We start from the raw sequence: 55030 nt of genomic DNA on the forward strand, positions 1-55030 counted from the left end.
TTTTGGCACGCTGTTGAGTTCTCAAGGAACGGACGCTTCCTTCGTACTCACCCTCTCGGGCTTTCCTCCGGGCTTTTCCCTTCGGTCTTGCGTTTTCGAGTCTATCAGACTTTCCGATCCGATTTTCCCGGTGCTTCCGTGCCTGGCGCTTTCGCTCCGGGCCCTTCCGGCGGTTCCGACTCTATCAGACTGTTTCCGGCCTGATTCCCAGTCAGCGGGTTTTGTCATTGCGGCTGTTGGGCCGTTCCGACGTCCCGAACTCTAGCGGATCATTTCGGCGCTTCCCGCATCGGGCCGCCGAATCCCAAAACCGGAAATGAATTCGGGCAGGCCGAAATACATCCCGGAGGGAGATCGTGCTGGTGTTGGGGTTGCCGCGTGAGCGGCGGGAGTTGCGGCCGTGGAGCCGTACGGTTCCGTGGCAACTCGGAGGACCTTACGGACTCGGGCGGCGCGGGTCAAGTCGCGGAGCCGGTGGCTCCGCGACTCGTCCGGTCAGTCGCCGAAGTAGTGGGCGACTTCGGCTTCCGTCACCGCCGCGAGCGTGGGCGGGCTCCACCGGGGGTTGCGGTCCTTGTCGACGACCTGGGCCCGGATGCCCTCGAGCAGGTCGTGGGAACGGAGCGCCGTGCAGGAGAGACGGAACTCCATGTCGAGGACGTCTTCCAGCGAGTCCAGGGACCGGGCACGGCGCAGGGCGGCCAGGGTGGCCTTGAGGGCGACGGGCGACCTGGCGAGCAGCGTGGTCGCTGCTTCCTTCGCCTCGGTCACGCCGCAGTCCGTCAGGCGGTCGACAACCGATTCCACCGTGTCCGCGGAGTAGCAGGCGTCGATCCAGTCGCGCTGGGCGGCCAGCTCTCCGGCCGGCGCGGGCTGGGCGAACCGGGGCAGTGCCTCGTGCGCGGGAGACCGGGTCAGTTCGTCCGCCAGGCCGGGCAGGTGCTCCGAGGGGACGTAGTGGTCCGCGAGGCCGGTGAGCAGCGCGTCGGCCGCGCCGACGGGTGCGCCGGTGAGGGCGAGGTGGGTGCCGAGCTCCCCCGGGGTGCGGCTCAGCAGGTACGTACCGCCGACGTCGGGGACGAAGCCGATGCCCGTCTCCGGCATGGCGACGCGGGAGCGTTCGGTGACGACGCGGACGGAGCCGTGGGCCGAGACCCCGACGCCGCCGCCCATCACGATGCCGTCCATGAACGCCACGTACGGCTTGGCGAAGCGGGCGATGCGGGCGTTGAGGCGGTATTCGTCGCGCCAGAAGTCGACGGAGGCGGAGCCGCCGGCGCGGGCGTCGTCGTGGATGGCGCGGATGTCGCCGCCGGCGCACAGTCCTCTTTCCCCTGCGCCCTCGATGACGATCGTCTCGACGGCCGGGTCGTGCTCCCAGGCGGTGAGCGCCTCGTCGATCCGGAGCACCATGGCGTGGGTGAGGGCGTTGATGGCTCTCGGCCGGTTCAGGGTGATGAATCCGGCCCGGCCCTTGGTGCGCAGGAGGACGTGCGACTCCTCGGCGGTGGTCATCGTACGGACTCCGTCCGGTCGAGGTCCTCGAACAGTCGCATGGTCACGCCACTCCCCCTTCGGAAAGGATCTTCCGACCACCGTACCGCCGTCGCGTGGACGGTCCGGGTGGCCCTCCGGACGATGGGTGGGGTGCGGGAGAACGCTGCTTCGGGGGGTCAGCCGCGTCGGCGGGGCTTGCCGCGCTTGGCTCCGCCCGAACTGCCGGAGCCGCCGCGCGAGGCGCGGCCGGGAGTCGGCTTCCCGCCGCCGGGCCGTCCGCCCGTCTTGCCGGTGGTCTTCCCGCCGGTCTTGCCGGACCCTGGCTTGCGGGCGGCGCCGCCCGCCTCGGAGCCCTTGCGCGCGGGCTCCGCCGGGTTCTGCCGGCGGCCTCGGGTGCTGTTGACCGTGCGGCCGCGGACGATCCCGATGAACTCCTCCACCAGGTCCGTGGTCTCCTCCTCCGGCCACGACAGGGCGACGCGTGACTCGGGGGCGTCCAGGACCGGCCGGTAGGTCAGGTCCTTGCGGTGGTGGAGGCGGGCCAGCGACTGGGGGACGACGAGGACGCCGATGCCGGCGGCCACGAGCTCGATCGCGTCGGCCGTCGTGGCGGGGCGCTCGAGGGCCGGCCGTCCCGGCAGCCGTTCCCAGTCGAGGGTGTCGTCGAGGGGGTGCAGCACGATCTCCTCGGCGAGGTCCGCGGCGGAGATCTCCTCGACCGCGGCCACGGCGTGGTCCTTGGGGATCACGACGACGGTGGTCTCGGTGTAGAGCGGGATGGCGCTGAGGTCGGTCCGGTCGATCGGCAGCCGCACGAATCCGGCGTCCGCGTCGCGGGCGCGGAGCATGTCGGGCGCTTCGGCGGCGGGGACGCCGACGAGGGTCAGAGGGACCTCGGGCAGTCGCTCGTTCCAGATCCGCACCCATTTCGTGGGCGTCACTCCGGGGACGTAGGCGAGCCGGAACGACGGGGTTTCTACGGAGCTGGTCACTCGGCCAGCTTACTGGCCGTGGTCAGAGGTAGCGCACATGCTCGATACCCTTGACGGCATGACGTCGCACCAGACCGCCCAGACGATGAAGCCCGCGACCGCGGCGAAGAAGCTGGGTGTGTACCTCGAAGCCACCCCCGCCGCATTCCAGGAGGGTGTCGTTTCGCGCACCGAGTTGAACGAGCTCCAGGCGAACCCGCCCGAGTGGCTGGTGGAACTGCGACGCACCGGCCCGCACCCCCGCCCGGTGGTGGCGGCGAAGCTCGGCATCTCGATCGCCGGCCTCGCGCGGGGCGGGGTCACGGACCCCCTCACCACCGAGCAGATCGACGCGCTCAAGACCGAGAACCCGGAGTGGCTCCAGAAGGAGCGTGCCACCCAGGCCGAGGTCCGCAAGGAGACCGTGCGGATCAAGGAGAAGAACGCCGAGAAGCAGGCGAAGCGGGACGCCCGCTGACACGGGAGTCACCCCCGTCCGCGGTCTTCGGGTCGCGCGCGGCACGCAGTACCGGGATCACCCGGCGTCCTCGGGGCGCCGGGTGCTTGTTCTCCGGGGGTGCCAGGCGGCGTGCGGGGCCCGCTGTGGCCGGCCGTCGGCGCTTGGCTCCTGGGATCCCCTGCTCGGGTGCGCCGGTCCTCGGGCTCGGCCCGCGGCGCCATCCGTCCATCGGTATAAAGGGTGTATGGGACGTATCGAACGCTACGAGCTGACCTTCCCGGTCTCGGGCGACTCCATCGTGGTCTCCCGCACCGACCGCAAGGGAGCCGGCGGACACCCGGTCTACGCCGACGAGACCGGCATCATCCAGGCCGAGATCGACGAGGCCGGCAACGTGCGCATGGTGGCCAGCGGCGGACAGCAGCGGCACGACGTGCCGTCGCGGGCGGTCCCGCTCGCCTGAGAGCTGTGCCATCGAGTCCGTCCACGGCAGTGGACGGATCTTGTGCGTCTCTCGGGAACCTCGCGGGCGGCCGGGAGGTTCAGCAGGCATGGCCGTCATTCACCACACCACCATGAGTCCCGGCAAGCTGGAGCTCCTCGCCTCCTGGCTGCCCTCCCAGCCCTGGTACGCCGGCAACGGGAAGCCGCCGGAGCCGGTCAAGGCCGGCGGGTTCCGGCTCGACGACCCGGACGGCGAGGTGGGGATCGAGTTCATGGTCGTCGGGGACCTCTCCGCCGATCGGCCCGTCGCGTACCTCGTGCCCCTCGGCTACCGCGGAACGCCGCTCGACGGGGCGGACCACGCCCTGGTGGGTACGTCCGAGCACGGGGTGCTGGGCACCCGCTGGATCTACGACGGCACCCACGACCCGGTGGTCGTCGCGCAGTTGCTCGCCCTGCTCCAGGGCCGCGCCGAGCCTCAGGCACAGAACGACACCGGAGTGCACGACCGCTCGGTGGTACCCGCTCTCACTCCGGCCGGGTCCGGCGTCCTGTTCGGCCCCAGGGGGGACGCGGGGGGCGTGGCGTGCTCGGTCACCCAGGGCGGGGACGCGACCTTCCTGCACGTGGCGGGCACACCCGACGTCACGGTCGAGGTGCGTCGGGTGCTCCGGCCCGGCGGCGAGCCGGGCGGCGAGGTCCTCGGCCATGTCACGGCCGGGTGGCGGTCCCCCGACGGCGACGAGCCGCGCGGGCCGTTCCTCGTGCTGCGGCCCGCGCAGGGCTGAGACCGTCGTGCGGACGGCGCCCCCGCGGGTCCTGGGCCGCGCGCCGTCCGCCGCCGGCCGGATCCGGTCCGTGGATCAGAAGACGGACAGGCCCGTGATCGTGGTGAAGCGGTCGAGGGCCGCGACGCCCGCCACCGAGTTGCCCCGTTCGTCGAGTCCCGGGCTCCAGACGCACACGGTGCAGCGCCCGGGGACGACGGCGATGATGCCGCCGCCGACCCCGCTCTTGCCGGGCAGGCCCACCCGGTAGGCGAAGTCCCCCGCCGCGTCGTACGTGCCGCAGGTGAGCATCACGGCGTTGACCTGCTTGGCCTGACTGCGGGTCAGCAGGCGTGAGCCGTCGGCCCGGATGCCGTGGCGGGCGAGGAAGCCGGTGGCGAGGGCGAGGTCCGCGCACGAGGCCGCGATCGAGCACTGGCGGAAGTACTGCCGCAGCAGCGTCGGCACGGGGTTCGCGATGTTGCCGTAGGAGGCCATGAAGTGGGCGAGCGCGGCGTTGCGGTCACCCCGGTCGGTCTCGGAGGCGGCGACGTCGCGGTCGAAGTCGAGGTCCGGGTTGCCGCTCTCCTCCCGGAGGAAGTCGAGCAGCGTGCCCGAGGCGTCCCCGGTGAGCTGGTGGAGCTGGTCGGTGACGGCCAGGGCGCCCGCGTTGATGAACGGGTTGCGGGGGATGCCGTTCTCGTACTCCAGCTGGACCAGCGAGTTGAAGGGGTTGCCCGACGGCTCGCGGCCGACGTGCTCCCAGAGGATGTCGCCCTCGCGGGCGAGGGCGAGGGCGAGCGTGTAGACCTTCGTGACGGACTGGGTGGAGAACGGCTCCTGCCAGTCCCCCACCCCGTACACGGTCCCGTCGAGTTCGGCGACGGCCATCCCGAAGCGGCGGGTGTCGGCGGCGGCGAGCGCCGGGATGTAGTCGGCGGGGCGGCCGCGCCCGGCGAGATCCTCGATCTCCTCGGCGATGCGCTCGAGGACGGGCAGGAAGGACAGGAGCATGATCGCCATTCTGCCGCGAGGGGGGCCGGGACGGCGGGTCGGGGCAGGCGCGGCGCGGGCGGCGTCGAGGACCCCGCCGGGTGAGGCCGGGACGGCACCCGCCCCGCCGGCGGCCCGGGTCTGCCGGCCGAGGCGGGGCGAGGGCGGCGGGACTCAGACGGTGGCGGGGGCCTCGGGAGCCGGGGAGTCCGCGGGCGCCTCGAGTTCCCAGGCGTGCCGCTTGAAGTCCCTGACGAAGTCCGGGTGGTCCTCCCAGTTGCGCGCGACGCCGCGCAGGACGTCCCAGTTGTGCTCCAGGGCCTGGTCGATGATGTGACGCAGGGTGGGTTCGGCTGTCCCCCGCTGCTCGGCGAGGCCCTTGACCGCCGCCGCGGCCTTGACGGTGCCGAGGAGCGCGCGCAGCGCGCGGGAGGTGTCGTCCATGCCGAAGCCGTGCTCGCTGCCCGTCTCGGCGTCGAAGAGCGGGCGGAGGCGTGCCTCGATGAACGCGTGGATGCGCTCGAAGTGCCGGACGTCCATCAGGGTCTCTCCCTCTCCTGCCGCGCGCCGGGGCGGCGCGTCGGCGTACCGCGTGGTGACTCGTGCCGGGGCGACGGGACGGCGGTTCGACACCGCACGTCGGGTGTGCCCGTCCCCCATCATCGCGTGACCGGGTGGCGGGGCGGCCGACGGGGTCGCGGCGGCGCGTCGCCCCGGGTGCCGGTCCCCCCGGCCGCCGTCACGACAGGTGCATGGCGTCGGCCCGGAGGTTCCGCCACCGGGCGTGGGCCGGGAGTTCGCCCTCGGCGCGGTCGTGCGGAACGCTCCAGACGTGGACGTCCGCCGGGGTGCGGTTCGCGCCGAGCGGGGCCCAGCCCGGGTCGCCGCGCGTCGCGAAGTCGGCCCAGGCGCGGACCATGCGCCGCGAGAGAGCGCGGTCGTCCGCGTCGGCGGGACCGCCGGTGAGGAAGTCGATGCCCTCGGCGTCGAGGGTGCCGAAGGCGAAGGGCACGTCCGCAGCGTGCCAGGCGCGTACGGCGCTGCCGTCGGGACGGGTGCGGCGGCGGTCGAAGCGGGCGAGCCGGGCGCGTCCGCCGGCGCGGGCGTGGGCCTCCGCGAGGGAGACGCTGTGGGTGGCGAAGACGGCGTCGCCGGCGATCGCGAGGAAGACGTCCCGCACGGAGGCGTGGGGCATGAGCGAGCGGTAGTCGGCGGCGAGCCGAGGGGGCAGCCGCTGGTCCGCGAGGTAGCGGACGAGACCGTCCTCGGTGGTGACCGGCGGCATGCTGCCGACCTCGTGCATCAGCCAGTACTCCTCGGTGGTGTGGCACACCAGGAGGTCCACCGCCGTGGCGGCGCCGGCGGCGAGGGCTTCCACGGGTTCGGTGGTCAGCAGGTCGCCGTCGAGGACGGGGCCGTAGAGGACGGTGTCGTAGTGCAGGGGGCCGGCGAGGGGGTCGTCGGCGTACCGCCGCGCCACCTGGTCGGACGCCTCGACGAGGCGCTGCGGGTCGGCGGCGCTCAGGGCGTCCGCCGTCGCCGGGAGTCCGGCGGCCTCTGCGACCTCGCGGGAGAGGGCGGCGGCGAACTCCCGGGGGAAGTAGGCGTCGGGAACGCTGTGCACGAGGGCGCGGCGGAAGAGTCCGCCGGCGCGGGGGCCGGCCATCAGGCAGGCGATGGAGCCGCCGCCGGCGGACTGCCCCGCCACCGTCACGTTGCCGGGGTCGCCGCCGAAGGCACGGATGTTCTCCCGCACCCAGCGCAGGGCGGCGATCTGGTCAAGCAGACCGCGGTTGTCGGGGAGGCCGGGCACATGGCCGAACCCCTCGAACCCCACACGGTAGTTGCAGGTCACGACCACCAGGCCGGTCCGGGCCAGTGCCGTGCCGTCGTAGTCGGGCTGGGCGGAGGAGCCGAAGGTGTAGGCACCGCCGTGGATCCAGAAGAGCACCGGCAGTCCGCGTCCCGGCTCGCCCACGGGGGACCAGACGTTGAGGCTGAGGACGTCCTCCCGTCGTGGGTCCCAGGCCGGAGCGCCGGGAAGTTCGGCCGACTGCGGAACGACGGGCCCGAACCGGGTGCAGTCGCGCACCCCGCTCCAGGGCGGTACGGGCGCGGGCTCGCGCAGGCGCCGGGATCCGAAGGGCGGTCGGGCGTAGGGGATGCCGAGGGCGACGTGGATCCCGTCGACGACCGTCCCACGGATCCCGCCCCGGTGCGTGGTCACGATCTCCTCGGCGAACCGCCCGGTCACGGCAGACCTCCCTCGTCGTGCCGGCGGCGTGTCCGCGGCGTGACAGGCTCCCACGGGGCTGTGGGCGCGGCAAACGATTTGATCTTCGTCGCGCCTGGTCGGGACGACCGCGCCCAGGGGTCGCCGGCGGTGGGCCCGTTCAGGCTCCACGGATCCTTGTCGGGCGACCTGCGGGTGCGGTACAAACGCGCGACACACCGGGGGCGAGAACCGGCCATCAACGGCCTGCCGCAGCCCGGATATTGACGTGCACACAACTAAGTGGGGGCTTTCATGCAAGGACGTGGGGAGAAGCTCAAGCAGCGTGCGAGCGCGTGTCTGGTGCTGGGAGCCATAGCCGTCGGGCTGTTCTGCTTCGTCGGGAGCGCCTCGCAGAAACCGGTCGGCTGGGGCGCCGCCTACGCGCTCGGCACCGCCGTCACCGTGGACCTGCCCGGCTCCTGCCGCATCGAGACCATCGGCGACGACGGCAGCGCCAAGTGCGAGGGCACCCGCTGGACCGCCGACGGACAGGCGCACACCGGAACGCTGTTCGCCTCCTCCGAGGACGTCCGGCGCGGGACCGACGGCTCCCTCTCGTTCACGGGTGAGGCGAAGGCTCTCGGCGAGCGTGCCTACGGCAAGCCCGCGACCTGGCTGACCGTCTTCCACCTGGCCGCCCTGGGAGTCGCCGCGCTCTGCGTGGCCGCCCTCCTCGTCTCGCTGGTCGCGGCGGCCCTTCCCGCGCGGCGCCGCGCCTGACGCCCGGCCGGGCGGCTCCGCAGGACGACCGGGTCGGGCCGGGCGGACCGCTGTCGCCCGCGCACAGGCGTGCACCTCCGCGCGGGCGGAGGCGCACGCCTGATCCACGAGAACCGGCCGTCCGGTCGCCCGGCCCGGGCGACCGGCGCGCCGTCACCGGGCGAGCTCGTCCCGGGGGCCCATGACGATGACGGGTTCCCTGGCCGGGTCCAGGGCGCGGAGCAACGAGGGCATCACCTCGCGGGCGAGCGAGATACAGGCCTGGGTGGGGCCGCCGTGGTCGACGTGGATCCAGACGCCGCCGCCCTTCTCCGCGCCGAGGGGGCGTTCCTTGTTCAACGGGGTCGTGCCGGGGACCCGGTTGTAGTCGATGGCGACGACGTAGTCGAAGGAGCCCTCCAGCGGTTCGCCGGCGAAGCCGGTGCCCTGCACGCTGAACGCCTCGTCGTGGTCGTAGGGCAACCGTGCGCCGGGGTCGGGCAGCCGACCACCGGCGTCGCCGATCCGGAACACCCCGATCGGGGAACGCAGATCGCCCGCGGAATGGTCGTTCGTCCAGCCCCTGAGCGCGTTGTGCGCGGGCCACGGCCCGGCCTTCGGGCGCCAGCGGTTCGTCGCGTCGCGTTCGTACAGCACCGCCGTGGACGTGTTCGTGTCGAGCGTGCGGCCCGTCACCACCAGCGCCTGGCCGGTGCCGTCCGGGATGGCCTCCTTGGTCCGCGGGCCCACCCCGGGGATGCGGTCGACGGGGGTGGGGTCGGCCGGCGGTCCGGGCGCGGGGGCCGCCGGGTTCGCGGCGTCGGAGCGGCCGGCGGGTGCGGGGGGCTCCCGCGTGCAGCCGGGAAGCAGCGCGAGCACACACACGCTGCTGGCGAGCGCGTAGGCCGCGGCTTTGCGGACGGGCATGGGGCAGCATCCTCCGACACGAGAGCACGAGAGAGGCGGGCAACGCAGGGATCCGTACCCGATCCGCGCCTTCCCCCGCTTCCGGAGCGGCACACTCACCCGTCCAGGGCAGCGGCCGGCGGTGGTTCGGGTCCTCGCGGCGCCCGGCGCCCGGCTCCCGGGCGGACGGAGGCGGGCGGACCGTGGCGGGCGTCCGTACGCAGTGGCGTGATCCGTTCGCGGCGTCCCCGAACCTACGGAGGGTCAGGAGCCGTCGGCGGGCGCTCCGAAGTGGTCGCGGAACCAGTCCGCCGCGAGGGTGCCGACCTGTTCCAGCGTGCCGGGTTCCTCGAAGAGATGGCCGGCGCCGGGGACGACGACGAGGCGGTTCTTGCAGCGCAGCCGCCGCAGGGCCGCTTCGTTCAGCTCGACCACGGTCGTGTCGTGGCCGCCCACGATGAGGAGGGTCGGAGCCCGTACGCGATCCAGCCGGGGGCCCGCCAGGTCCGGCCGGCCGCCGCGTGAGACGACGGCGGCGATGTCGGGGGAGGGCTCCGCCGCGGCCCACAGCGCGGCGGCCGCGCCGGTGCTGGCGCCGAAGTAACCGACCGTGAGGCGCTCGCCGCCCGGGCGGGCGAGAAGCCATCGGGTGGCCGCGGTCAGGCGGCCGGCGAGGAGCGGGGTGTCGAAGACGTTGGCGCGGTCCGCCGCCTCGTCGTCGGTGAGCAGGTCGAAGAGCAGCGTGCCCAGACCGGCGCGATGCAGGGCCTCGGCCACGGAACGGTTGCGCGGGCTGTGCCGGCTGCTGCCGCTGCCGTGCGCGAAGAGGACGATCCCGATGGCGCCCTGCGGCACGGACAGCCGGCCGTCGAGTCGCACGTCGCCGGCCGTGACGAGCACGTCGTACGCACCGGGCTCCAGCCCCGGGCCGTCCGACGGGGCCGGGCCGTCCGACGGGGCCGGGCCGTCCGAGGTGGCCGGTGCGTCCGACGAGGCCCGGACGTCCGCCGCCGGTGCGGGGGCGGCGCGGTGGCGCTCCAGCGCGTCGAGGACCTCCTCGTCGGACGTCTGGGAGAAGTCCGTGTAGAACTGGCCGATCGCGTAGAAGAAGTCCGGCTCGTGCACGCACACCGTCTCGTCCGCCGCGTCGCCGACCCGCTCCGGCCATCCGTGAGGCGCGACGGGCACCGCGAGGACGACGTGTGCGGCGCCACGTGCGCGGACGACGAGGCAGGCGGCCAGCGCGGTGGCACCGGTCGCCAGGCCGTCGTCCACCACGAGCACCGTCCGGCCGCGCAGCGAGGTGGGTTCGCGCTGCCCGCGGTAGCGCCGGGCACGTTCTTCGAGCACGACGCGCTCGCGCTCCTCGACGGCTGCCAGGTCACGGCCGGAGACGCCGGTCTCGCTCACGACACCGTCGTTCAGGACGCGTACCCCGCCCTCGCCGATCGCGCCCATGGCGAGTTCCGGCTGGTAGGGGACGCCCAGTTTGCGGACGAGGCAGATGTCGAGGGGCGCGGCGAGGGCGTCGGCGACCTGCGCGGCCACCGGCACGCCGCCCCGCGGAAGCCCGAGGACCACGACGTCGCGGCCCTTGAGATGGTCCAGGCGGGCCGCCAGTTGCCCGCCGGCGTCGATGCGATCGGTGAAGTACATGATCTGCTCGTCTCCCTGCACCGCTCGGGGCGTGGACGCCTCTAGGGGGCGCCCTGGGCGGGGCGGGCGGTCAGTGTTCCGTCCCGGGTCAGGGTGATCCGGGTGCCGTGGGGCCGGCTGATCCGGGCCAGTACGTCGTGGAGCAGGCGCGCGTCCGGGCCGGAGGCGTGTTCCAGCCGCAGGCGCCGGGCCCGCATGGGGATGAGGCGCACCTCCCGGAGCCGGCCGTCGTCGCGGGTCACCGAGGCGACGGGGAGCAGCCGCAGGTCGTCGCGGTACTCCTCGTAGCCGGAGATGCCCTCGTAGTCGTTGATGAGGTCGCCGCAGCCGTGCAGGACGAGTTTGCCGCGGTAGACCTCCAGGGGGCGGGGGTGGTGGGAGGAGTGTCCGTGCACGATGTCGGCGCCCCCGTCGATCAGGGCGTGGGCGAAGGCGATGTGGGTGGCGGGGAGGGCGTAGCCCCAGTTCGAGCCCCAGTGGAGGGAGACCACGGCGATGTCGCCGGGCCCTTTCTCGCCTCGTACCCGGGCCGCGAGCCGGGCGGCGGTGCGGTCGTCCGCCCGGGCGGCGAAGTCGACCCCGCCGCGGCGCGCGGTGGCCGCCCAGTCGCGCGGCACGCCGCTGGAGGACAGGCCGAGGGCGAGGACGAGCACCCGGCCGCCCGCGGGCAGGGGGACGACGGCGGGGCGGCGTGCCTCGTCGGCGTCGCGGCCCGCCCCGGCGGTGCGCAGGCCCAGGGCGCTCAGCGAGTCCAGGGTGTCGTGGAGACCGCCGTGCCCGTAGTCCAGGACGTGGTTGTTCGCCAGTACGCAGACGTCGGGCCGGACGGCGGCGAGGGCGGGCAGGTTCGCGGGGTGCATCCGGTAGTGGACGGCTTTGCCGGGAACGGGGGCCCCGTCGCCGGTCACGGCGGTCTCCAGATTGACGATCCGGGCGTCGGGCGCCGCGTGGTCCAGGGCGTCCAGTGCCTCGCCCCAGGGATACCCGGGACCGACGGGTCGCGGGACCGGGCCGTTGACGGTCTCCGCCAGGGACACGTAGGTCCGCGCGTCGCTCACATACCCTTCGGCGAGGGCGGGATCGCCGGGATGGGGGAGGATCTGGTCGATTCCCCGGCCGAGCATGACGTCTCCGCTGAGGAACAGTCTGACCAGGTCAGTGCCCATACACCCAGGGTAGACGGCGCCGCCGGGCGGTGCGCAGGGCGGAGGCTTCGGGCTCGCGCGACGAGGCCGTGCGGGACCTCGGAAGGGGGCCCCGCCCGGAAGCGACCTGACGGGTGACATCCCGCGCGGCTCGGCACGGGCTGCCCCGTTCACGGGCCCTGACCTGCCGATACTGCGGGCATGGGACGTTCACGCATCGCGGCGCTGTTGTGCACCGGCGCCCTTCTCGCCACCGGTCTCGCAGCGGGCGCCGCCCCCGGTGTCCGGGCCGCGGCCCCGGCCACGGCGGCGGTGCGCCCGGGCGTGCACGAGGCGGGCGCGGCGGCTGCCGCGACTCGGGCGGGCGCGGCGGCCCCCGCCGTACCGGCTCCGTGCGTCAACTCCCCTCTCCCCTACGGCGGGCAGGCCGCGGACGTGGTCCGGATCGCCGAGCAGGCCAGGAAGCAGCTGGACCTGGCGGCCGTGCTCCTGCGCGTGACCGTGGACGGCAAGGAGCTCGTGACCGCCGGGCTGGGTGAGTCGATGGCCGGAGTACCGGCCGTGCCCGCCCAGCACTTCCGGGCCGGTTCGGTCGCCGACGCCGTCATGGGAACGGCCCTCCTCCGGCTGGTCGACGAGGGCCGCGTACACCTCGACGACCCCGTCTCGCGATGGCTCCCCGACCTTCCGTACGCGCACCGGATCACGCTGCGCATGCTGGCCGCGTCGACGTCCGGGCTCGTCGACTACTCCACCGACCCGGCGTTCCTCACGGCACAGGAGGACAACCCCTTCCGGCAGTGGACGTCCGAGGAGCTCGTGGCACGCGCGACGGGCAAGCCGCTGCTGTACGCGCCGGGCGCCAACTGGAGCCGGTCACGCGCCAACTCCGTCATCCTCGGCTCCGCACTGGAGAGGATCACGGGGACGCGACTGGACGTCCTGCTGCGGCAGCGCGTCCTGGACCCGCTCGGCATGCACGAGACCCGCGCCGCGGCGACGCCCGAGATCCCCTCGCCCGTCCTGCACGCCTTCACCACGCAGGACGATTCGTACGAGGACTCCACGTACTGGAACCCCTCGTGGACGACCGCTCCGGGCGCGGTCCTGACCACCGACATCTGCGACCTGGCCCGGTCCGCCGCGGGCGTCGGCTCCGGCGCGCTCCTCTCTGCCCGGAGCCGCGCCGCACTGCTCGATCCCGGCACGGTGGGCCTCGGCGGCCCCACCTCGACGTGTCCTGCCTCGGTCTGCCTGAAGAACACCGAGGCCACGCACTACGGCACGGGGGTGCTCGTCGTCGACGGCTGGGTGGTGCAGAACCCCTCGTTCTCGGGCTACAGCGCCGTCCAGGCGTATCTGCCCACCGACCGTCTGGCGATCGCGGTGGCGACGACGGGGGGCCGGCGGACGCCCGGCGGCAACACCGCCGAGCTCGTCATGGGCCGGCTCGCCGAAGTCCTCGCGCCGGGTCGCGCTCCCCACCTGGGATGAGCGGTGTCCCGGCGGCGGGGCCGGGTCCGCCGGGCGTCCTGCGACCTGTGTCGCCACCGCGCCGACCGTGCCCGCGGTGCCGGGCGTAGGGTCGTCCCCATGCGTGACCTCGTGCCGCTCCTCGTCGTCGCCGTGTGCGTGGCCCTGGTCATGGGCTGCTTCGGCCTGCTGGCCCGCCATGTCAGACGTCGTGGGACGGCGGGGGCCGCCCTGACCGCGGCCATGGCCGCGTACGACGAGGCGTTCCGGGTGACGGCCCACGAGTCGCACCACGAGATCCAGGCGCAGGCACGGCGCAGGGCGCCCCTCCTGTCCCCCGGCCTCCCGGGGCACGACGGCGCCCCGGGGCCACGGCGGGGCACCGGCCCGGGCCTCGGCCGCCGTGCGCGCCGGCCGAGGTGGCCCTTCGCCGCCCGGTTCACGAGGGCCCGGGCGGGGCGGTCCGGTCAGAAGTTGCCGTAGTTGACCTGCCAGGTCGGCAGGCCCATGCGCCGCCAGATCGCCACCACACGGTCGCGGTCGTCGAGGGAGACGCGGACGGAGTACCGGTCGCGCACATGGGCGTCGAAGAGTTCCGCCTTCACGATGTCGTCGCTGCGGCCGTCGTCCGACGCCCGCATCCACAGCTCGTCGTACGGGACCTGATGGTGCGCCAGCCACGCCTCGGTGAGTGTGCGGTGGTCCTCGCTGCGGCCGGACAGCAGCACGATCGTGTCGTTCTCGGCGTGGCGGAAGGCCCGCAGGGCGTCGCGGACCGAGCCGTTGAGCAGGTCGAGGTCGCAGCGCGTGAAGTCGTACGGGCCCCGGTCGCCGCGCAGGGCGAGCGTGCCGTCGATGTCGCACATGACGGCGGACGGCAGCGCCGGGTCGGGGGCGTACGGGCGGACGCCCGGGCGGGCGCCGAGCCATTCGGCGGTCAGCCGCCAGCCGCCGCGGGTGGCCTTGGCGTGTTTGTCGGCGAGCAGGCGGATGATCTCCTCGCCGACAGGGCGCTCGCGGGCCGCGTCGCGGCGTACGCACTCGTCCACCGGGACGTCGGTGAAGTCGTGCACGACGAAGCCGGTCTCGAGGCCGGTGACCGCGGCCTTGAGCCGCCGCGGGATGTGCGGCGTCAGGTGGGTGTTGTCGACGACGACGTCGAAGCCGCCTTCGACGGCCGACCGGACCGCCGCGTCCTGGATGTCGAGGACCGTCTGCTCGTGGGCGTGCGACCGGCCGCGTTCGGGGGCGGGGACGTCGAGCATCGTGCGCAGGTCGTCGAGGTTGACGCGGCGCATCCGGCCCTCGGACTCGGCCTGCAGTCGCCGGGCGGCGGTGGTCTTCCCCGAGGCGGGGAGCCCGGTCATGACGTGTACTAGGGGCACGGGGTCAGTTCTCCTGGTCTGTGGTGTAGGGGTCGGCCGTGCGCGGCCTGACGGCGCGCCAGACGAGCAGGTCGACCGGACGTCCGTCGAGTCGCTGGAACATGGCCGACCGGATGACGTCGGCGGCGGGCAGGGCCTTGACGGCCCTCGCGAACGCGCCGCGGTCGTCCGCGAGGTGGGCGAGGCTCGCGTACGCGTCCTCGATGGCGCGCTCGCGGGTCGCCGCCTCGTCCTCCAGGCGGGCGATCACCCCGCGCACCCAGGTGTCGAACTCGTCCGGCACCTGCTCCAGGAGGGCGTCCAGCGGCCGGCCGCCGCCGGCCCGGATCCCGCCGAGTTCGGCGAGGGAGCAGCCCAGTCCCTGGGCCAGCCGCTTCGCGGACATGCCGGCGAACCGCTGGATGCCGTGGCTGCGCCAGATGTCGCGTTCGGTGACTCCGGTCAGGACCTTGTGGAGCCTGACGTACTCGGACAGCTTGGCCTTGGCCCGTACGCCGGACGCGAAGCGCAGCACGAAGCCCTCGGCGTCGGTGCCGGTGGCCGTCGCGCCGCCGGGCAGCGTGTTCGACTCGGTCAGCCCGACCAGTTCGCCGATCGTCATGGCCGGCCAGACGGTGACGACCGAGCCGATGCCCTGCCAGTGGGACGCGGCCTCGGCGAGCGGGACCTCCGTGCCGTCCGCGCCGATCGCGGCGAGCAGCACCAGGTCCCGGCGGTCGCCGTAGTCCACGACGATACGATTCTGCGGGTAGATGATCTCGGCGAGGTAGGTCACCCCCGGGGTCAGCGCCCCGGTGTCGGCCCGGTCGAGGCGGCGCTGTGCCCAGGTCGCCTGGGCGCTGATGAAGGAACCCTTGGACGCCACTCGCCAGCGGCCCGCGTAGTGGAAGACCACCGCGAGACTGCCGTCCACCTTGTCGTAGATCTCGAACGGCTCGTCGGGCAGCGCGGGCGCGTACGGCCGGCCGGTCTCGTGCTCGCCGAGGTTGAAGAACTTCGGCAGCGGCAGGGCGACGATCTCACCGGTGGCGTCGTCGGCGACGAGGCCGCGGCAGCGCGTGGTGACCTGGTTCCAGATCTGCTCGTACTGGCAGGCCCGTGTGTAGGTGTAGATCGACAGCGGCAGTTCGGGGTGCGACTTCCGCGTGACGTGCCCGGCGTCGAGCGCGGCCGCGAGATCCTGCGACGGCAGCAGCTCGTGGAGAGTCAGGGTGCCCTGGCTCATGGGTTCCTCCTGGTTCGTGGTGACTCATTGTCACCTGCGGCGGAGCCTTGCCGACAGTGGTTTTCCGGTGGCGCGCGGGCGGCTCGGCCGCACCGTGCGCCGCTTCCGGGCGGCCGGGCCACACCCGTGCGCGACTCTGCCGGCCGGCGCGGACCGCCCGGTGTCCGGACCCCTTCGGCGCGTCCGCTCCACCGCCGTGGCCGCGGGCGCCGCCGGGCGGGCCCGTACAGCGGGCCGGGCCGACGTGGGGTCGTCCGATCGGACGACCCGGGCGTCGGCCGGTCGGTGCTCCGTTCCCGGCCGCCGGGCCGACCGGGGCGGGTCCGCGGCGGGCCCAGGATGGAGTACGGCAGGCGGACCCGTCCCGCCTTCCGCGCAGTCCCCCTCGGCGGCCAGAAGGAGAACGTCCATGCACACGAACGACCGGCTTCTGCTGGCGGCGGCCCGACGCGGGGACGTCGCGGAGGCGCGCGCGGCCCTCGCCGCCGGCGCGGACGTCGAGTGCCGCGACGACGACCGCCGTACGCCCCTCCTGCTCGCGGCGCGCGCCGACCACGTGGCCGTGGCCGGGGTCCTGGTCTCCTCGGGCGCCGACGTGAACGCCCGGGACGACTGCCACGACTCGCCGTGGCTGGTCACCGGCGTCACCGGCAGCGTCGCGATGATGCGCACGCTGCTTCCGGCGGGCCCCGACCTCGCGCTCACCAACCGTTTCGGCGGCGTCTCGCTCATCCCCGCCGCCGAGCGCGGGCATGTCGCGTACGTACGGGCGGTGTTGCACGAGACCGACATCGACGTCGACCACGTCAACCGGCTGGGCTGGACGGCACTGCTGGAGGCCGTGATCCTCGGCGACGGCGGCCTCCCCCACCAGGAGATCGTGGAACTCCTGATCACGGCGGGGGCGAACCCCCTGCTCGCGGACCACGACGGCACGACGCCCGAGGCACACGCCCGGCGGCGCGGGTTCCGCACGATCGCCGGTCTCCTGGAGGCGGCGTCGGCGCGCGCCACCGCGCCCGGTCGCGGAGCCACTCGATGACCCCGGGCTCGTGCCCGTCCGCACGTCCCGGCCCCGTTCGGCGGCGGGCGCCGCTGCGGCTCCTCGTGCCCGCGGCGGCGGCCCTCGCCCTGGTCACCGGCTGCGCGCCCGGAGCCGGCGCCGGCGGCCCGGCCTCCCCGGCGGCCGTACCCGCGACGTCGGCCGAGGGCACGACGACGCCCCCTGCTCCGGCCGGCCGGCCCGTCACGACCCCCGCCGGGACGCTGCTCGTGGCCGACTTCGGCGCCGACACCGTCACCTACGTCGACCCGGCGAAGGGCGCGATCGCCTCCGTGCGGGTGGGAACGGCGCCCTACGGACTGGCGCTCGGCGCCGACGGACGCGCCTGGGTGGCCACGGCCGAGGGCGTGGCGGTGGTCGACACCCGGACGCGCGAGCGGATCGCGCTCGTCCCGTACACCACCGACACCGGTCCGGTCACGACCGGCGAGTACCGGGGCGGCGGCATGGGCATCGCCCTCTCCCCCGACGGCGCGCGGGCGTACGTCGGTGTCAACGTCCCAGGCGGCAACGGCACGCTGGAGATCGTCGACACCCGGGACCTCACGGTGACCGGCACCGTTCCCGTCGGCCGGCGCCCCTTCGACGTGGACGTCTCGCGCGACGGCCACGAGGTGTACGTGACGAACCACGACTCCTTCGACGTGACCGTCGTCCCGGCGGCGACGACGGGCGGCGCCGACGGCACACGGCGCATCGAGGTCGCGCCGTACGGCACCGAGGGCGGTCTCGGCTCCTGGCTGAAGCCGCACTACACCGTCGTCCGGCCCTCGGACGGCAGACTGCTGCTGCCGTTCGAGGGCGAACGGCTGGCCGAGGTCGACCCGCGGACCGGGCGGACGGAGATCCGTGCGATGACGGCCGACACCCACCAGCACGGGGCCACCGTCACGCCGGACGGCACGCTCCTCGTCGTGGGCACGGGCCCCATCGACCCGGCCTCCGACCAGGGCGCGTCGCTCACCGTGCGCCGCCCGGACGGCGCCGAGCGGATCATCCCGCTGGACGGACCCCACGAGGACGTCGCGGTGTCGAAGGACGGCCGGACGGCGTACGTCACCGGCGGCTTCACGCGCGACGGTTACTGGGACGGCCTGACGGTCGTCGACCTCACCTCGGGCGACACGCGGCGCGTCGCGGCGGGCGAGCGGCCCCTCGGAGTCGTGGTGCTGTAGGGGCGGGCGTCGCGCACCCGAGCCACGCCGGTACGGCCGCCCCGCGGCGTCCCGGTCGCGCGGGCACCGGCCCCCGGAACTGGGCCGCCGTGTCGGGCGTCCCTCCTGCCGAAGGCGGGGCGTACGGTGTCGCGGCCGGGCGCGAGGCGGGACGGAGGGGAGCGGCGTGGGCGGGCTCGAGGGCGGGGCACGGGGGCGGTGGCCGCGCGGGGCGGTGACGGCTGCGGTCGCGGTGGTGGCCGCGGGGCTGCTGCCGGGTCACGCCCGGCTGCCCCGGTTGCCGGGGAACGCGATGAGTCTGCTGGAGACGTTCCTGCCGTGGCTCGGGCTGGTGGCCCTGGCCGGGTTCGTCGTGGCCGCCGTACGCCGCTCGGTCGTCGCGGTGGTGGCGAGCGCGCTGCTTCTCGGGGTGTGGGCCTGGACGTTCCGGTCGGTGCTGCCGCCCTCGCCGGGCGGCGGCCCGCACGATCTGACGGTGGTGCAGCACAACGTGAGCGACGAGAACGCCGATCCGTCCCGTGCCGTGCGGATCCTGCTCGGCGCGTCCCCCGACCTCGTCGCGCTGGAGGAGCTGACGCCGGAGCGGCTGCCCGCCTACCGCGCGGCGCTCGCCCCCACCCATCCCCATCACGCGACGGTGGGCTCGGTGGGGCTGTGGTCGAGGTATCCGCTCCGGGACTCCGGGCGCGTGGACATCAAGCCGCGTGCGGTGGGGGACGGTTGGGAGCGCGGGCTGCGCGTCGTGGTGACCGGCCCGCGGGGCGACCTCACGGCGTACGTGGTCCATCTGCCGTCGGTCCGGGTCCGCGCGACGCAGGGGTACGCCACGGGATGGCGCGACGAGAGCGCGCGGCGGCTCGGGGACGCGATCGCCGCGGAGCCCGCGAACGGCAGGATCCTCGTCGTCGGCGATCTCAACGGCACGATCGACGACCGGGGCCTGCGGCCCGTCACGTCGGTGGTGGGGGCCGGCCGGGACTCGTTCGCCTTCAGCTGGCCGGCCCGTCTGCCCCTGGCGCGCATCGACCACGTCCTGACGCGCGGCGCGGTGGTCACGAGGACCTGGACCCTGCCCGGCACCGGCAGCGACCATCTGCCGATCGCGGCGCACGTACGGTTCTGAAGGTCCGTACCTCTGCGGTGTGGTCGGTGGTCCGTCGCCGGGCGAGCAACGCGGGGACCGCGCGCGGACGTCTTCCGGCCCCGTGTCTTCGATTCGTCTGCGGAGCAGGGCATTCCATGGACACCAAGTGGTCATGTACCGTTCAAGCGCGCGGCGCTCGGACGTCCGTGCGACGACGTTCTACGCGCGCAGAGTGGGTTCCCGCACGCCCCCTCAGACGTACAGCCCACCCCTCACCCCCCCATGGAGGAACGACGGATGCCCCGACTCCGCAGATCCCCTCGCGCCCTCGCCGTCCTCGCCGCGTTCGGTGCGCTCCTCGGCACCGGCTTCGCCCCCGCGACGGCCACCGCCACCACCGCGCCGGCAGCCGGCCCGGTCCAGGTCGCCGCCGCGACGACCGCCTACGACGCCACGTACTACGAGGACGCGATAGGCAAGACCGGCACGAGCCTCAAGTCCTCGCTGCACACGATCATCAAGACCCAGACGAAGATCTCGTACGACGCCGTCTGGAACGCCCTGAAGGTCACCGACCAGGACCCCGTCAACAGCAACAACGTGATCCTGCTGTACAGCGGCACCTCGCGGAGCAAGTCCCTGAACGGGGGCGACGTGGGCGACTGGAACCGTGAGCACGTCTGGGCCCAGTCCCACGGGAACTTCGGCACCTCCGCCGGCCCCGGCACCGACCTCCACCACCTGCGCCCGGCGGACGTCCAGGTCAACAGCACGCGCGGGAACAAGGACTTCGACAACGGCGGCAGCCCCGTCAGCGGCGCGACGGGCAGCTACACGGACAGCAACTCCTTCGAGCCGCGCAACGCCGACAAGGGCGACGTGGCCCGCATGATCCTGTACATGGCCGTCCGCTACGAGGGCGACGACGCGTGGGCGAACCTGGAGCCCAACGACTCGACCACCAACGGCAGCGTCCCCTACCACGGTCGCCTCTCGGTCCTGAAGCAGTGGAACGAGCAGGACCCGCCGAGCGCCTTCGAGCAGCGGCGCAACGACATCATCTTCGGCACCTACCAGGGCAACCGGAACCCCTTCATCGACCACCCGGAGTGGGTCGAGGCGATCTGGTAGCGAGACCGCGCGCCGGACCACCCGGTAAATCCGGAGGTCCGGCGCCGGGTCCCGGCGCACGGTGGCATGTCATCGGTGCGGGGCCATGCGGGTGATCGGGTGGCCGGCTCCGTGACCGTTGGCGCGGCGTTCGGTCATTCCGCCCAGCGAGGCGAGACAGTGGACGGGATTCTCGGCCGGACCGACCCGGGGCCCGTCGACGCCGGCAGCCGGGTGTTGCGCCGCCCGACCACCCACTCGTCCGCAAGGGGACGCATCGATGACCGACACCGGCACGTCCTACCGTGATCTCCGCGCCCTGGTGATCAACTGCACGCTCAAGCGTTCTCCGGAGCGCAGCCACACGCAGGGGCTGATCGACATCAGCACCGGGATCATGGAGCGCCAGGGCGTGCAGGTCGAGGTGCTCAGGGCGGTGGACATCGACATCGCGACCGGTGTCTGGCCGGACATGACGGAGCACGGGTGGGAGACGGACGAGTGGCCGGTGGTCTACTCGCAGGTGATGGCCGCCGACATCCTGACCCTGGCGGGGCCCGTGTGGCTGGGAGACAACTCCTCGGTCATGAAGAAGGTGATCGAGCGCCTGTACGCCTGCTCGTCGATCCTCAACGAGCAGGGCCAGTACGCCTACTACGGTCGGGTGGGCGGCTGCCTGATCACCGGCAACGAGGACGGCGCCAAGCACTGCGCGATGAACGTCCTCTACAGCCTTCAGCACCTCGGGTACGTCATTCCGCCGCAGGCCGACGCGGGCTGGGTCGGCCCAGCCGGCCCCGGACCGTCCTACCTCGACCCCGGCTCCGGCGGGCCGGACAACGACTTCACCAACCGCAACACCACCTTCATGACCTGGAACCAGCTCCACCTGGCCCGCATGCTCAAGGACGCCGGTGGCATCCCCGTCCACGGCAACCAGCGCTCCGAATGGGACGCCGGCTGCCGGTTCGACTTCGAGAACCCCGAGCACCGTTGAGTGCGGGCCGGAACGGTCGGAGGTCCGGTGGAAGTCAGTGCCGGATCATCGCGCCTGGCGTGGCGCCACGGCGTCAGATGAGGTCGCGGTGGCGGCCCACCTTGGTGGAGAAGAGGTAGAGCGGGGGCAGGAGGGCGGCGGCGCAGACGGTCCAGAGCGCGGTACGGGCGCCGAGGTGGGTGGCGAGGAGGCCGGCGGTGACCGCGCCGAGCGGCAGCGCGCCCCAGGAGACGAAGCGGACCGTGGCCATCACGCGGGACAGCAGCTCCGGGGGCGACTGCGTCTGCCGGTAGGTGCGAGTGGTGATCGAGCCGATGACGGTGCCGAAGGCGAAGCCGGCGTTGCCCAGGGCGAACCAGTACGCGTCCCCCGCCGACGTGGTCAGCGGGGCGAGCAGGAGCAGCGCGCCGCCGGCCAGGTCGGCCGCGATGACGCCCCACGCGGTGCCGAGGCGGGTGGTCACGCGGACCGCGACGGCGGCGCCGGCGAGCGCGCCGACCCCGTCCATGGCGAGGACGAGACCGAGCTGTACGGAGTCGAGGCCGGCTCCGCGGACCAGGTAGAGGGGGGTGAGGGCGACGAGGGCCGCGTTGAGGAAGTTGGCGGCGGTCGCCCAGATCATGCAGGGGCGCATGACCGGGTGCTTGGTGACGTACCGCCATCCCGCGCGCATCAGTCGCAGCGCGCTCTCGCCGGTGCGGGGCGCGGGGCGGCTCTCGGGGAGGGTGCGCAGGAGCACGGCGGAGGCCAGGTAGCTGGCGGCGTCCACGACGAGCGCGCCGACCGGGCCCGTCGCGGCGATCAGGACGCCGCCGAGGGAGGGGCCGCCGGTGTCGGTGACGGCGTGTGTGCCCGACATGACGCTGTTGCGGGCGGCCAGCTGCCGGGCCGGGACGACGGCGGGCAGGAAGGTCGAGTTGCCGATGTCGAACAGCACGGTCGCCGAGCCGGTGACGAGCGCCGCGAACAGCAGGTGCGGATACGTGAGCGTGCCGATCCACCAGGCGAGCGGCAGCGATCCGAGCGCCGCGAACCGTACGAGGTCGAGTGCGACCTGGAGTCGGCGCAGCGGCACGCGCTGTGCGAGGACGCCCGCCGGGAGGCTGAGCAGCAGCCAGGAGACCTGACCGGCGGCGGCGAGCAGGGCGACCTGGAGGGCGGTGGCGTCCAGAACGGTGAGGGCGACGAGCGGCAGGGCGAGGGCGGTGACGGCGGTGCCAGCGCCGCTGACCGTGGCGGCGGCCCAGAAGCGCCAGAAGACGCCCGGCGATGAGGTCTCTCGCTCGTCGTCGCGTCGGTCGTGCTCCTGGATCGCTTGTGTTCCGCTCATACAGCGCCCACCCCCGGATGTTGTTAGTCTCTTTTGGGAACTCACTCGTTCCAGGTGAGTTTCTATCCGGAACCGACCTCATGGCGCAAGATGGTCCCGACGAGCGGCCGCCGTGCGGGCAGAAGGGGAGACGCAGTGATGAGGTCGGTTCCCGAGCGGGACGCCGCCTGCGCGATCGCGCAGGCCGCTGCGGTGGTCGGCGACTGGTGGAGCCTGCTCCTGATCCGGGAGACCGCCCGAGGGCACCACCGGTTCGACGCGCTCCAGGAGGAGCTGGGCATCTCCCGGAAGGTGCTCACCGAGCGCCTGGCGCACCTGGTGGAGACGGGGGTGCTGGAGAAGGTCCCGTACCAGGAGCGGCCGACGCGGCACGAGTACCGGCTGACCGAGAGCGGCCGGGGGCTGCTGCCGGTCCTGCTGTCGATGCAGGACTGGGCCGACCGCTGGCTCCTCGGCGACGGCTCTCTCAGCGGTACCGCCGACGAGACGAGCGCGGAGGCGCGGCGCGTCGCGGACCTGACGGGCCTGCGACTGCCGCGCCTGCGGCTGCCCGGTCACCGGGACGGCGCGCCGGTCGACCCGGTGGCCGACGGCGTGGCCACCGTCCTGTTCTGCTATCCGGCGACCGGAAGCCCCAGCCCCCTGCCGGAGGGCTGGTCACACATCCCCGGCACCGTCGGCTGCACGCTGGAGAACCGGCTCTTCCGGGACGCCTACGAGGACTTCCGCGCCGCGGGCGCGGAGGTGCACGGCGTCAGCACCCAACGCCCCGACGAACAGCGCGTGTTCGCGAGCCAGGAGGACATCCCCTTCACCCTCCTCTCCGACGTCGACCTCCGCCTCGCCGCCGCCCTGCGCCTGCCCACCTTCCGCGCCGGACAACTGCTGCGACTGAAACGGACCGTGCTGGTCGTCGATCGTGACGGCACGGTGCGGCACGCGCGCTTCCCGGTGACGGACATCCCGGCTGCGGTGAGCGAGGCGCTGGCCGAGGTACGGCGCCTGGCCGCGGAGGACTGACACGTACGGAACAAGCGCAGGAAGGATCCGGCGGAGGAGCCGATCGACGGTGACCGGCCTCCCCGGGAGGACGCGAGACGATCGACACGTCGAACGGCCGGACGGCCGACGCCGGCACGAAGGTCGATGCAAGGCCGGCTTCCCCGACCCCGAACACCGCTGACCCCGGCCGGACCGCACGGCGATCGCGCCCGCCGCACGGCGCGCGGAAGCCGCCACCGGCCGGACGAAACCGGCAGGACACCCCGTAGCACCCGTGGGTCGGCGAGGCCGCGACCGCATTCTGACGGCCCCGCAGAAGGGTCCGCACGAGGCCGTTTTGGATTGTCGGAAGATCCTCCATACGATCCGCCAATGATCACGAGAAAACGGCTGGCGACCGGGGCCTGCGCGCTGCTCGCCGCACTGGCCGTCGGGCTCGTCCCGACCGGCGCCGCCGCCGACGAACCGGCGGCCAAGGAATCCCCCAAGGTAGAGCTGGTGCTCGACGTCAGCGGCTCGATGCGGGCCCGCGACATCGACGGCCAGTCCCGTATGGCCGCCGCCAAGCAGGCGTTCAACGAGGTGCTCGACGCGGTCCCCGAGGAGGTGCAGCTCGGCATACGGACCCTCGGGGCCGACTACCCCGGACAGGACCGCCAGAAGGGCTGCAAGGACACCCGTCAGCTCTACCCCGTCGGCCCGCTCGACCGGACCGAGGCGAAGACGGCCGTCGCCACCCTGGCGCCCACCGGCTGGACCCCGATCGGCCCGGCCCTCCTCGGCGCCGCCGAGGACCTCAAGGGCGGTGACGCCACCCGCCGGATCGTGCTCATCACCGACGGCGAGGACACCTGCGCCCCGCTCGACCCGTGCGAGGTGGCGCGGGAGATCGCGGCCAAGGGCATCCATCTGACGATCGACACCCTGGGCCTGGTGCCGGACGCCAAGACCCGTCAGCAGCTGACCTGCATCGCGGAGGCGACCGGCGGCACGTACACCTCGGTCAAGCACACCGAGGAGCTCTCGGGCCGCGTCCGCGAACTGGTGGACCGCGCGGCCGACCCGGTCGTCACGCCGATCGCCGCCGCGGGCGCCGGGCGGTGCGCCGACGCGCCCGTGCTGAAGCCGGGCCTGTACACCGACCGCGAGACCTTCGGCCAGCACCGCTGGTACCGGGTGGACGTCCTGCCCGGTCAGGAGCTGCGCGCCTCCGTGAGCGTGTCCGCCGACCGCGCCGTGAACGACGACTACGGCGTGCTGCTGCGCGCGGTGACCGTGCACGGCCGTGAGATCGTCCGCGGCTCCGAGGCCGGCGACGGACGGACGGACCTGATCTCGACCGGCCTGCGCTACCCCAAGGCTCCCCGGGACGACGTCGACGGGGAGAAGCCCGCGGCCGAGACCGTGTGCCTCCAGGTCAGCAACTCCTTCTCGGCTCCGCCGTCGGTCAAGACGACGCCGGGCATGCCGATCGAGCTCGCCGTCGACCTGGTCGACGCGCCCGACGAGGCCTCCGACGTCGCCGCCTTCGGGCTCGGCCGCGGCTGGTGGCTGCTCGGTGTGCTGGTACTGGCCGGTTTCGTGGGCGGTCTGCTGTGGGGCTGGCTGTCCCGCTGGCGCGTCGCCGTCTGGAGGACCAACTGATGCGTACCGTACGCACACTCACCACCGCCCTGCTGACGGGCGCCGCGCTCCTGGGCCTCGGGGCCCCCGCGCTGGCCGACTCCCCGACGCCGAGCGGCAGCGCGAGCGCCGAGGCCGGCGCAGGGCCGACGCGCGCCGGCACCGGCTTCCGTGACGCCGCCTTCTTCCGGCAGGGCCAGGAGGCCACCGCGAGCGCCTCGACCGGCGCCTACCTCTACTGGGTGTTCCCCGCCGACACCGGACAGCGTCCGACGGTACGGGCCACCGTGACCCTTCCGGACGCGGCCCTGCGGCACGGCGCCTCGACCTGGCGCGTCGACGTCTACGACGGACTGCGGCGCCGTCAGCCGTGCATGTACGGGATGCAGTCGCGCACCGCGGCGAAGGACGCCGCGTCCGTCGAGCTGACCTGCACCCTGCGGACGGTCCGGTCCTGGGCGGAGACGTGGGACGAGGACCCGCTGCCGGGCAGCTACTTCGTGCGGCTGACGGCCACCGGTCTCCCTGACGAGGACCTCGGCCAGTCGTTCACCGCGCGGATCGGGGCGGTCTCCGCCGAGAAGGGGGGCGCGTACGCCGCCGACGGTGCGCTCGCGGCGCCGCTGGTGCCGGGTGCCACCACCGGGGACGAGTCCGAGGCGGACACCGCGAAGCCGTCGGCGGTGGAGGCACGTTCGCCCGAGGACGGCTGGTCCTCCGGCTGGTGGTCCGACCGATGGATCTGGACCGCGGTGGGCGGTGTGCTCGGCGCGCTCGCCGGTATCGGCGGCTACACCCTGACGCGCGGCTCGGGTCGCCCGTCCCGGGTTCCGCCGGCGGTCTGAGGGTCCGCGGACCCGGGGTGCGCGGCCGCCGCGCACCCCGGGTCCGGCCCGGAAGGCGGTGCCCCCAGGAGGCGCGGGTCGCAGCGCGACGGCGGTGTTCAGTGGCCGGCCGGGCGGACCAGGCCGGTGTCGAAGGCGAAGACGGCCGCCTGGGTGCGGTCGCGCAGTCCCAGCTTGACCAGGATGCGGCTCACGTGGGTCTTGACGGTCTGTTCGGCCACGACGAGACACGTCGCTATCTCCGCGTTCGACAGGCCCTGGGCGACCAGGGTCAGGACCTCGGTCTCCCGCTCCGTCAGCACCCCGACGCGGTCCTTGAGGGGGCTGCGCGGGGTGGCGCTGAGCCGGGAGAACTCCATGATCAGACGTTTGGTGAGGTCCGGGGCGAGGAGGGCGTCGCCTCGGGCCACCACCCGTACCGCCTCGGCGAGTTCGTCGGCGGAGGCGTCCTTGAGCAGGAATCCGGAGGCACCGGCGCGCAGGGCCTCGTAGACGTACTCGTCGAGGTCGAAGGTGGTCAGGACGAGCACCTTCACGGTGGAGCCGGCGGCCGTGGTGAGGATGCGGGTGGCCTCGATGCCGCCGGTGCCGGGCATGCGGATGTCCATCAGGACGACGTCGGGCGCGAGTTCCGCGACCTTGGTCACCGCGTCGGCGCCGTCCACGGCCTGGCCGACGACCTCGATGCCGGGCTCGGCGTTGAGCAGCACCGTGAACCCCTGTCTGACCATCATCTGGTCGTCCGCGATGAGGACACGGATGGTGCCGCCGGTCATGAGCCGTCCTTGGGGGTGTCGAGGGGCAGGGTGGCGGTCACCTCGTAGCCGCCGTCCGGGGTGGGCCCGGCGACCAGCTCGCCGCCCAGCATGGCGGTGCGTTCCCGCATGCCGAGCAGGCCGTGGCCGAGTCCCGGGGAGAGCGGGGCGGACGCCGGGTCGACGGGGCGCGTGGCCGGGGTGTTGGCGATCCGGAGGGTGAGCCCGGTGGGCAGGTACCCGGTCTCCACCCGCACCGGGGCACCCGGCGCATGCCGCATCGCGTTGCTCAGCGCCTCCTGGACGATGCGGTACGCGGACAGCTCGACGCCCGGCGCGAGCCGGCGGCGTTCGCCGCTGGTGGCGGTGTCGACGGACAGGCCGGCGGCGCGGACGTTGTCGAGGAGCTCGTCGAGCCGGTCGAGGGTGGGCTGCGGGGTGTGCCGTACGGAGTCGGCCGACGGGTCCTCCGCGCGCAGGACGCCGAGGACGCGGCGCAGTTCGGTCAGCGCCTCGACGGCGTTCTGGCGGATGCCCGCCAGGTTCTCCCGCAGTTCGTCGGAGGGGTTCTCGACGAGGTGGGGGGCCACCTGTGCCTGGATGGAGATCACGGACATGTGGTGGGCGACGACGTCGTGGAGCTCCCGGGCGATCCGTCCGCGCTCCTCCAGGACGGTGCGCAGGGCCCGCTCCTCGGCGGTGAGGACCTCTTGTTCGAGCAGTTTGTTCCGGGCGACCCGGCTCAGGCGCAGGGACGCGCCGACGACCGCCGCGATCGCGAAGGCGAGGGTGCCACCGACCACGTCCTCGTTGTGCACGATGCCCGAGGGCACGGCCGCGCTGCCCGTCCCGGAGAGCACGGTGAGGAGGAGTGTGACGGCCGTGACGTGCGGGGGGACCCGCAGCGCGAGGAGCAGCACCACGAAGGTGTGCACGACGATGCCCCAGACGCTCCAGGGCCAGAGCATGTCGACGCCGACGGTCGCGTCGGTGATCTCGGCGGTCAGGAACAGGCTGAGCGTGGACAGCCACCAGGCCGGCACCGGGCGGCTCAGGGCGAGGACGAGGGACGCGGCCTGGAGGACGACGAGCAGTTCGACGGGGGCGCTGAGGACGTTCATCGCCTCGCCGTACTCGGCCATCTTGGCGATGCCCGCGACGGCGGCGAGCAGCACGAGGTGTCCGTGCGGCAGCCAGCCGAACCAGGTCTGGCGGGGCAGCGGGTCGCGGGCCATCGTCCACAGGTCGCGGCGCAGCCTGATCGCCGCCCTGCGCAGGGCGGCGCCCAGCGCCTGCCCGTAACCGTCCCCCACCCGTTCCCCCTTGTCGGTCACTGCCACCCTATGCACGTCGCACCTGCCTTCTCGCAGCGGGTCGCCGCACTCGGGAGGGGCGGCGGCCGCCCGTTTCGTACGTACGGAAGACGGCGACGCAGGCGAGCAGGGCGAGCGCGAACACCGGGAGCCAGGCGAGCCGGGCGAGGATCCAGGGGTGTCCGTCGGGGACGGTGTGCAGGCCGGTCAGGGGGCCGTGGCCGGTCGGTCCGGCGACGAGCAGGCCCAGCATCGTGACGGCCATCATCGCGGTCTGGTGCCACAGGAACACCGTCATGGCGCTGAGGTTGAGGAGGGCCACGGCCGCCCAGGCGGCGGGCCGCCGCAGGGTCCGGCGCAGCGGGCCGACGAGCAGGAAGGCGGCGCCGCACTGGGCGAGGCCGAAGGTGACGGCGGCGAGCGTGGGCGGGTTGAGGTTGGAGACGGGCGCGCCGGGCACGCCGACCATGGACGCCGGGTAGCCGGCGAAGAGGACGAGCAGGACGGTGGCCACGGTGCCCGAGACCAGCAAGGCCCATCCGACGGCCCGTTTCCTGATGCCGTGCCGCGCCCACAGGGCTCCGAGGCAGTACGGGACGAGCCAGCCGGCCGCCACGTTCGTCCAGGCGAGCCCTTCGGGGCCGTCGAAGCCGAAGCGGATCACGTCGACGTGCAGCACGACGGCCAGCGGCCACAGGGGGTGCACCCTGGCGACCAGGGGGGTCGCCGCCGTGAGGGCGGCGAGGACCAGCAGGAACCAGAGCGGGGAGAGGACGAGCTTGCCCAGCGTGTGCACGGTCTGCCCGGGCACCCCGCTCAGGGTCATCGCGAGCGCCGCCGCGGCCCACACGACGAGGAGGACGGCCACGGGCCGGAACAGCCGGCCGAGGCGCGCGGTCAGCCAGTCGCGATAGGAGGTGCCCCGGGCGAGGGCGCTGGTGTGGCTCGCGGCGGCGACCCGTCCGCCGACCAGGAAGAAGACGGCCAGGGTCTGGAACACCCAGGAGACCGGCGTGAATTCGGGCAGGCGGCCGAGGGGGCTGACGGCGCGTAGGGTGCCGCTGTCGTTGGTCAGGGCCGTGACGAGCCAGTGTCCGAGGACCACGCCGAGGATGGCGAGGGCGCGCAGGGCGTCCAGGGCCCGGTCGCGGCCGGGTGGGGTGGCGGCGTCGATCCGGCGGGCGAGGTCACGCATCGGCCGGCTCCGCTCCCGCGACGATCCGGGCCATGTTCCGCAGGGGCACGGAGCCGGGGCGGAGGTAGTCGCTGTGGCCGCCGGGGCCGGCGTCGAAGACCCGGGCGCCGAACCGCGGGGCGACGGGGTCGGTGCCGAAGCCGATCTCCCCGAGGCCCAGGGAGACGCGGGCGTGGGGAACGTGGGCGATCCAGTCGTCCGTGCCGCGGCCGGCCCAGACGGTGGCCCGGGTACCGAGGTCGGCGGCGTGGTCGGCGCCGGTGCCGGGGCTGCCGTAGAGCACGAGGCCGGCGACCGGGAGGCCGTCCGCGGCCTTGGCGCAGACGACGGAACCGTAGGAGTGGCAGAGCAGCGTGAGGCGGGCACGCGGTGCGGCGGCGGCCAGTTCGCGGACGAAGGCAGCGAGGAGCGGGGCGGCTTCCTCGGCGCGCCGGGGGGTGGCCGCGGCGGCGCTGAGGGTGGCGGGGGTCCGGTAGCCGAGCCAGGCCAGGACGGCGGTCCCGCGGCCCTGTTCGCGTTGCAGCGCGGCGGCGCCGGACCGGAAGCGGTGGCTGTCGAGCCGGGTGTCGGAGCCGGGCACGAGGACCGCTATGCGGGTGGCGCCGGCGAGGTCGCCGAACACCTCGACGCTGCGGCCGCCGTCCCGGCCGTCGAAGGAGAGGAGCCGGTGGTCCTCCCCGGCCATGACCCGCAGGGTGGCGGCGCGTCCGTGGTCGCCGTGCGCCTCGGCCATGACCTCGGCGGCCCGGACGGCGGCGCGGTTGGCGTCGTACCGCGCGGCGAGTGCGCCGGGGTCGGCGAACGAGAGGGGGCCGAGCGGGGCGGGCGCGGGTGCGGGGACGGCGGACGGGCCGGCGGCGCCGACGGTGGGCACCGCCACCGAGGCGGCGACGAGGGCGGCGAGCAGGGTGCGGCGCAGTCGACGGCTGCGCGGGCGGGACGCCATGGCGTGGTCCTTCCGTACCGGGGCGGTTCTCGATTCCGGTGCCGAAGTTATGGATCACGCCGGGTAATTGACGTCCTACCAGGGGGGACACTTGCCGCGTAGCTCTGGAGTACTACGGGTAGGGGGCGCCGCGGGGGGCCTCATCCGGGGTGGGGCCGGGGGGACGCCCCGGCATCAAGGCGGCGAGGAGCGGGCGGCCCGGGGCCAGCCGTAGCCCTCGATGAACTGGTCGAGGACGGGGGACGCTCCCGTGGCGAGCAGGACGCAGGCGCCGATGCCGTCGGCGAAGGTCGCCTCGGGGCCGGCGACCGCCCGTTCCATCCGCCGGGTGGAGCTGATGCCGATCAGGCCGCCGTCGACGACGTGCTGCCAGAGGGAGGCGTGGCGCCGCCCGGGGACGACCAGTTGGCCGGTGCCGGGAGAGGGCTGGGGACCCAGGAAGCGCAACTGGAGCTTGACCAGGGGGTCGTGGCCGCCCATGCCGGACCAGCCGGTGGCGATCTCGGTGCGGTGGTGCAGGTCCACGGCGCCGTACGTGTCGAGGAGGGCGAAGGCCTCGCGCAGTTGGGGGACGACCGCGAAGGTGCGCTCGTCCTCGTGCACCTCGAGGACGAGGACGGGGTCCGGTGATCCGGGTCCGGGCCCGTCGTCGGGGGCCATGATCCCGGCGGCGGCCACGAACACCGTGCCCGCCAGGAAGTCCTGGCGGTGTCTGGCCTCGTCCTCGGGGGCGAACGGCGTCCAGCGGAGCTGCGGCTCGTGGGCCGGTTCGTCGGCCCGCTCGTCCGCCGGGTGGGGGTTCGGCTCGTCGTGGTCCACGGCAGGGAGGCTGCCCGCGGCGGCGCCCGGTACACGTCGGGTGCCCGTCGGGCGGCGCCCGCTAGTGGATTTCAGCCCTGGGCGGGACCGGTCCAGTCGGCGGGGACATGGGCGAGGCGGACGCGCTGCGGGTGGTCGCCCACGGCGACGGAGGCGACGGCCCGGCCGGTGGCGAAGTCGATCGCGGTCACCCGGTCGGCGCCGCTCTCGGAGATCACGCAGGCGCGGCCGTCGCCGCTGACCGTGGCCCAGTACGGCTTGTCGGCCGTCACGAGCGGCCCCTCGGCGAGGGTGGCCCGGTCGACGACGGTGGCGTAGTCGTCCATGGTGGCGGCGACGCAGAGCCGCTTGCCGTCCGGGCTCATCGACAGCCCGTGGTGACGCGAGTCGTTGACCCACTTGGTGCGGTCCGGATCGGTCGCGGGGTTCTTCGGGAGGGTCTTGAGGCGGGTGACGCGGTCGGTGGCGACGTCGTACTCGAGGAAGCCGTTGAAGAAGGAGACCTGGAAGTACAGCGTGGACTCGTCGGGGGTGAAGGCGACCGGCCGCACGGCGTCCGAGAGGTCCTTGCGGCCGAAGGCGTCGAGCCGGTCGCGCATGTCGATGACCCGGACCTGCTGGAAGGTGCGGGCGTCGACGACGGTGATGCGCCGGTCGCCCTTCGTCCAGTCGAAGATCGGATCGTCGAGGGCGGTGGTGACCTCACCGATCGACATGTTCCACAGGTGGCGCCCGTCGGCGCTGAAGACGTTCTCGTGCGGCTTGCCGCCGGTGGTGAAGGAACCGACCTCCCGTCCGTCGGTGATGTCGAGGACGTGCACCTTGTCGGCGGTGGAGGCGGAGACGGCGACGCGGGTCCCGTCGGGCGAGACCGCCATGTGGTCGGAGCGGAATCCGGCCACGGGGAAGCGCCAGTTGAGTGCTCCGGTGCGCAGGTCGATCGAGACGACGTCGGCGAAGCTCGGGCGGGAGACGACCATGGCCGTGCCGTCCGGGGTGGCGTACATGTCGTCGACGAACTGGTCGTGGCCCTCGCCGGGCCCCTGCCGGATCCCGAGGAAGTAGGCGAGCTTGACCGGGTTGAGGGAGATCTCCCACATCCGGCGGCTGCGGTCGGGCACCACGTCGACCCGTCCGATCCTCCGGAACGACCCGGTCGACTCGATGACGTCGGCGGTGCCGTCCCAGTTGTTCCCGACGAACATCACCTGCCGCAGGCCGGCGGAGTCCGTCGCCGCGGCGGTGCCCGGTCCCCCGGCCGGTCCGGACGGCGCGGCGGCCACGGTCGCTCCCCCGCCGCCCGCGCCGAGTGCGAGGGCCGTGAGGGTGGCCAGCGAACCGAGCAGGAGGCGGCGTGCACCACGATTCCGGGCAGCGGACATCCGAGTTCCTTCCGGGGCGGTCGGCGCCGACACCCTTGCGGGGAAGGCGAGTTACTCGAAAGTAAGCAGTCGCCCCGCACACCACAAGAGTCGGTACGGAAGTAGTCGCGGGCGCCCCGCAGGCCCCAGGCGACCTTGCCGACGACCGGTGGCGCAAACGAAGCGGCCCCGCGACGGCCCTCCGCCTCGCGATGCACGGCATCCGGCGCCGCGCGCCGACCCACCGCGGAAGACGGGACAGCCCTCAGTCCCGGTCGCGTTCGTAGTGCAGGAGGACCACGCCGTTGCCGAACGTCCGGCTCTCGGCCAGCCGCAGCCCGGTGACGACGTCCGTCGTCGGGAAGAGGGGCTTGCCCCGGCCGATGAGCACCGGGTGGACGTAGATCCGGTACGCGTCGACCAGGTCCTGCTCCATGAACGCGGCGGCGAGGTCCGCGCCGGAGAGCGCCAGGTCGCCGCCCGGCTGCTCCTTGAGCGCCCGCACCTCGTCGGCGTCGACCTGCCGGACGATGGTCGTGTTCCAGTCGGCCTGCTGCAGGGTCCGGGAGTAGACCGTCTTGGGCATGTCTCGCCAGATGGCGGCGAACTCCACCTCGATCGGCGAGCTCGCCGGATCCGCCCCCGCCGTCGGCCAGTAGTCCGCCATCAGCTCGTGCGTGACGCGGCCGCCGAGGAACCCGCCCATGACGCGCAGCTCGTCGTTCATGTGCCGGTGGAGTTCCTCGTCCACCCGGTGCCAGCTGATGTCGCGGTCCGGTCCCTCGATGTAGCCGTCGAGGGAGATGCCCATCCACAAGATGATCTTCCGCGCCATGAATCGGTCTCCTTCTCTCCGCGCCCCACCGGGCGGTGGACCCGTCGCGCCTACGGTTATAGGCCCCTCGCCGGGGGATGTCGGGGATCTCACCGCGGTCGGCCTCGTCGCGTCCCGCGGGCGACTCGCCTGGCGCGAAAGCGACGCCTCGGCGAGGCGGCCGGAATAGCTGCGCCGAGTCGGCAGTTCCGGCTTGGCGTGGCACGCGGCCGCACCCGCTCGAAAGGACGGCTCCATGAAGATCGGCATCATCGGCGCAGGCAACATCGGCGGCAACCTCACCCGCCGGCTCACCGCCCTCGGGCACGACGTGTCCGTGGCCAACTCCCGCGGACCCGAGACCCTCGCCGCGCTCGCGGCGGAGACCGGGGCCACGCCCGTGCCCGTCGGTGAGGCCGCGCGCGGGGCCGAGGTCGTCGTCGTCACCGTCCCCCTGCGGGCGGTCCCGGACCTCCCCGCGGATCTCTTCGCGGGCGCGGCGGACGGCTTCGCCGTGATCGACACCGGCAACTACTACCCCCGGGAGCGGGACGGCAGGATCGCCGCGATCGAGGACGACGGGCTCACGGAGAGCCGCTGGACCGAACAGCACGTCGGCCACGCGGTGATCAAGGCGTTCAACGGCACCTACGCGTCGGACATCCTCGACCGGCCGCGCCCGGCCGGCGACCCCGAGCGGATCGCTCTCCCCGTGGCGGGCGACGACGAGACGGCGAAGCGGACCGTACGAGGCCTCGTACACGAACTCGGCTTCGACACGGTCGACGCGGGCGGCATCGACGAGTCCTGGCGCCAGCAGCCGGACACCCCGGTCTACGGTCTGCGCGGCGACGTCGAGGCCGTGGCGAAGGCCCTGGCCGAGGCGTCCCCCGAGCGCCCGGCCGGCTTCCGCGGCTGACTCCGCCGCACGGCGGCGTGGCGCGATCGCCGCAGGACGCGGACGGCACTCTCCACTGTGCTGCCGGCATGGCGGGACAGCCCCCAGGGGGTGTCTTGTCGATCAGGCCGGATCAGTGAGCGGTGTGCTGGGGCTTCGGATCCAAGGCGGAGGAAGAAGTCATGGCGGAGCCATGCCGACTGACGACAACGCGGGAGACGAAGTCTCAGCACACCGGGAGCCCGGCAAGATCGGCAAGACACCCCCTAGAGTGGTCGGCCATGAGCGAATCCCTGCCGACGACCGCGTCCCTGCCCCCGTCCGTGTTCGAGGCGGCGAAGGACCCTCTCCCGCCGCACAGCACCCGTGACTCGTACGACACCGTCGCCGTCGCCTACCAGCGCCTTCTCGGCGATCGGATCGTGTCGACACGCGTCGACGCGGCGATGCTGCGGTCCTTCGCCGAGGGTGTGCGGGACGACGGCCTGGGGCCGCTGGGCGACCTGGGCTGCGGGACCGGCCGGATGGCCGCGCACCTGCGGGGGCTCGGCGCGGACGTCTTCGGGGTGGACCTCTCCCCGGGGATGATCGCGGTGGCGCGCGAGACCTACCCCGGGATCCGTTTCGAGACGGGCACGATGACGGCCCTGGACCTCGCGGACGGCGCCCTCGGCGGCGTGCTGTCGTGGTACTCGACCGTGCACATGCCGAAGGACGAACTGGTCGCCTCCTTCGCGGAGTTCCACCGGGTACTGGCTCCCGGCGGCCGGCTCCTGATCGGGTTCAAGGTCGGAGACGAGTGCGTACGCCTGCGGCAGGCGTACGGCCACGAGGTCGCCCTCGACGTCCACCGGTGGCCGGCCGACCGCATCGCGGAGCTCCTGGAGGCGGCCGGCCTCGTCGTGACGGCGCGCCTGGTGCGTGAGCCGGCGGACGCCACGGAGAACACCCCGCAGGCGATCCTGACGGCCCGGAAGCCGGGGACCGGAGCGCCGTCCGAGGAGTAGCGGGCGGCACGTGGAGGTCCGGCCATGCCCCCGGACCGGACCGCGCACGCGACGTCAGGCGCCCCGGGCCCGGGGCCGAAGCCCCGCGATCGGCCCTCCGGGGCTCCGGTCGCGGGCTCAGTCGGCGTACGCCGCCGGTGGCGGGCCGGAGGGCGCGGCGCCCAGGGTCGGGGCGAGCCATTTGTCGTACGAGGTCCGCCAGGGGCTGCGGGCACCGCCCTTGCGGTAGTCCTCCAGGATCGCGTTGACCCGGCGGACCAGATCCGTGTCGCCCTTGTTGAGTGCGACTCCGTACAGGGCGGTGTCCAGACGGGGGCCGACCAGGCGCAGCGTGGGGTCCTGCGCGGCGAGTCCGGCGGCGAGGGTGGCGTGGGTGAGGATGGCGTCGACCTTGCTCTGCTGGAGTTCGACGAGGCAGTCCAGGTGGCTCGCGGTCTCCACGGCCGCGGCGCCGGTGCCGGCCCTCCGCAGCAGGTCGGCGGCCGAACTGCCCTTGCTCAGGCAGACCTTCCTGCCGCGCAGGCCCGAGTCGAGACCCTTGACGGGGGAGCCGGCGGGAACCAGCAACTGGTGCCCGGTCTCGAAGTAGACGCTGGAGAAGGCCACTTCGGTCAACCGCTCGCAGGTGATGCTCATCGTGCGCACGATGACGTCGACCTGGCGCGACTGGAGCCGCGCGATCCGCTGGCTGGGCGGCATGCTGACGAAGCGGACGGTGGCCTTGGGCCCGAGGATGTCCCGGGCGATCGCCCGGACCAGGTCGATGTCGAAGCCCGACGGCTCCCGGGTCTGCGGGTCCCGCGAGCCCCACAGATAGCTGTTCAGGTCAACGCCCGCAACGAGATGACCTCGCCGCCGGATCCGCTCGACGGCCGGTCCGTCGATCCGCGAGGGGCGCGGTCCGGCCTTCCGGGGATCGCAGGAGGGCGCCCGGGCCGGCACGGCGGCCGCCGTCCGGGAGGGCCGGGCGGACTCGTGCCGGGCGGCCCGGTCCGTGACGGCGGCGGCCGGTGCCGCCACCACGAGCAGGGCCATGAGCACGGGCCACACGGCGGCCCGCCCGACCGAGGGCCTTCGGGGGTGCGCGAGGCGCCGCTCCCTCAGCCGTCGTCGCATCCCGCTTCCAGCGGCCACCCGCTCCACCCCCGCACAGTCGGCTCCCCGTGCCCCAGGCTACGCACCGGAGCACCAACACGTCTGGGCATCAGGTGAGTTGGAGGGAAGTGTGGGGATCTCAGGGCGCCGGGACCGCAACGGGGACGGGAGGTGCGGGCACCAGGTCCGCCCGCGGGCCCCGGGCGGGGCGTACCGGCATCAGGGTCCGCCCCGACGGCAGGAGCTGCAGGCGGGGCATCGGCCGCGCGGACCGCAGCGACCGCACCCCGGCCTCCGCCGTACGCAGGACGCGACCTCCGCAGCCGCGGATCTGGTCGCGCGAGAGCCGGGCGCGCTGACCGCCCCCGGCGATCAGCGCGTTGACCGAGGTCATCGGGTCGGCGCCCACCGACCTGGCCAGCAGCGCGCCGACGACCAGCGGGCCGAGCGCCACGGCGAGCGCCGATCCGGTGACGGTGACGTGCTGCATGCGGCGGAGCCGCCGGTCTTCCGAGGTCATGCCCCCATTCGACCAGCCGGGTCCGGCGCCGGGCATCGGTCGGCGTACTCATCGGCGTACTCAACCGACCGGTACTCAGGTACTCAGTGCCGAACCGGCCGGCCGCGCCCCGGAGGGGCCGCGTCCTCCGCGGACCGGTGTCCTCCTCGCACGCCGGTCCGCGGGAACGGACGAGCCCGGCACGGCCGGGGCTCCCGGGAAGCGGCGCGTACGCTGGGCGGCCGAGGGACCGACCGGGCCGCGCGCGGGCGGTCGACGCCGCCCTCCCCGTACCTGAAGGAGCACCGCCGCCATGGCCGAGTACCGCATCGAGACCGTCCGCGACGGCTACCGGAACTGGACCGCCCGTAACGACCGGGGCGCGGAGGTGCGCATCGGCGCCGCCGACGATCCGGACGTGCAGCCGTCGTTCACCCCGGTGGAGCTGCTGCTCGCGGCCATGGGCGGTTGCGGCGGCATGGTCGTGGACCGCACGGCACGCGCGGTCGACCACGACGATCTGCGGATCGTGGTGGAGTCGGTGACGGAGCCGGAGGACGACGGGCGGCTGGGCCGGATCCGGGTCAGCTACGAGTTCGAGCTGCCGGAGAGCAACCCGCGGGCGGCGGAGGTCTTCGCACGGGCTGTCCGCCTCACCCACGAGAAGTTCTGCACCGTCAGCCGGACCGTCGAGCACGGGGCCGCGGTGGAAGCGGTGCTCCCGGACGGCACGATCGGCTTCCGCGCGGGCTGACCACCGCCACCGGTTCGGGTGACGTGCCCCGCGCGCGACGCCGTCCGGCCGGACCCGCGCGCGCTTGCGCGCCGGGTCGGGCGGGGGCCCGCTACTCCTCGATCGCACCACCGATCCGGCGCAGATGCTGCCGGAAGGTGTACGAGGGTTCAGCGTCCCGGCGGGCGAGGTAGTCGCCGAAGCCCGTCTGCGCCCGCAGCGTCTCACCGGACCTGATCCGGCGCGCCTGTTCGCGCTCGGTGCGGAAGAGGACGCGAGCCGTCTCCAGGACGGACTCGACCCGGGCCTCGGCGACGAAGACCACACCGTCCTCGTCCCCGAAGACGATGTCGTCGGCGGTCACGAGGTGGTCGCCGCAGCGGGCGCTGCGCAGTGCCTCGGGCTCACGCGCGTCCACCCGTACCGGGCCCGGCGAGTGGCGTCCGTAGGAGAAGACGGGCACGCCGATCTCGATGAGGTCGGCGGTGTCGCGGTGCAGGCCCCAGACCACCAGACCGGCCACCCCGGCCGCCTCGGCCTCCAGGACGGCGAGGTCGCCGACGCACGCCTCGTCACGGCGGCCCGCGTTGTCGACCACGAGGACGTCGCCGGGCTCGGCCCGGGTGAACGCCTCCAGGAACACGTCGACGCTGCCGTAGTGGCGTGCGGGCAGCACCCGTCCCGCCACCCGTTGTCCCGGCACCAGCGAGGCGATGCCGGCCGGGGCGACGCGCAGCTCCTCGCCGAGCCGGACGCAGGCGTCGGCGATCAACGGGGTGGAGAGCTCGGCGAATTCCTTCAGCATCGGGATTCCGTTCGTTGGGGGTGGTGCCCGGTTCCGGGCGCCCTGCTCCGCGGGGGCGATGCTATCGCCGGGCAGGCCACCGATCCGGTGGTGGACCGGGCGCCTGCCCGGCGCGCGCAGTACGTTCACGCCGGACGCGGAGGCCGTCCGTGCCCGCCTTCCGAGGAGAGGTCCACCACCGTGACAGTGATCGCGCACCTCAGTGACATCCACATCGACGGCTCGCCCCGCAGCGTGGCGCGGACCAGAGCCGTCATGGCGTACCTGGAGACCCTGGACTTCGACTTCGGCGCCGTGGTGGTCACCGGCGACATCGCCGATCACGCCCTCGCGTCGGAGTACCTCCTGGTCCGCGAACTGCTCGACACCCGGCACCCGTTGCTCGTCTGCCCGGGCAACCACGACCGGCGCGACGTGTTCCGGGAGGTGCTCCTCGGGATGCCTCCCGTCGCCGGGCGCCCCGACGCCCCGGTCAACCAGGTGCTGCGGGGCGACGGCTTCGTCCTCGCGCTCGGCGACTCCTCCGTGCCGGGGAAGGACGAGGGCTACCTCGAGGAGGAGACGCTGGACTGGTTGGAAGGGGTGCTGGACGAGACGCCCGACGGCGTGCCGGTGCTGGTCGGCTTCCACCATCCGCCGACCGCCCTGGGCATGCCGTTCGTGGACGGCATCCGCCAGTTCGGGGAGCGGCGCCTCGCCGCGCTGGCCGAGCGCCGGCCGGGTGTCGCCGCCTTCCTCTGCGGGCACGCCCACACGGCGGCCACCACCGTGTTCGCGGGGCGGCCGCTGATCGTGGCCCCGGGTGTGATCTCGACCGGGAAGCTGCCCTGGGAGCCGTACGCCCACCCGGCCGACCACGTGTACCGGGACGAGATGGCGCCCTCGCTCGCCTTCCACGTCCTCGACGACGAAGGCCGGATCACCACGCATTTCCGGAGCGTTCCCGTTTGGGAGCGCGCCACGGGGTGACTCGCCGGGTGACGGCAGTGCGGAACGAGAGGAGACGAACGTGTCTCTCGACGGCACGCAGGTCCTGGTCATCACGACGAACTACGGCACCGAACAGGACGAACTGATGCAGCCCGTCGCCGCGCTCCACGCGGCGGGCGCCCGGGTCACGGTGGCCGCCCGGGCCGACGAGCCGGTCCTGACGCTGATGTCGGACCGGCGGCGGGGCGACGTGGTGATCCCGGACGGCACGTACGCGGGGATGTCGGCGGACCCGTTCGACGCGGTCGTCGTGCCGGGCGGCACCGTCAACGCGGACCGTCTGCGGATCGACCCGGAGGCGCGGCGGCTGCTCGCGGAGTTCGCCGCGTCCGGCAGGACGGTGGCGGCGATCTGTCACGGACCGTGGCTGCTCGTCGACAGCGGGCTGGCGCGCGGCCGGGAACTGACCTCGTACCCGTCCCTCCGCGCGGACCTGACGAACGCGGGCGCCACCTGGCGGGACCGGAGCGTCGTCATCGACGACTCGGGCGGCTACCGGCTGATCACCTCACGCAGGCCTGCGGACCTGAGGCCGTTCACCGCGGCGATCGCCGAGGCGCTCGCCGCCACGTCCGCGCATCGGCAGGAGCGGCGGGCGGGGTGACGGCGGACGCGGGCCCGACGAGGGTCCGCGGGGCGCCCGGCGTCACCCGCCCCCGCGGCCTCCTCCCCGCCGCCGCGCCCGTGGCGCCGGCGGGTCGTCACTCGTTCCAGAGCGCGCGGACCCGGTGCAGGGGGTCGTGGGCCACGCGCGGCTCGGCGTCCCAGACCATCGTGGCGCGGTCGGCGGCCGTGTAGCGCGGCCAGTCGGTGCCGGGATCGAGGTCCCGCACGAACGAGACCCACGCCCCGTGCACGGCGTCGGCGAGTGCCTGCGGCGGATGGTCACCGGCGGCCGCCGTCACGCCCTCGGCGCCGAGCAGATCGAAGGCGAACGGCACGTCCAGACAGTGGAAGGCGGTGCCGTCGACCGGCGACTCCCAGGTGAACTCGTAGAGCCAGGTGGGCCGTTCCCGTGCGGCTCGGGCGTCCGCCACGGCGAGGGACGGGGCGCGGAAGGTGGCGTCGGTCAGGGCCTGCCCGAACAGACGGTCCGGGTCGACGTCGGCGTAGGAGTGCGCGAAGGCCGCCGCCCGGTCCGGGGCCAGGCCGAGGCCGCCGAGCAGCACCGGCAGCGGCGGGCCGTCCGGGCCCGGGCCGGGCACGGCGTTGAACTCGTGCGCGGTGAAGCCGAGCATGAGCGGGACGTCCGCGCCCGCCTCGCCGGCCGTCAGTGCGTCGAGGACGGCCTCCGGGATCAGCTCGCCGTCGGCGAAGGGCGCCAGCGACAGCATCGGCGGGAGCCCCTCGCGGTCGGGTCCCGGTGCGCCCAGCCGGTCCTGGAGGTCGAGCAGCTCCTCGTCGCCGAGCTCCCGCAGCGCCTCGGCCGTGGCGGGCACGCCGGTGCGCGCGGTGAACAGACGGGCGGCCGCGCGGGCCACCTCGGGCCCGTCCGGCCGCATCACCGCGCCGGAGACGGAGAGCGCGGCACGGAACAGCCCCTGGGCCGCGGGCACCGCCAGCAGGGTCTGGACGGCCCCGCCACCGGCCGACTGCCCGGCGACGGTCACCCGGGCCGGGTCCCCGCCGAAGCGGGCGATGTTGTCGCGGACCCATTCCAGGGCGGCGATCCAGTCACGGACGCCGCGGTTGTCGGGAGCGTCGTCGAGGTGCAGGAAGCCCTCGACGCCGAGCCGGTAGCCGAGGGAGACCAGGACGACGCCGTCCCGGTTGAAGGCGGAGCCGTCGTACCAGGGGCTGGCCGCCGATCCGGCGACGTAGCCGCCGCCGTGGATCCACACGAGCACCGGCAGGGGCGCCCCGGGAGCGGTGTCGGGCGTGAAGACGTTCAGATTCAGCACCCCGTCCCCCGGAACGGAGGGTTCGGGGATCGTGGTGACGTCGGCGAAGGGGCGGCGCTGGGCGGTCGGTCCGTACGCGGTGGCGTCCAGCGGCTCGGTCCACGGCTCCGGCGGTACGGGCGCCGCGAACCTGAGCGCGCCGACGGGCGGCTGCGCGTAGGGGATGCCGAGGAAGCGCAGGCTGCCGTCGGCGCGGCGCTCGCCGCGGACGGGGCCGCCGGCGGTGTCGACCAGTGCGGTGTTCATGGGGCGGTGCCGGCTCCTGACGCGTCGCGAGACGCTCTCGATCGGTTCGACGACTCGGCGGCGACCTGTCGGCGGAGGGCGCCGGGGTGCTCGACGCCCTGGGTGGGCGAGGCGTGCCGGCGGGGCCGCCGGAGTCGTCGAGGACGCGCCCAGCGTCCGGCCGGTGAACGGGCGGAGTCAACCGTCCGGAGAAGGGAAGTGACACGTGTCACTTACACGTGTCATCCCAGGGCCGGAACCAGACATGACGGCGAATCCGAAGCCGAAGCCGAAGAGGAACGGGTCGGAGGGCCCCGACCGGCGGGCCAGGGCCCGCCTACGCCCCGTCGCCGGACGGCGCCGGGGCCGGTGTGGCCTGGTGGTGGTACATCCGCCAGGAGGCGTCGGCGGCGCGGCGCCAGAGCGAGCTCCTGCGCGCCCGCGCGCCCTCGATGACCGTCTCGTAGGTCAGCAGGACGATTCCGGGTGCCAGGAGGGTCCCGGTCATGCCGGACGGCCGGTAGCGCGGGCCGGCCGGCGCGCTGCCGGACAGTTCGGGCAGGGCGTCGAGCATCTCCTCGTACGTCCAGCGGCGGCCTGACGCACCGATCTCCACGAACTCGGGGTCCAGGAGCTCGCGCGCGAGCGCGCGGGAGGTGCGGATCTCCGGGTCCATCAGCCGCAGCTCCCCCGCGACGGCTGCGGCGATCGCCTCCCGCGCCTCCTCGCCGGGGGCTTCGGACGGATGCCCGGCCGGCGACGCGCCCGTGTCCCGGTCCGGGCCCGTGTCCCCGGCCACCGGCTCGCTCACAGGGCGATCCAGTAGCGCCGCTTGAGCCCGATCTCCGTCTGGCGCGTGTCCTCCAGGACGCCGCCGTTGCGCTCGATCGTCCGGGCGGAGGCGATGTTGTCGTCGTCGCAGGTGACCAGCACGCGATCGATCCCCAGGGCGCGGGCCTCGGGCAGGACCGCGCCCAGCGCCCAGGTCGCGAGCCCGCGACGGCGGGCGGAGGGCCGGATGCTGTAGCCGACGTGCCCGCCGGCCCGCAGCAGGAAGTCGTTCAGCCGATGACGCAGGTCGATGGCGCCCATGTACGCGCCGTCCTCGACGATCCACCAGTGCGTGGCGTGCACCCAGCCCTCCGCGAGCGGCCGGGACGGATCTGACTGCTCCCGCAACCGTCCGACCCAGGCGGCGAAGACCTCGGGGCTGGCGAACGCGTCCTCCCCCGCCAGCCGCATGCCGGCGCCGCCCTGGTGGGCGCCGGGGTTCCACTCGGCGTGCGCCTCGAGCCACGAGGTGTGGAGACCTGCCGTGGGGGCGATCAGTTCGGGCATGCGGGCGACGATAACAGGCCAACGGCCCTGATGATCAGGGCCTTTTCCGGCCGGATGGTACGTGTGGCCGGGGCGTCGACACGGCCGGGCAGCGAGGGCGGTCCCTCTGCGCGGCCGTCCTCTGCGCGCAGCCGGGCTGACCGCACGCGGGGGCGGGCCGACCGCACGCGGGGGCGGGCCGACCGCACGCGGGGGCGGGCCGGGTGGCGCGACCGCCTCGCCCGGCGGTCCGTGTCGCGCTCGGACGCACGCCGCACCCCCGGTCCCCCGCTACTCGCCGGTCTCTCCGTCGATGCGTTCCCGCAGCAGGTCCGCGTGGCCGTTGTGCCGGGCGTACTCCTCGATCATGTGGGCGAGCACGTAACGCAGCGAATACGTCTCGCCGTCGTGGCCGCCGAGGACGTCGAGGGACTCGGCCGCGTCCACGACGGCCCTGGCGCGGGCGCACTCGTCCCGCCAGACGGCGAACGCCTCCTCGACGTCGGCGTCGTCGACGTCGAAGTCCGCCCAGTCGGTGGACCCGACCGGCGTCCACAGGCTGCGACTGGACTCCCCGCCGAGGACGTCGCGGAACCAGCCCCGCTCGATCTCGGCCGCGTGCCGCACCAGTCCGAGCAGGGAGAGCCCGGAGGGGGCTATGGCCCGGTCCTTGAGCTGCTCGGGAGTGAGTCCGGCGCACTTCATCGCCAGCGTGTCGCGCTGGAACTGGAGCATGGCGGTGAGGGTGGAACGCTCGTCGGCATGGGTGGGCGGTGCGACGCGCTGATGATCGTTCATCACGCCATCGTGGCAGGGGTCCCGGAAGCGGTCATCCGGTTTCCCGCCGCGGCGGGACCCCTCCCGGGGGTCCGGGCGACGTGTCGTACGGCGCGGCCGGTGGTCAGCCGCCGGCGCGTACCGCGTAGTCGCCGAAGCCGACCCAGTCGAGGGCCACGCACGGTTCGTCGCCGAGCACCCAGGCGTCGTGCCCCGGTGCCACGGCCATGAAGTCGCCGGGGCTCAGCTCGGCGGTCTCGCCGTCGTCCATGACGACCTTCATCCGGCCGCTGACGACGTACCCGACGTGGGCCGCCTGGCAACTGTCGGTGCCGGCGATGGGCTTGACGTGCTTGGACCACTGCCACCCCGGCTCGAACACCGCGCGGCCCACCGCGCCGCGCTCGGTGGTCACGAGGTCCAGCCGCCCCTTGCCGTCCTCGAAGGGACGGGTCTCGTCCGCGGAGTCGAAGCTCCTGGACACGATTCCGGTCATGTTCGTCCGCCTCCCGGCGGTGCAACGAGCGCGCCCCGAGTCCACCTTCCAGGCTACGCCGGGGGGCCGGGCCCGGCTCCCCGGCCGAAGGCCACCCCGGGCATCCGGCCCGGCGCGGGCGCCCTGGCCGGGATACGACGTTGCCCGTCGGGGCGAGCGCCCGATAGCGTGTTCGGTATGACTGCCGGGTCGGCCATGGGCCGTGATCGAGTAAGGCACCCGGCCTTGGTGTGACCGCCGCCGGGCGGGCCCGAGGCCCTCCTTCGGTCGTCTTCCTCGCGTCGCCGCCGCCCACGCGAGGCACGCGCAATCCGCCGCGTACGCGCCCATCGTGCGTGCGCGTACGCCGCCGACGGGTCGGTCCCGTCGGCGCACCGCTCCGGAAGACGCCCGCATGCCCCCGCACGTCCCGTGCGCCGAGCGGCATGCCCTTCGAAAGGACCCTTCGTGGCCATCGAGCTCAACCACACCGTCGTTCACTCGCGTGACAAGCAGGTCTCCGCCCGGTTCCTCGCCGGCATCCTCGGCGTGGAGGTCGGCGCGCCGTTCGGGCCTTTCGTGCCCGTGGATCTCGACAACCGGGTGACCCTCGACTTCTACGAGGACCCCGAGCTGACCCTCGTCCCGCAGCACTTCGCCTTCCTGGTGCCCGAGGAGGAGTTCGACACCATGATCGCCCGGCTGGAGGTCGCGGGGGTGACGTACTACGCGGATCCGCACCACTCCGACCCCGGCCGGGTGAACCGGCTCTTCGGCGGCCGGGGCGCCTACTTCGCCGACCCGGACGGCCACAACATGGAGATCCTCACGCGCCCCTACACGCGCACGGGTCCGGCCTGAGCGGAAGCGGAGGCCGGGACCGTCTCCGGGCACGCCGTACGCGCCGCGCCCGGAAGCCGTTCCGCCTTTCCGTCGGCTTCGGCCGGAGTTATGTGAAAGGTCACCCACTTTGGCGGTTCCCCGCATATCCGGGCTCCGTTTTCTGTACAGATCCCTTATCGGACAGATCTACACATAAAGGCCAGATAAGCGCACAATGAAACCGCGGCCCTGTTGCCGCAAACGCGGTCAGACATGCAAGACGCCAGAAGGAGGCGAGTCGTATGGCCGACGTCTCTCACCGTCCTGGTGATATCAGGGGACACCCCGACGCGCCGGAAATGCGCGAGCGTTACTCGCGCATGCTCCAGACGCGAGGCGTGACGGCGGTCGAGGAACTGGTGATCCTCGCCGGCATCTACGCCGCGGTCTCCGCGTGGACGGTTCACTTCGCAGCAGCCCAACCGGAACTCGCGATCAGCAACCTGATCGTGGGCATCGCCGTCGCGGGTCTGGGGCTGTGCATGTCGATGGCTCCCGACCGGTCCCAGGACCTGAACTTCGTCGTCCTGCTGCTCGGCGCGTGGCTGATCGTCTCGCCGTGGATCGTCGCCCAGGACGCCGGAACCGGCGCGATCCTGAGCAACGTCATCACCGGCGCCTGCGTCTGCCTCTTCGCCCTCACGGCGGGCGGCCTGCTCATGAGCAAGACGAGAAAGTCGGGCTGACGTACCGAAACCACCCCCGGCGGCGTCGCGTCCTCTCCATCAGGACGCGGCGCCGCTCTTCGTGTACCGCCACGCCGAGGGCAAATCCACCCACACCGCCCCTCAACGCCCTCCCGCAGATAACGAATTGACCCACGCAGTTTCGGCCACATAAGTTCTGCGTAAGCTTGCTCCACAGGGACAGGCTCCCGTATGCATCCCAGTCCTTGGGGGGACAAAGTGAACTGGTACCTCGACGTTCTCAAGAAGTACGCAGTGTTCAGCGGCCGCGCGCGCCGCAAGGAATTCTGGATGTTCTACCTGTTCAACATCATCGCGCTGATCGTGCTCTCGATCGTCGACGCCGCGATCGGCATCCAGCTGCTGAGCACCATCTACATCCTCGCGATCATCATTCCGTACCTGGCGGTCGCCATCCGTCGTCTGCACGACACGGGCCGCTCCGGCTGGTGGCTCCTCATCGGCCTGGTCCCGCTCGTCGGCTCCATCATCCTCATCGTGTTCTGGGCGTCCGACGGTGAGCAGCAGCAGAACGCCCACGGCCCGAACCCGAAGCTGGCCCCGGCGTACTAGACACACCTCGTACGCAGCCCCCGGAAGGATTCCTTCCGGGGGCTTTGTGCATCCCCGTTTCCGTCACGGCGCCGACGTGAGGCCGCCGCAGGGCCGACGCGGGGCCGCGGACCCGTCCCCCTCGCGCGCACGGGAGGCGATCGCGCGTCACCGGATCCGGCAAGTCGCGGTCGTTCCCCCCGTGTTGTCCATATCGTGGTGATCATCCGTTGCACGATGTACACGAACAGAGGGGGACTGGTCCCGTGGAGCAGTTCGAGGGGCTCGAGCTCATCACCGTCACGAAGACCGCGGAACTGGAGTCCTGGTTGGAGGCCCACCACGCCGACACTCCCGGCGTCTGGCTGAGGATCGCCAAGAAGGGCAAGGGCGGCGAGTCGCTGACGATCCCGGAGGTGCTGGACTGCATGCTCTGCTTCGGCTGGATCGACGCGACGCGCAAGGGCGGCGACGGGGTGTACTACCACCAGAAGTACACGCGTCGGCGGCCGCGGAGCCTGTGGTCGATGGTGAACGTCCGCAAGGTGGAGGCGCTGGAGGCGGCGGGCCGGATGCGCGAGCCCGGGCTCAAGGAGGTGCAGGCGGCGAAGGACGACGGCCGCTGGGCCTCCGCCTACCCTTCGCAGGCCGAGGCGACGGTCCCCGACGACCTGGCGGCGGCTCTGGCCGCCGACGACCGGGCGCGGACCTTCTACGAGCAACTGGGCAGGACGGACCAGTACATGGTGATCCTGCGGTTGTGGCAGGCGCGCACGCCGAAGGGCCGCGCGGACCGGCTGGCCCGGATGGTGGGGCTCCTGGCGACGGGCGAGAAGGTGCGCTGAGGCGGAAGGCGCGCCGGGCGGCGCGGCCCCGCCGGGCTCCGGGTCCGCCGGGAGTGCGGGGTCAGCGGCGCCTGCGGTAGAGCACCTGGTGCGCGTCGAACTCGACGAAGGACGCGGCATGGGTCATGCCGACGGCCTCCAGGAGCCGCCGCGAGCGCGCGTTCGCCTCCTGGGTCACGGCGACCACGCTCGGCGTGCTTCCCAGGGCCTGTTCGACGGCCGCGGCCACCGCCTCACGGGCGTAGCCCTGCCCCCAGTGCTCGGGCAGGAACTGGTAGGAGACCTCCGTCTCGCCGTCCCGCGCGTCCGGCTCGACCGTCACCAGTCCGAGCAGCACACGGTCGGCGGCCCGCACGACCGCGTGGACGCCCGGCGCGCCCACCACCCGCTGCTGCCGGATGCGCACGATCCGCTCGGCGACCGGGCCGCCCAGATGACGCCGCACCTCCGGGTCGGTCCACAGCCGGGTGACGGCCGGCACGTCACCGGTCCGGACGGGCCGCAGCAGCAGCCGCTCGGTGGTGACGGTCGCCGCCTCGGGGCGGCGGCCTGCGGCTGGTACGGAGGAGATACCCATGCCTCCGATCATGGCAGCCCCGCCCGGCCGACCGGGACCGCGGCCCCCTGCGGCTCGGCCCCCCGGGCGCAAGTGGGCGGCGACCCCGACGGGGCGGGCGGCGAGGTGGACACGGCGCGCCGCAGACCGGGAGCCCGGCAAGATCGGCAAGTCGCCCCCTTGGGTCAGAGCAGCCTGCGCCGGATCGCCTCCAGGGCTCCGGGCCGGCGGCCCGGGACGCGTTCGCGCAGCTCGACCAGCGCGGGCGCCAACTCCCGTGCGCGCGAGGTGTCCTGGATCTGCTCCCACTGGTGGTGCGCCCGGTCGACGGCACCCTCGACGTCGGGGTCTCCGGGTCCCTGGCTCAGCCCGAGTCTGGCCTGGGCCGCGGAGAGCCACAACTCGCTGCTGCGGGCGGGCTCCCCGGCCAGCCGCGCCAGGTCGGCGCGCACCTCCATCCAGTGCACCGCCTCCTGCGACCGTGCGCCGTGCCGTCGCAGCGCCTCCTGTTCCCAGGCCACCGCCAGCGCCACGGCCTCTCCGTGCCGGCCGGCCTGCGCGGCGGCGAGGATCGCGGGGTGAGGGTCGTAGGCGCCGGGCGCGGGCGCGACCGGCTGCGGCGACGGAGTCGGGGCGGCGGCCGGAGCGGGCATCGGGGCGGGCGGCGGTACCTGGGGCGGCGCCGGAGCCGGCACAGGTACCGGTGCGGAGCCGGGCGCCGAAGCCGGGCCGGGCGCGGACACCGGAGTCCGCGCCTGTCGAGGCGCGGAAGCGCGGGGCGGGGGTGCCGCCTGGGCCGTCGCGCGGGCGGGACCCGGCGTGTCGGGAGAGGCCACCGCGGCACGGGGAACGGTCCGCCGGATCCTGGTCGTCGCGGTCTCACCGAGAGCCCCGGGCCCCGCGGTCGGCACCGCTCCCTTCTCCGCGGCCCCGGGCAACGGCATCCCGGGCAACGGCATCCCGGCCACCGCCACCCCGGCGGTCGGCACACCGATCACGGCCGCTCCGGACACCGTCGCTCCGACCGCCGCCACGCCGGGCCTGCCGCGCTCCCCCGCCCCCCGCTCCCCCGGCCCGTACGCATGCGCACCGGCCGCCGGCCCCGTGCCCCACTCGGCGCCCGCCGCCCCGGGAGCCCCCGGTGCCGCCCTCCCCGGTGTCAGCAGCAGCGCGTCCGGATCGGCCGTGCCGGCCGCCGCCTCCTCGTGGAGGGCGGCGAACGGCGGGCGGGCGCCCGTGCGCCAGATCGTGGCGAAGGCGCGGAGGTACTCCGGGGTCGCGGGTGCGCCGCGGCGCGGGGCCGGCAGGACCCGGCCGTAGAGCAGCGGGCCGGGGCCCAGGGAGAGGAGACCGGGGGCGGCGGTCAGCCGCTGCCACAGTTCCGCGTCGGCGACGAGGTCGACCACGACGGTGGTCGTTCCGGGCGCCCGCAGGGCGAGTTCACCCGCCAGCCAGTGCCAGGGAAGCCCGGTGTAGCGGAGCGTCGCGGCCGTGGTGCGCGCCAGGGCCAGGTGCGGCAGCTGCTGGCGGCGGTCCAGGTGCAACTGGCCCGCCAGGTAGACCGCCAGAGGTCCCGGGGCCGCCGCCGCGGCGCGCAGCCGGGTCAGGACCGTCTGCGGGTCCAGGGGGTCGGCCAGTTCGACGACCGTCGCCGCCGGCGTGCCGGTCAGCGCGCTCGGCGGCACCGCCGCCAGCGCCGGCAGCACCGAGGCCGCGTCCATCGCTCGTCCGCGCCCCGCGGGCGCTGCCGCCAGCAGCAGCGCCGTCCCCACCGTGTCCACCTCGTTGCTCACCACAGCAGCACCGTAACCTTCTTACCGGCACTTACCGTTACCATCCTGAGGGCCGATACCCGGCGGGCCTGAGGCATATGCCGCAAGCACCACCGTATCGAGTGTTGCCAAATCCCTTACGGCCTGTCGTCGCCTGTGCAACAGTCGTAACCGGGCCTCGTTCCACTTCCGGCCGTGCCGCGCCTGTATCGGAGTACGACATGCCGTCCCCCCGCTTCGCGGACCGTTCCGCCCAGCCGTCAGAGCATGGCACGGTGGACGCGTTGATCTCACAGACACGGCGTCTGCGCGGAGATGTCGACGCCGTACGCAGGGACGCCGTTCTGGACGAGGACGACCCCCAGAACCGCTGGCAGCGCGCCCTCTGCGATCTGGCCGTGCATCAACTCGACGACCTCGGCGCCCATCTCGGGCAGCTGAAGGACGGCCTGCCCGACGACCTGCCGACCACTCCCGGTGCCGCGTACGGCGGTGCTCCGGCACCCGCGCGCGCGTCCGCCGGTTCCCTGCTGAGCCGCGTCGGGAGCGCCGAGTGGAACCTGCTGACCGACGAGGTCAGCTGGTCCGAGGAGTTGTACCGGATCTTCGGCCGCACCGAGGAGAGCGGCCCCATGTCGCTCGACGAACTGCCGTCGATGGTCTTCGCCGAGGACCAGTCGCTGCTCCAGGCGATGGTGACGGACTGTCTGATCGACGGGAAGCCGATCGACGGCGAGTTCCGCATCGTCCGCACCGACGGCCGGGTCCGGACCCTGCACATGATGGGCGAGCCCGTCCTCGACCAGGACGGCTGCACCGCCTCCATGTGGGCCGTCTTACGGGACGTCAGCGAACTGCGCCGCAGCGAGCGCGCGGTCCGCGAGTCACGCGACTCCCTCCAGCGCCGTCGTCACGTCGAGCGCACCGAGCGCCGAGTCGCCGTCGAACTCCAGGAGGCCGTCCTCCCTCCGTGGCGCGGTTCGCTGAGCTTCGCCCACGGCGGCCCGGGCGCCCCGCTCGACGTGGCGGCCCACTACCTGCCGGCCGCCAGCACCGGCCTCATCGGCGGCGACTGGTACGACGCGCTCGCGCTTCCGGACGGGGACGCGCTGTTGACGGTCGGTGACCTCACCGGGCACGGCGTGTCGGCCACCTCCTCCATGGCCATGCTGCTGGGCGCGCTGCGCGGGATGGCGGTGGCGGGAATCCGCCCCGCGGCCCTCATGACGCACCTCAACCAGCTGCTCGAGACCTCGGTCCAGCCGGCCCTGGGCAGCGCGATGTGCTGCCGCTACGACCCGGCGCGCCAGACACTCTCCTGGGCGCAGGCCGGACACCCCGCCCCGCTGCTCTTCCGCGACGGGACGGGGCGCGCCCTGGCCAGGCCGGACGGGGTGCTGCTGGGCGCGACGGCCGCGGCCTCGTACGAGGAGGCGGACATCCGGCTGCTTCCCGGCGATCTGCTGATCCTGCACACGGACGGGCTGACCCGCGGCTGTGACGGGGACGACTCCGGCACGCAACGGCTGCTGGAGCTCGCGCCACGGCTGGCGGCGGCGCGGGACGCGCAGGACTGCGTCCGGTCGGTGGTCGCGGAGTTCGGCGAGGCGCCGCGCGAGGACGACGCCTGCGTGATGGTGGTCAGGGTCGGTCGGTAGGGGACCGGGAGAGCCTCGGCGAAGACAGGCGGTCCGGCTCCCGAGCTCGGACCGCGTGAGGGCGTGTCACTCCCGGGCGGTGGCCGCACACCGGCGCGACGGGGCACCATGCGGTGCCTCGTTTGAGGGCATACCGGCGGAGCCGGTGTGCCCTTGTGTGTACGTGCGGGTGCCTGCCCGTCATGCCCGCCAGGGCCTGGGCGTATGCGCGGGAGTGTGCGGAGTGGGGCACGTGAGTCCGTGCCCGTGACGTCGTACTCGGCGACTCGCCGTCAGACCGCGCCGGTCCCCGGCGTGCCGGCCGACGGTGTCGGCAGGGCGAGCGCGATCTCCTCGCGCAGGTCCTCGATCTTCGAGTAGCCGGCGTACTGCCCGGTCAGCCGGTACATCTCGCGCAGCCGGTCCCAGGTGCGGTGCGAGGAGGTGTCCCCCATCGACACGAGGGCGAGCCGGGCATAGCGGTCTGCCTGCTCCGGGTCGTCGGCGATGAAGCAGGCCGAGGCCAGCGAGATGTAGTCGAAGAGCTTCGAGCGGTTGTGGCCGTTGCGCCGGAGTTCGAGCGCCAGTTTGGCGTGGCGCTGCGCCGGGACGGCGGCGGCCGGGTCGTGCTCCGCCAGGGTGCGGTAGGCGAGCGCCTGCATGCCGTGCATGTCGGCGTCGTCGAAGTTCTGCATCCAGCTCGGCGGCGGGACGTTCGCCCTGTCCGAGACGAAGAGGTCCTCGGCCTCGCCGAGCGTGCGCCGCATGGCCTGGCCCTTGCCCATGGACGCCTGGGCCCATGCCTCGATGGTGTGCAGCATCGCCTGCGTCCGGGGCAGTACCTCGTCGCCCGAGCCGGACTTGGCGAGCTTCATCAGGTCGAGCGCGTCGTCGGGCCGGCCGAGGTGCACCATCTGACGGGCGGCGCGGGACAGCGCCTCGCCGGCCCGCGGCCGGTCGCCGCCCTCGCGTGCCGCGTGGGCGGCGATCACGAAGTACTTCTGGGCGGTCGGTTCGAGGCCGACGTCGTGCGACATCCAGCCGGCCAGCACGGCCAGGTTGGCGGCGACGCCCCAGAGGCGGCGCTGGAGATGGTCGGGGTGGTGGTAGGCGAGCATGCCGCCCACCTCGTTGAGCTGCCCCACGACCGCCTTGCGCTGGAGTCCGCCTCCGCGCGCCGCGTCCCAGGCCCGGAACACCTCGACCGAGCGTTCCAGGGCCTCGATCTCCTGCGACCCGATGGGGGCGGCCTCGTAGCGGTCGAACCCGGCGGGGTCGGCGTGCAGGGGATCGGTCCGGCGGGGGGCGGCGGACGGACGGGTGGGTTCGGTGTGCAGCCAGTCGTGCATGGCACTGGTGAGTACGGAGCCGGCGGCGAGCGCGGCTCCCGCGCCCACCATGCCGCGTCGGTTGAGCATGAGGTCCATTCCCGTGAATTCGGTGAGGACCGCCGCCGTACGCTCGGGCGCCCAAGGCAGCCCGTCAGGGTTGTCGGTTTTCCTGACGTTCTGCCGTTTCCCGGCGCCACCGCGTCGTACGAACCCGAGGTCCTCGATGGTCACGACACGGCCGAGTCGCTCGGTGAACAGTGCTGCCAGCACCCGGGGGACGGGATCGCGAGGGGTCTCCCCCAGGTCGATCCACCGCCGCACCCGCGAGGTGTCGGTCGCCAGCTGCGGGTGGCCCATGGCCGCCGCCTGCCGGTTGACGAGTCTCGCGAGTTCGCCCTTGGACCAGCCGGCCAGGCCGAAGAGGTCTGCCAGGCGGGTGTTGGTTTGTCCGGTCACGTCTAAGCCCCCAGGTTCTCGGCTGAGTTGACAGTAACCCCCTGTCATAGGGCTGGCGACTATTCGCCAGGGTTCGCCAGGGTGCGCCCGATGTTCCGCCACCCGCGCCCGGGTGTCAGGTAGGAACGCGCCACCCCGCCCCGGTAACCGGCCCACATTCCCCAGGGTGCGGCCCGGAGGCCGGGCGGGGCGACGCACGCAACTCGTCGGCACACGAAGGGATCTGTTTCCTCCATGTACACAGCATCGTCCTCCGTGTCCGCCCCGCCCCGGCCCCAGCACCGCACCGTGCCGGTCGGCAGCGGACCGTACCTCGCCCCCGTGACGCAGCCGGGCCGGGCCAGGCGCTGGGTGGCGAACGCCGCCCAGCCGCTCAGCGGACGCATCGACCTCTCGGGTCCGCAGGGCGCGCAGTTGAGGATGGCCATCGCGTCCGTCCACCGGATCTGCCCGGAGTTCAACCCCGTCCAGGTGCTGCGCCGCAGCGGCCGCTCCGTCCTCATCGTGGGGGCGACGGGACGCACGACGGCGGTCGCGAAGTGCTTACTCGACCACTCCCCCGCGTGGGTCGAGCGGTTCCAGCACGAAATAGCCGCCTACCGCTCCTTCGTCCGGCACCGCCCGCCGGTACGGGCCCCCCGGCTCGTCGCCGCCGACCCGGACAACTGCACGCTGGTCATCGAGCGGATGCCCGGACGCGCGGCGGCGCTCACGCGCCACCCCGTGGAGGCGCCGCCCCGTGCGGACGTCCGGGCCGCGCTCGGCGCGGTCGCCCGGCTCAACGCCTGGCGCCCGCCGGCCGGCACCTTCGACGCCCCGCTCGACTACGCCTCGCGGATCTCGCGGTACCACGAGCTGGGCCTGTTCACCGACCGGGACCGCGACGACCTGCAGAAGCTGCTGCACGGCCTGGCGCACGCCGGTGGCCGTCAGGGCATGGGGCAGTTCTGTCACGGCGACGCCCTGCTCTCCAACATCCTGCTCTCCCCCACCGGCCCCGTGCTCGTCGACTGGGAGCACGCCGGCTGGTACCTGCCCGGATACGACCTGGCGACCGTCTGGGCGGTGCTCGGTGACGCGCCGCTGGCCCGGCGCCAGATCAGCCAACTCGCGCAGCAGGCGGGACCGGCGTCCCGGGACGCCTTCCTGGTCAACCTGATGATCGTGCTGACGCGGGAGATCCGTACCTACGAGACCGCGGTGCAGCGGACCATGAGGGAGGCGCCGCCCGCCGGTTCGATCCCCGTCCCGTCGGGCACGGTCTCGCCCGGTGAGGAGCAGCGGCGGCTGCTGCGGCGCCTGCACGACGACTGCGCCATGGCGCGGCGGGCCGTGCGCGCCGCGGTCGGCACCCGCTGAGGCACGCCGGACCAGGAGACGGAAGCACGCCCCGCGTGCCCGGTGCCGAGAGCACCGGGCACGCGGGGCGTCGCCGTGTCCGGAGGAGACACCCCGCGGCCGTGCGCCTTCCCACCGTGCGCGCGCACGGCGCCTCCCCGGTCCGCGTCGAGGGCGGCACGGACCCCGCGCCGGGTCGCGACCGCCCCGCTCGGGACGGCGGCATTGGTCCACTCCACTGACGCGCCGCAGGCCCGCGCACTACCGTCGCGAAACTCCGGCACACCGCTTCTGACATGGGAAATCCCGTGTGGTGAGGGGTGATTGACGGATCGTCCGGGAGCCGATACCCCTGTACGGGTCCAGCCCCGCACGCCCCGTCGTCACCCCCCGCCTCCGGAGGCTGCCTTGCACCGATCCGCGTCCCCCAGACGTGTCACCCGAGCGGCGGGCGCCGTGGCGTCCGCCGCTCTGCTCTTCCCGCTGCTCGCCGCCACGCCGTCCGCCACGGCCCGGCCGGAGGATTCCGGCAGCCTGCAGCGGCAGTTCACCGCCGCCGCCGAGCGCCAGGGCGTGCCGCGGAGCGTCCTCCTCGCCGTGTCGTACCTCCAGTCGAGGTGGGACACGCACGGCGGGGCGCCGAGCGTGACCGGCGGCTACGGCCCGATGCACCTGACGGACGCCGTGACGGCCCTCGCCGAGGCACCGCACCACTCGCACGGCGAGGAGGACGCCCGCGGCGACGACGCGCGCGCCCCCCGGACCGCGGCCGGCGCCGCGACCGCCGTGGCGACGACCGCGCCACCGACGGCCGAGCAGCTTCCCGCGCGCCTCAGGACGCTGGAGCGAGCGGCCCGTGCGTCGGGGATCCCCGCGGAGGAGCTGCGGACGAGCACGGCGGCGAACATCGAGGGCGGGGCCGCCC

General features: G+C 73.7%; 55 protein-coding genes (1 of these 55 cut by a window edge). 26 read left to right on the forward strand and 29 right to left on the reverse strand.

Translation table 11 applies throughout. From position 1 onward, the window contains the following. Positions 1 to 495: 495 nt before the first annotated feature. Complete coding sequence (locus ACGFZF_RS31775; RefSeq protein WP_393559794.1) at positions 496 to 1515, reverse strand: enoyl-CoA hydratase/isomerase family protein; 1020 nt, start codon at positions 1513 to 1515, stop codon at positions 496 to 498. A gap of 158 nt (positions 1516 to 1673) precedes the next feature. Further along, on the reverse strand, positions 1674 to 2489 hold the full coding sequence (locus ACGFZF_RS31780) for a LysR family substrate-binding domain-containing protein (RefSeq protein WP_393559796.1): 816 nt from the start codon (positions 2487 to 2489) through the stop codon (positions 1674 to 1676). Between the two features lie 58 nt (positions 2490 to 2547). Between ACGFZF_RS31780 and ACGFZF_RS31785 the strand changes: the two genes are divergently transcribed. From ACGFZF_RS31785 to ACGFZF_RS31795, 3 genes are all read left to right on the forward strand, one after another. Beyond that, positions 2548 to 2946, forward strand: coding sequence for a DUF5997 family protein (locus ACGFZF_RS31785; protein ID WP_393559798.1), 399 nt, complete (start codon positions 2548 to 2550; stop codon positions 2944 to 2946). A gap of 226 nt (positions 2947 to 3172) precedes the next feature. After that, positions 3173 to 3391, forward strand: a complete 219-nt coding sequence (locus ACGFZF_RS31790) for a DUF6296 family protein (protein WP_393559800.1) — start codon at positions 3173 to 3175, stop codon at positions 3389 to 3391. 88 nt (positions 3392 to 3479) lie between these two features. Beyond that, the gene (locus ACGFZF_RS31795) at positions 3480 to 4160 is read left to right on the forward strand and encodes a 1,4-alpha-glucan branching protein (RefSeq protein WP_393559802.1); all 681 of its coding nucleotides are present in this window, start codon (positions 3480 to 3482) and stop codon (positions 4158 to 4160) included. Positions 4161 to 4235: 75 nt separating this feature from the next. Here the strand turns inward: ACGFZF_RS31795 and ACGFZF_RS31800 are convergent, their stop codons facing one another. The 3 genes from ACGFZF_RS31800 to ACGFZF_RS31810 form a co-directional block, all read right to left on the reverse strand. Then, positions 4236 to 5162, reverse strand: a complete 927-nt coding sequence (locus ACGFZF_RS31800; protein ID WP_356607051.1) for a glutaminase — start codon at positions 5160 to 5162, stop codon at positions 4236 to 4238. A 144-nt stretch (positions 5163 to 5306) separates the two neighbouring features. Next, complete coding sequence (locus ACGFZF_RS31805; RefSeq protein ID WP_393559805.1) at positions 5307 to 5672, reverse strand: hypothetical protein; 366 nt, start codon at positions 5670 to 5672, stop codon at positions 5307 to 5309. A gap of 199 nt (positions 5673 to 5871) precedes the next feature. Continuing rightward, positions 5872 to 7386, reverse strand: a complete 1515-nt coding sequence (locus ACGFZF_RS31810; protein WP_393559807.1) for a carboxylesterase/lipase family protein — start codon at positions 7384 to 7386, stop codon at positions 5872 to 5874. A 273-nt stretch (positions 7387 to 7659) separates the two neighbouring features. Between ACGFZF_RS31810 and ACGFZF_RS31815 the strand changes: the two genes are divergently transcribed. Continuing rightward, the gene (locus tag ACGFZF_RS31815; protein ID WP_393559809.1) at positions 7660 to 8127 is read left to right on the forward strand and encodes a hypothetical protein; all 468 of its coding nucleotides are present in this window, start codon (positions 7660 to 7662) and stop codon (positions 8125 to 8127) included. 153 nt (positions 8128 to 8280) lie between these two features. Here ACGFZF_RS31815 and ACGFZF_RS31820 read toward each other — a convergent pair whose 3' ends face one another. The 3 genes from ACGFZF_RS31820 to ACGFZF_RS31830 form a co-directional block, all read right to left on the reverse strand. Next, on the reverse strand, positions 8281 to 9033 hold the full coding sequence (locus ACGFZF_RS31820) for a hypothetical protein (protein ID WP_393559811.1): 753 nt from the start codon (positions 9031 to 9033) through the stop codon (positions 8281 to 8283). Between the two features lie 243 nt (positions 9034 to 9276). Beyond that, a complete protein-coding gene (locus ACGFZF_RS31825) occupies positions 9277 to 10668 on the reverse strand; it encodes a phosphoribosyltransferase family protein (RefSeq protein ID WP_393559812.1) in 1392 nt (463 codons plus the stop codon). 41 nt (positions 10669 to 10709) lie between these two features. Then, positions 10710 to 11834, reverse strand: coding sequence for a CapA family protein (locus ACGFZF_RS31830; protein ID WP_393559814.1), 1125 nt, complete (start codon positions 11832 to 11834; stop codon positions 10710 to 10712). A 180-nt stretch (positions 11835 to 12014) separates the two neighbouring features. On the opposite strand from ACGFZF_RS31830, the gene ACGFZF_RS31835 reads away from it, so the two are divergent. After that, positions 12015 to 13307 (forward strand): serine hydrolase domain-containing protein, encoded by a 1293-nt coding sequence (locus tag ACGFZF_RS31835; protein ID WP_393559816.1) that lies wholly within the window; start codon positions 12015 to 12017, stop codon positions 13305 to 13307. 99 nt (positions 13308 to 13406) lie between these two features. Then, positions 13407 to 13769, forward strand: a complete 363-nt coding sequence (locus ACGFZF_RS31840) for a hypothetical protein (RefSeq protein WP_393559818.1) — start codon at positions 13407 to 13409, stop codon at positions 13767 to 13769. Here the strand turns inward: ACGFZF_RS31840 and ACGFZF_RS31845 are convergent. Continuing rightward, entirely contained in the window at positions 13754 to 14671 is a 918-nt protein-coding gene (locus ACGFZF_RS31845; RefSeq protein WP_393559820.1) for an AAA family ATPase, read from the reverse strand. The genes ACGFZF_RS31840 and ACGFZF_RS31845 overlap by 16 nt on opposite strands. 4 nt (positions 14672 to 14675) lie before the next feature. After that, entirely contained in the window at positions 14676 to 15896 is a 1221-nt protein-coding gene (locus tag ACGFZF_RS31850; RefSeq protein ID WP_393559822.1) for an RNA ligase, read from the reverse strand. Between the two features lie 409 nt (positions 15897 to 16305). Here ACGFZF_RS31850 and ACGFZF_RS31855 point away from each other — a divergent pair, with 409 nt between their 5' ends. The 5 genes from ACGFZF_RS31855 (at position 16306) to ACGFZF_RS31875 (ending at position 21325) form a co-directional block, all read left to right on the forward strand. Beyond that, positions 16306 to 16938 (forward strand): ankyrin repeat domain-containing protein, encoded by a 633-nt coding sequence (locus ACGFZF_RS31855; protein WP_393559824.1) that lies wholly within the window; start codon positions 16306 to 16308, stop codon positions 16936 to 16938. After that, positions 16935 to 18134: a hypothetical protein gene (locus ACGFZF_RS31860; RefSeq protein ID WP_393559826.1), complete on the forward strand. Its 1200-nt coding sequence runs from the start codon at positions 16935 to 16937 to the stop codon at positions 18132 to 18134. Before ACGFZF_RS31855 ends, ACGFZF_RS31860 begins: the two co-directional genes overlap by 4 nt. A gap of 166 nt (positions 18135 to 18300) precedes the next feature. Further along, positions 18301 to 19257 carry an endonuclease/exonuclease/phosphatase family protein gene (locus ACGFZF_RS31865; RefSeq protein WP_393559828.1) on the forward strand — a complete coding sequence of 319 codons (957 nt, stop codon included), beginning with the start codon at positions 18301 to 18303 and terminating at the stop codon, positions 19255 to 19257. A 258-nt stretch (positions 19258 to 19515) separates the two neighbouring features. Beyond that, positions 19516 to 20349: an endonuclease I family protein gene (locus tag ACGFZF_RS31870; protein WP_393559830.1), complete on the forward strand. Its 834-nt coding sequence runs from the start codon at positions 19516 to 19518 to the stop codon at positions 20347 to 20349. Positions 20350 to 20608: 259 nt separating this feature from the next. After that, positions 20609 to 21325 (forward strand): flavodoxin family protein, encoded by a 717-nt coding sequence (locus ACGFZF_RS31875; protein ID WP_393559832.1) that lies wholly within the window; start codon positions 20609 to 20611, stop codon positions 21323 to 21325. A gap of 73 nt (positions 21326 to 21398) precedes the next feature. On the opposite strand, the gene ACGFZF_RS31880 is transcribed toward ACGFZF_RS31875, so the two are convergent. Then, a complete protein-coding gene (locus ACGFZF_RS31880) occupies positions 21399 to 22655 on the reverse strand; it encodes an MFS transporter (protein ID WP_393559834.1) in 1257 nt (418 codons plus the stop codon). 138 nt (positions 22656 to 22793) lie between these two features. Here ACGFZF_RS31880 and ACGFZF_RS31885 point away from each other — a divergent pair, with 138 nt between their 5' ends. The 3 genes from ACGFZF_RS31885 (at position 22794) to ACGFZF_RS31895 (ending at position 26125) form a co-directional block, all read left to right on the forward strand. Then, complete coding sequence (locus ACGFZF_RS31885; protein WP_393559836.1) at positions 22794 to 23675, forward strand: winged helix-turn-helix transcriptional regulator; 882 nt, start codon at positions 22794 to 22796, stop codon at positions 23673 to 23675. Between the two features lie 354 nt (positions 23676 to 24029). After that, a complete protein-coding gene (locus ACGFZF_RS31890; protein ID WP_147980401.1) occupies positions 24030 to 25301 on the forward strand; it encodes a VWA domain-containing protein in 1272 nt (423 codons plus the stop codon). After that, on the forward strand, positions 25301 to 26125 hold the full coding sequence (locus ACGFZF_RS31895) for a hypothetical protein (RefSeq protein ID WP_393559839.1): 825 nt from the start codon (positions 25301 to 25303) through the stop codon (positions 26123 to 26125). The genes ACGFZF_RS31890 and ACGFZF_RS31895 overlap by 1 nt, the downstream gene beginning before the upstream one ends. Before the next feature lie 98 nt (positions 26126 to 26223). On the opposite strand, the gene ACGFZF_RS31900 is transcribed toward ACGFZF_RS31895, so the two are convergent. The 7 genes from ACGFZF_RS31900 to ACGFZF_RS31930 all read right to left on the reverse strand — a co-directional run bounded on the left by ACGFZF_RS31900 (position 26224) and on the right by ACGFZF_RS31930 (position 33349). Then, positions 26224 to 26901 (reverse strand): response regulator, encoded by a 678-nt coding sequence (locus tag ACGFZF_RS31900; RefSeq protein WP_393559841.1) that lies wholly within the window; start codon positions 26899 to 26901, stop codon positions 26224 to 26226. Further along, entirely contained in the window at positions 26898 to 28214 is a 1317-nt protein-coding gene (locus tag ACGFZF_RS31905; protein ID WP_393559843.1) for a sensor histidine kinase, read from the reverse strand. The genes ACGFZF_RS31900 and ACGFZF_RS31905 overlap by 4 nt, the downstream gene beginning before the upstream one ends. Before the next feature lie 7 nt (positions 28215 to 28221). Further along, positions 28222 to 29388 carry an acyltransferase gene (locus ACGFZF_RS31910; RefSeq protein WP_393559845.1) on the reverse strand — a complete coding sequence of 389 codons (1167 nt, stop codon included), beginning with the start codon at positions 29386 to 29388 and terminating at the stop codon, positions 28222 to 28224. Further along, on the reverse strand, positions 29381 to 30334 hold the full coding sequence (locus ACGFZF_RS31915) for an alpha/beta hydrolase (RefSeq protein WP_393559847.1): 954 nt from the start codon (positions 30332 to 30334) through the stop codon (positions 29381 to 29383). Before ACGFZF_RS31915 ends, ACGFZF_RS31910 begins: the two co-directional genes overlap by 8 nt. A 174-nt stretch (positions 30335 to 30508) precedes the next feature. Then, complete coding sequence (locus tag ACGFZF_RS31920; RefSeq protein WP_393559849.1) at positions 30509 to 31153, reverse strand: hypothetical protein; 645 nt, start codon at positions 31151 to 31153, stop codon at positions 30509 to 30511. A 71-nt stretch (positions 31154 to 31224) separates the two neighbouring features. Then, the gene (locus tag ACGFZF_RS31925) at positions 31225 to 32535 is read right to left on the reverse strand and encodes a YncE family protein (RefSeq protein ID WP_393559851.1); all 1311 of its coding nucleotides are present in this window, start codon (positions 32533 to 32535) and stop codon (positions 31225 to 31227) included. Between the two features lie 244 nt (positions 32536 to 32779). After that, positions 32780 to 33349, reverse strand: a complete 570-nt coding sequence (locus ACGFZF_RS31930) for a dihydrofolate reductase family protein (protein ID WP_393559853.1) — start codon at positions 33347 to 33349, stop codon at positions 32780 to 32782. Between the two features lie 193 nt (positions 33350 to 33542). Here ACGFZF_RS31930 and ACGFZF_RS31935 point away from each other — a divergent pair, with 193 nt between their 5' ends. Continuing rightward, positions 33543 to 34247 carry an NADPH-dependent F420 reductase gene (locus ACGFZF_RS31935; protein ID WP_393559855.1) on the forward strand — a complete coding sequence of 235 codons (705 nt, stop codon included), beginning with the start codon at positions 33543 to 33545 and terminating at the stop codon, positions 34245 to 34247. A 260-nt stretch (positions 34248 to 34507) separates the two neighbouring features. Further along, positions 34508 to 35233: a class I SAM-dependent DNA methyltransferase gene (locus ACGFZF_RS31940; RefSeq protein WP_393559857.1), complete on the forward strand. Its 726-nt coding sequence runs from the start codon at positions 34508 to 34510 to the stop codon at positions 35231 to 35233. Between the two features lie 117 nt (positions 35234 to 35350). Here the strand turns inward: ACGFZF_RS31940 and ACGFZF_RS31945 are convergent, their stop codons facing one another. Both ACGFZF_RS31945 and ACGFZF_RS31950 read right to left on the reverse strand, forming a co-directional pair. Then, a complete protein-coding gene (locus ACGFZF_RS31945; RefSeq protein WP_393559859.1) occupies positions 35351 to 36349 on the reverse strand; it encodes a glutamate ABC transporter substrate-binding protein in 999 nt (332 codons plus the stop codon). A 118-nt stretch (positions 36350 to 36467) separates the two neighbouring features. Then, complete coding sequence (locus tag ACGFZF_RS31950; RefSeq protein ID WP_393559861.1) at positions 36468 to 36848, reverse strand: hypothetical protein; 381 nt, start codon at positions 36846 to 36848, stop codon at positions 36468 to 36470. Positions 36849 to 37140: 292 nt separating this feature from the next. Between ACGFZF_RS31950 and ACGFZF_RS31955 the strand changes: the two genes are divergently transcribed. Beyond that, on the forward strand, positions 37141 to 37581 hold the full coding sequence (locus ACGFZF_RS31955) for an OsmC family protein (RefSeq protein ID WP_147976270.1): 441 nt from the start codon (positions 37141 to 37143) through the stop codon (positions 37579 to 37581). 91 nt (positions 37582 to 37672) lie between these two features. On the opposite strand, the gene ACGFZF_RS31960 is transcribed toward ACGFZF_RS31955, so the two are convergent. Beyond that, entirely contained in the window at positions 37673 to 38365 is a 693-nt protein-coding gene (locus tag ACGFZF_RS31960; protein ID WP_393559863.1) for an RraA family protein, read from the reverse strand. 180 nt (positions 38366 to 38545) lie between these two features. On the opposite strand from ACGFZF_RS31960, the gene ACGFZF_RS31965 reads away from it, so the two are divergent. Both ACGFZF_RS31965 and ACGFZF_RS31970 read left to right on the forward strand, forming a co-directional pair. Then, entirely contained in the window at positions 38546 to 39334 is a 789-nt protein-coding gene (locus tag ACGFZF_RS31965) for a metallophosphoesterase (protein WP_393559865.1), read from the forward strand. A 40-nt stretch (positions 39335 to 39374) separates the two neighbouring features. Further along, a complete protein-coding gene (locus tag ACGFZF_RS31970) occupies positions 39375 to 39959 on the forward strand; it encodes a DJ-1/PfpI/YhbO family deglycase/protease (RefSeq protein ID WP_393559867.1) in 585 nt (194 codons plus the stop codon). Positions 39960 to 40056: 97 nt separating this feature from the next. Here the strand turns inward: ACGFZF_RS31970 and ACGFZF_RS31975 are convergent, their stop codons facing one another. The 5 genes from ACGFZF_RS31975 to ACGFZF_RS31995 all read right to left on the reverse strand — a co-directional run bounded on the left by ACGFZF_RS31975 (position 40057) and on the right by ACGFZF_RS31995 (position 44071). Next, positions 40057 to 41502 carry a carboxylesterase/lipase family protein gene (locus ACGFZF_RS31975; protein ID WP_393559869.1) on the reverse strand — a complete coding sequence of 482 codons (1446 nt, stop codon included), beginning with the start codon at positions 41500 to 41502 and terminating at the stop codon, positions 40057 to 40059. 316 nt (positions 41503 to 41818) lie between these two features. After that, complete coding sequence (locus ACGFZF_RS31980; RefSeq protein WP_393560224.1) at positions 41819 to 42157, reverse strand: DUF4440 domain-containing protein; 339 nt, start codon at positions 42155 to 42157, stop codon at positions 41819 to 41821. 131 nt (positions 42158 to 42288) lie between these two features. After that, positions 42289 to 42819, reverse strand: coding sequence for a GNAT family N-acetyltransferase (locus ACGFZF_RS31985; protein WP_393559871.1), 531 nt, complete (start codon positions 42817 to 42819; stop codon positions 42289 to 42291). Between the two features lie 270 nt (positions 42820 to 43089). Beyond that, positions 43090 to 43596, reverse strand: a complete 507-nt coding sequence (locus ACGFZF_RS31990) for a DinB family protein (RefSeq protein ID WP_393559873.1) — start codon at positions 43594 to 43596, stop codon at positions 43090 to 43092. 103 nt (positions 43597 to 43699) lie between these two features. Continuing rightward, complete coding sequence (locus ACGFZF_RS31995; protein ID WP_393559875.1) at positions 43700 to 44071, reverse strand: cupin domain-containing protein; 372 nt, start codon at positions 44069 to 44071, stop codon at positions 43700 to 43702. 447 nt (positions 44072 to 44518) lie between these two features. On the opposite strand from ACGFZF_RS31995, the gene ACGFZF_RS32000 reads away from it, so the two are divergent. The 4 genes from ACGFZF_RS32000 to ACGFZF_RS32015 all read left to right on the forward strand — a co-directional run bounded on the left by ACGFZF_RS32000 (position 44519) and on the right by ACGFZF_RS32015 (position 47015). Then, positions 44519 to 44911 carry a VOC family protein gene (locus tag ACGFZF_RS32000; RefSeq protein ID WP_393559877.1) on the forward strand — a complete coding sequence of 131 codons (393 nt, stop codon included), beginning with the start codon at positions 44519 to 44521 and terminating at the stop codon, positions 44909 to 44911. A 341-nt stretch (positions 44912 to 45252) separates the two neighbouring features. Beyond that, positions 45253 to 45618: an SPW repeat protein gene (locus tag ACGFZF_RS32005; protein WP_393559879.1), complete on the forward strand. Its 366-nt coding sequence runs from the start codon at positions 45253 to 45255 to the stop codon at positions 45616 to 45618. Between the two features lie 219 nt (positions 45619 to 45837). Further along, the gene (locus ACGFZF_RS32010) at positions 45838 to 46191 is read left to right on the forward strand and encodes a DUF805 domain-containing protein (protein WP_356606974.1); all 354 of its coding nucleotides are present in this window, start codon (positions 45838 to 45840) and stop codon (positions 46189 to 46191) included. Between the two features lie 245 nt (positions 46192 to 46436). Continuing rightward, positions 46437 to 47015, forward strand: a complete 579-nt coding sequence (locus ACGFZF_RS32015; protein WP_393559881.1) for a YdeI family protein — start codon at positions 46437 to 46439, stop codon at positions 47013 to 47015. A 61-nt stretch (positions 47016 to 47076) separates the two neighbouring features. On the opposite strand, the gene ACGFZF_RS32020 is transcribed toward ACGFZF_RS32015, so the two are convergent. Beyond that, positions 47077 to 47592: a GNAT family N-acetyltransferase gene (locus ACGFZF_RS32020; protein ID WP_393559883.1), complete on the reverse strand. Its 516-nt coding sequence runs from the start codon at positions 47590 to 47592 to the stop codon at positions 47077 to 47079. A gap of 164 nt (positions 47593 to 47756) precedes the next feature. After that, complete coding sequence (locus tag ACGFZF_RS32025; RefSeq protein WP_393559885.1) at positions 47757 to 49367, reverse strand: hypothetical protein; 1611 nt, start codon at positions 49365 to 49367, stop codon at positions 47757 to 47759. A gap of 197 nt (positions 49368 to 49564) precedes the next feature. Here ACGFZF_RS32025 and ACGFZF_RS32030 point away from each other — a divergent pair, with 197 nt between their 5' ends. Beyond that, positions 49565 to 51001: a PP2C family protein-serine/threonine phosphatase gene (locus ACGFZF_RS32030; protein ID WP_393559887.1), complete on the forward strand. Its 1437-nt coding sequence runs from the start codon at positions 49565 to 49567 to the stop codon at positions 50999 to 51001. 272 nt (positions 51002 to 51273) lie between these two features. Here the strand turns inward: ACGFZF_RS32030 and ACGFZF_RS32035 are convergent, their stop codons facing one another. Continuing rightward, positions 51274 to 52767: a hypothetical protein gene (locus ACGFZF_RS32035; RefSeq protein ID WP_356606962.1), complete on the reverse strand. Its 1494-nt coding sequence runs from the start codon at positions 52765 to 52767 to the stop codon at positions 51274 to 51276. 234 nt (positions 52768 to 53001) lie between these two features. Between ACGFZF_RS32035 and ACGFZF_RS32040 the strand changes: the two genes are divergently transcribed. Beyond that, positions 53002 to 54126 carry an aminoglycoside phosphotransferase family protein gene (locus tag ACGFZF_RS32040; protein WP_393559889.1) on the forward strand — a complete coding sequence of 375 codons (1125 nt, stop codon included), beginning with the start codon at positions 53002 to 53004 and terminating at the stop codon, positions 54124 to 54126. Between the two features lie 387 nt (positions 54127 to 54513). After that, on the forward strand, positions 54514 to 55030 hold the 5' end (the start) of the coding sequence (locus ACGFZF_RS32045) for an N-acetylmuramoyl-L-alanine amidase (protein ID WP_393559891.1). The gene runs 1460 nt beyond the window's last position; only the first 517 of its 1977 coding nucleotides appear in the window; the start codon lies at positions 54514 to 54516; its stop codon lies off the right edge, out of view.

Origin of the sequence: Streptomyces sp. NPDC048338 (genome assembly GCF_043201055.1) — a bacterium.
In the GTDB taxonomy this organism is placed as follows: Bacteria; Actinomycetota; Actinomycetes; order Streptomycetales; family Streptomycetaceae; genus Streptomyces.

Coding starts and splice junctions, on each gene's coding strand:
- ACGFZF_RS31960 (WP_393559863.1), bottom strand. CDS start 38,365: ATGCTGAAGGAATTCGCCGAGCTCTCCACCCCGTTGATCGCCGACGCC.
- ACGFZF_RS31955 (WP_147976270.1), top strand. CDS start 37,141: ATGGCCGAGTACCGCATCGAGACCGTCCGCGACGGCTACCGGAACTGG.
- ACGFZF_RS31880 (WP_393559834.1), bottom strand. CDS start 22,655: ATGAGCGGAACACAAGCGATCCAGGAGCACGACCGACGCGACGACGAG.
- ACGFZF_RS31980 (WP_393560224.1), bottom strand. CDS start 42,157: ATGGACCCGGAGATCCGCACCTCCCGCGCGCTCGCGCGCGAGCTCCTG.
- ACGFZF_RS31795 (WP_393559802.1), top strand. CDS start 3,480: ATGGCCGTCATTCACCACACCACCATGAGTCCCGGCAAGCTGGAGCTC.
- ACGFZF_RS31800 (WP_356607051.1), bottom strand. CDS start 5,162: ATGGCGATCATGCTCCTGTCCTTCCTGCCCGTCCTCGAGCGCATCGCC.
- ACGFZF_RS31805 (WP_393559805.1), bottom strand. CDS start 5,672: ATGGACGTCCGGCACTTCGAGCGCATCCACGCGTTCATCGAGGCACGC.
- ACGFZF_RS31870 (WP_393559830.1), top strand. CDS start 19,516: ATGCCCCGACTCCGCAGATCCCCTCGCGCCCTCGCCGTCCTCGCCGCG.
- ACGFZF_RS31830 (WP_393559814.1), bottom strand. CDS start 11,834: ATGGGCACTGACCTGGTCAGACTGTTCCTCAGCGGAGACGTCATGCTC.
- ACGFZF_RS31895 (WP_393559839.1), top strand. CDS start 25,301: ATGCGTACCGTACGCACACTCACCACCGCCCTGCTGACGGGCGCCGCG.
- ACGFZF_RS31940 (WP_393559857.1), top strand. CDS start 34,508: ATGAGCGAATCCCTGCCGACGACCGCGTCCCTGCCCCCGTCCGTGTTC.
- ACGFZF_RS31825 (WP_393559812.1), bottom strand. CDS start 10,668: ATGTACTTCACCGATCGCATCGACGCCGGCGGGCAACTGGCGGCCCGC.
- ACGFZF_RS31915 (WP_393559847.1), bottom strand. CDS start 30,334: ATGGCGTCCCGCCCGCGCAGCCGTCGACTGCGCCGCACCCTGCTCGCC.
- ACGFZF_RS31790 (WP_393559800.1), top strand. CDS start 3,173: ATGGGACGTATCGAACGCTACGAGCTGACCTTCCCGGTCTCGGGCGAC.
- ACGFZF_RS32030 (WP_393559887.1), top strand. CDS start 49,565: ATGCCGTCCCCCCGCTTCGCGGACCGTTCCGCCCAGCCGTCAGAGCAT.
- ACGFZF_RS31945 (WP_393559859.1), bottom strand. CDS start 36,349: ATGCGACGACGGCTGAGGGAGCGGCGCCTCGCGCACCCCCGAAGGCCC.
- ACGFZF_RS31850 (WP_393559822.1), bottom strand. CDS start 15,896: ATGAGCCAGGGCACCCTGACTCTCCACGAGCTGCTGCCGTCGCAGGAT.
- ACGFZF_RS32040 (WP_393559889.1), top strand. CDS start 53,002: ATGTACACAGCATCGTCCTCCGTGTCCGCCCCGCCCCGGCCCCAGCAC.
- ACGFZF_RS31885 (WP_393559836.1), top strand. CDS start 22,794: ATGAGGTCGGTTCCCGAGCGGGACGCCGCCTGCGCGATCGCGCAGGCC.
- ACGFZF_RS31775 (WP_393559794.1), bottom strand. CDS start 1,515: ATGACCACCGCCGAGGAGTCGCACGTCCTCCTGCGCACCAAGGGCCGG.
- ACGFZF_RS31840 (WP_393559818.1), top strand. CDS start 13,407: ATGCGTGACCTCGTGCCGCTCCTCGTCGTCGCCGTGTGCGTGGCCCTG.
- ACGFZF_RS31815 (WP_393559809.1), top strand. CDS start 7,660: ATGCAAGGACGTGGGGAGAAGCTCAAGCAGCGTGCGAGCGCGTGTCTG.
- ACGFZF_RS31835 (WP_393559816.1), top strand. CDS start 12,015: ATGGGACGTTCACGCATCGCGGCGCTGTTGTGCACCGGCGCCCTTCTC.
- ACGFZF_RS31860 (WP_393559826.1), top strand. CDS start 16,935: ATGACCCCGGGCTCGTGCCCGTCCGCACGTCCCGGCCCCGTTCGGCGG.
- ACGFZF_RS31890 (WP_147980401.1), top strand. CDS start 24,030: ATGATCACGAGAAAACGGCTGGCGACCGGGGCCTGCGCGCTGCTCGCC.
- ACGFZF_RS32020 (WP_393559883.1), bottom strand. CDS start 47,592: ATGGGTATCTCCTCCGTACCAGCCGCAGGCCGCCGCCCCGAGGCGGCG.
- ACGFZF_RS31785 (WP_393559798.1), top strand. CDS start 2,548: ATGACGTCGCACCAGACCGCCCAGACGATGAAGCCCGCGACCGCGGCG.
- ACGFZF_RS31900 (WP_393559841.1), bottom strand. CDS start 26,901: ATGACCGGCGGCACCATCCGTGTCCTCATCGCGGACGACCAGATGATG.
- ACGFZF_RS31990 (WP_393559873.1), bottom strand. CDS start 43,596: ATGAACGATCATCAGCGCGTCGCACCGCCCACCCATGCCGACGAGCGT.
- ACGFZF_RS31950 (WP_393559861.1), bottom strand. CDS start 36,848: ATGACCTCGGAAGACCGGCGGCTCCGCCGCATGCAGCACGTCACCGTC.
- ACGFZF_RS31820 (WP_393559811.1), bottom strand. CDS start 9,033: ATGCCCGTCCGCAAAGCCGCGGCCTACGCGCTCGCCAGCAGCGTGTGT.
- ACGFZF_RS31925 (WP_393559851.1), bottom strand. CDS start 32,535: ATGTCCGCTGCCCGGAATCGTGGTGCACGCCGCCTCCTGCTCGGTTCG.
- ACGFZF_RS31930 (WP_393559853.1), bottom strand. CDS start 33,349: ATGGCGCGGAAGATCATCTTGTGGATGGGCATCTCCCTCGACGGCTAC.
- ACGFZF_RS31855 (WP_393559824.1), top strand. CDS start 16,306: ATGCACACGAACGACCGGCTTCTGCTGGCGGCGGCCCGACGCGGGGAC.
- ACGFZF_RS31975 (WP_393559869.1), bottom strand. CDS start 41,502: ATGAACACCGCACTGGTCGACACCGCCGGCGGCCCCGTCCGCGGCGAG.
- ACGFZF_RS31985 (WP_393559871.1), bottom strand. CDS start 42,819: ATGCCCGAACTGATCGCCCCCACGGCAGGTCTCCACACCTCGTGGCTC.
- ACGFZF_RS32005 (WP_393559879.1), top strand. CDS start 45,253: ATGCTCCAGACGCGAGGCGTGACGGCGGTCGAGGAACTGGTGATCCTC.
- ACGFZF_RS31875 (WP_393559832.1), top strand. CDS start 20,609: ATGACCGACACCGGCACGTCCTACCGTGATCTCCGCGCCCTGGTGATC.
- ACGFZF_RS31995 (WP_393559875.1), bottom strand. CDS start 44,071: ATGACCGGAATCGTGTCCAGGAGCTTCGACTCCGCGGACGAGACCCGT.
- ACGFZF_RS31910 (WP_393559845.1), bottom strand. CDS start 29,388: ATGCGTGACCTCGCCCGCCGGATCGACGCCGCCACCCCACCCGGCCGC.